The organism is Mitsuokella apri (assembly GCF_051886055.1).
Classification (GTDB): domain Bacteria; phylum Bacillota; class Negativicutes; order Selenomonadales; family Selenomonadaceae; genus Mitsuokella.
This window is the reverse complement of record NZ_JBJEXT010000025.1, coordinates 1-50784: the sequence shown is the minus strand read 5'-3', so window position 1 is coordinate 50784 and position 50784 is coordinate 1. Positions and strand designations below refer to the sequence as shown.

At 55.1% G+C, this 50784-nt stretch carries 44 protein-coding genes, 5 tRNA genes, 1 pseudogene and 1 riboswitch; of the genes and pseudogenes, 7 read left to right on the top strand and 43 right to left on the bottom strand.

The window, feature by feature from the left end:
• From ACI4OH_RS02555 to acpS, 18 genes are all read right to left on the bottom strand, one after another.
• Positions 1 to 178, bottom strand: a 178-nt coding sequence (locus ACI4OH_RS02555) for a 3,4-dihydroxy-2-butanone-4-phosphate synthase (RefSeq protein WP_439784103.1), incomplete at its 3' end; no start/stop codon positions are given.
• A gap of 77 nt (positions 179 to 255) precedes the next feature.
• A complete protein-coding gene (locus ACI4OH_RS02550; protein ID WP_439784101.1) occupies positions 256 to 915 on the bottom strand; it encodes a riboflavin synthase in 660 nt (219 codons plus the stop codon).
• 41 nt (positions 916 to 956) lie between these two features.
• Complete coding sequence (gene ribD, locus ACI4OH_RS02545; protein WP_439784100.1) at positions 957 to 2048, bottom strand: bifunctional diaminohydroxyphosphoribosylaminopyrimidine deaminase/5-amino-6-(5-phosphoribosylamino)uracil reductase RibD; 1092 nt, start codon at positions 2046 to 2048, stop codon at positions 957 to 959.
• 122 nt (positions 2049 to 2170) lie between these two features.
• A riboswitch (FMN riboswitch) is annotated at positions 2171 to 2293 on the bottom strand.
• A 108-nt stretch (positions 2294 to 2401) separates the two neighbouring features.
• The gene (locus ACI4OH_RS02540) at positions 2402 to 2572 is read right to left on the bottom strand and encodes a FeoB-associated Cys-rich membrane protein (RefSeq protein WP_439784099.1); all 171 of its coding nucleotides are present in this window, start codon (positions 2570 to 2572) and stop codon (positions 2402 to 2404) included.
• 62 nt (positions 2573 to 2634) lie between these two features.
• Positions 2635 to 4533, bottom strand: a complete 1899-nt coding sequence (gene feoB, locus ACI4OH_RS02535) for a ferrous iron transport protein B (protein WP_439784098.1) — start codon at positions 4531 to 4533, stop codon at positions 2635 to 2637.
• 90 nt (positions 4534 to 4623) lie between these two features.
• On the bottom strand, positions 4624 to 4848 hold the full coding sequence (locus ACI4OH_RS02530) for a FeoA family protein (protein WP_439784097.1): 225 nt from the start codon (positions 4846 to 4848) through the stop codon (positions 4624 to 4626).
• Between the two features lie 265 nt (positions 4849 to 5113).
• Positions 5114 to 5929 (bottom strand): ABC transporter ATP-binding protein, encoded by an 816-nt coding sequence (locus ACI4OH_RS02525; RefSeq protein WP_435721216.1) that lies wholly within the window; start codon positions 5927 to 5929, stop codon positions 5114 to 5116.
• Positions 5926 to 6933 carry a FecCD family ABC transporter permease gene (locus tag ACI4OH_RS02520; RefSeq protein WP_435721217.1) on the bottom strand — a complete coding sequence of 336 codons (1008 nt, stop codon included), beginning with the start codon at positions 6931 to 6933 and terminating at the stop codon, positions 5926 to 5928. The genes ACI4OH_RS02525 and ACI4OH_RS02520 overlap by 4 nt, the downstream gene beginning before the upstream one ends.
• A gap of 17 nt (positions 6934 to 6950) precedes the next feature.
• Positions 6951 to 7928 (bottom strand): ABC transporter substrate-binding protein, encoded by a 978-nt coding sequence (locus tag ACI4OH_RS02515; protein WP_435721218.1) that lies wholly within the window; start codon positions 7926 to 7928, stop codon positions 6951 to 6953.
• Between the two features lie 19 nt (positions 7929 to 7947).
• Positions 7948 to 8676, bottom strand: coding sequence for a precorrin-2 C(20)-methyltransferase (gene cobI, locus ACI4OH_RS02510; protein WP_435721219.1), 729 nt, complete (start codon positions 8674 to 8676; stop codon positions 7948 to 7950).
• Between the two features lie 265 nt (positions 8677 to 8941).
• Positions 8942 to 9718 (bottom strand): sirohydrochlorin cobaltochelatase, encoded by a 777-nt coding sequence (locus ACI4OH_RS02505; protein ID WP_439784096.1) that lies wholly within the window; start codon positions 9716 to 9718, stop codon positions 8942 to 8944.
• A gap of 5 nt (positions 9719 to 9723) precedes the next feature.
• A complete protein-coding gene (gene glmM / locus ACI4OH_RS02500) occupies positions 9724 to 11073 on the bottom strand; it encodes a phosphoglucosamine mutase (protein WP_435721221.1) in 1350 nt (449 codons plus the stop codon).
• Between the two features lie 42 nt (positions 11074 to 11115).
• Positions 11116 to 12732 (bottom strand): NAD(P)/FAD-dependent oxidoreductase, encoded by a 1617-nt coding sequence (locus tag ACI4OH_RS02495; protein ID WP_439784095.1) that lies wholly within the window; start codon positions 12730 to 12732, stop codon positions 11116 to 11118.
• A gap of 43 nt (positions 12733 to 12775) precedes the next feature.
• Positions 12776 to 13744 (bottom strand): CdaR family protein, encoded by a 969-nt coding sequence (locus tag ACI4OH_RS02490; RefSeq protein WP_435721223.1) that lies wholly within the window; start codon positions 13742 to 13744, stop codon positions 12776 to 12778.
• A complete protein-coding gene (gene cdaA, locus ACI4OH_RS02485; RefSeq protein ID WP_435721224.1) occupies positions 13741 to 14580 on the bottom strand; it encodes a diadenylate cyclase CdaA in 840 nt (279 codons plus the stop codon). Before cdaA ends, ACI4OH_RS02490 begins: the two co-directional genes overlap by 4 nt.
• Before the next feature lie 231 nt (positions 14581 to 14811).
• Positions 14812 to 15873 carry a branched-chain amino acid aminotransferase gene (locus tag ACI4OH_RS02480; RefSeq protein ID WP_435721253.1) on the bottom strand — a complete coding sequence of 354 codons (1062 nt, stop codon included), beginning with the start codon at positions 15871 to 15873 and terminating at the stop codon, positions 14812 to 14814.
• A 72-nt stretch (positions 15874 to 15945) separates the two neighbouring features.
• A complete protein-coding gene (locus ACI4OH_RS02475; protein WP_435721225.1) occupies positions 15946 to 17532 on the bottom strand; it encodes an NAD(P)H-hydrate dehydratase in 1587 nt (528 codons plus the stop codon).
• A gap of 2 nt (positions 17533 to 17534) precedes the next feature.
• Positions 17535 to 17906, bottom strand: coding sequence for a holo-ACP synthase (gene acpS, locus ACI4OH_RS02470; RefSeq protein ID WP_435721226.1), 372 nt, complete (start codon positions 17904 to 17906; stop codon positions 17535 to 17537).
• A 269-nt stretch (positions 17907 to 18175) separates the two neighbouring features.
• Here acpS and ACI4OH_RS02465 point away from each other — a divergent pair.
• Positions 18176 to 19045, top strand: a pseudogene (locus tag ACI4OH_RS02465) (LysR family transcriptional regulator); the annotation flags it as partial.
• A 250-nt stretch (positions 19046 to 19295) separates the two neighbouring features.
• On the opposite strand, the gene ACI4OH_RS02460 reads toward ACI4OH_RS02465, so the two are convergent.
• A complete protein-coding gene (locus ACI4OH_RS02460; protein ID WP_435721227.1) occupies positions 19296 to 20570 on the bottom strand; it encodes a nickel-dependent lactate racemase family protein in 1275 nt (424 codons plus the stop codon).
• An 86-nt stretch (positions 20571 to 20656) separates the two neighbouring features.
• On the bottom strand, positions 20657 to 21997 hold the full coding sequence (locus tag ACI4OH_RS02455) for an anaerobic C4-dicarboxylate transporter (RefSeq protein ID WP_439784102.1): 1341 nt from the start codon (positions 21995 to 21997) through the stop codon (positions 20657 to 20659).
• 569 nt (positions 21998 to 22566) lie between these two features.
• On the opposite strand from ACI4OH_RS02455, the gene ACI4OH_RS02450 reads away from it, so the two are divergent.
• Positions 22567 to 23799, top strand: a complete 1233-nt coding sequence (locus tag ACI4OH_RS02450; RefSeq protein WP_435721228.1) for an LL-diaminopimelate aminotransferase — start codon at positions 22567 to 22569, stop codon at positions 23797 to 23799.
• Between the two features lie 106 nt (positions 23800 to 23905).
• Here ACI4OH_RS02450 and ftsY read toward each other — a convergent pair whose 3' ends face one another.
• From ftsY to ACI4OH_RS02400, 10 genes are all read right to left on the bottom strand, one after another.
• Positions 23906 to 24820 carry a signal recognition particle-docking protein FtsY gene (gene ftsY, locus ACI4OH_RS02445; RefSeq protein ID WP_432647821.1) on the bottom strand — a complete coding sequence of 305 codons (915 nt, stop codon included), beginning with the start codon at positions 24818 to 24820 and terminating at the stop codon, positions 23906 to 23908.
• Positions 24821 to 24883: 63 nt separating this feature from the next.
• A complete protein-coding gene (gene smc, locus ACI4OH_RS02440) occupies positions 24884 to 28477 on the bottom strand; it encodes a chromosome segregation protein SMC (protein WP_439784094.1) in 3594 nt (1197 codons plus the stop codon).
• A 3-nt stretch (positions 28478 to 28480) separates the two neighbouring features.
• Complete coding sequence (locus tag ACI4OH_RS02435; protein WP_432647823.1) at positions 28481 to 29416, bottom strand: LysR family transcriptional regulator; 936 nt, start codon at positions 29414 to 29416, stop codon at positions 28481 to 28483.
• Between the two features lie 273 nt (positions 29417 to 29689).
• Positions 29690 to 30607, bottom strand: coding sequence for a hypothetical protein (locus ACI4OH_RS02430; RefSeq protein WP_435721230.1), 918 nt, complete (start codon positions 30605 to 30607; stop codon positions 29690 to 29692).
• Positions 30608 to 30684: 77 nt separating this feature from the next.
• Positions 30685 to 30758, bottom strand: a tRNA-Cys gene (locus ACI4OH_RS02425).
• Positions 30759 to 30767: 9 nt separating this feature from the next.
• A tRNA-Gly gene (locus ACI4OH_RS02420) sits at positions 30768 to 30842 on the bottom strand.
• Between the two features lie 13 nt (positions 30843 to 30855).
• Positions 30856 to 30929 (bottom strand) — tRNA-Cys (locus ACI4OH_RS02415).
• A gap of 9 nt (positions 30930 to 30938) precedes the next feature.
• Positions 30939 to 31013: transfer RNA gene (locus ACI4OH_RS02410), tRNA-Gly, on the bottom strand.
• Positions 31014 to 31017: 4 nt separating this feature from the next.
• Positions 31018 to 31094 (bottom strand) — tRNA-Asp (locus ACI4OH_RS02405).
• A gap of 138 nt (positions 31095 to 31232) precedes the next feature.
• Positions 31233 to 31592: an ASCH domain-containing protein gene (locus ACI4OH_RS02400; RefSeq protein ID WP_432648291.1), complete on the bottom strand. Its 360-nt coding sequence runs from the start codon at positions 31590 to 31592 to the stop codon at positions 31233 to 31235.
• A gap of 276 nt (positions 31593 to 31868) precedes the next feature.
• Between ACI4OH_RS02400 and ACI4OH_RS02395 the strand changes: the two genes are divergently transcribed.
• Both ACI4OH_RS02395 and ACI4OH_RS02390 read left to right on the top strand, forming a co-directional pair.
• On the top strand, positions 31869 to 32591 hold the full coding sequence (locus ACI4OH_RS02395; protein ID WP_439784093.1) for an SIMPL domain-containing protein: 723 nt from the start codon (positions 31869 to 31871) through the stop codon (positions 32589 to 32591).
• Positions 32592 to 32648: 57 nt separating this feature from the next.
• Positions 32649 to 33818, top strand: coding sequence for an acyltransferase (locus ACI4OH_RS02390; protein ID WP_439784092.1), 1170 nt, complete (start codon positions 32649 to 32651; stop codon positions 33816 to 33818).
• A gap of 118 nt (positions 33819 to 33936) precedes the next feature.
• Here the strand turns inward: ACI4OH_RS02390 and ACI4OH_RS02385 are convergent, their stop codons facing one another.
• From ACI4OH_RS02385 to xylB, 7 genes are all read right to left on the bottom strand, one after another.
• Entirely contained in the window at positions 33937 to 34452 is a 516-nt protein-coding gene (locus ACI4OH_RS02385) for an ImmA/IrrE family metallo-endopeptidase (protein ID WP_435721233.1), read from the bottom strand.
• 6 nt (positions 34453 to 34458) lie between these two features.
• Positions 34459 to 34863: a helix-turn-helix domain-containing protein gene (locus ACI4OH_RS02380; RefSeq protein WP_432647115.1), complete on the bottom strand. Its 405-nt coding sequence runs from the start codon at positions 34861 to 34863 to the stop codon at positions 34459 to 34461.
• 126 nt (positions 34864 to 34989) lie between these two features.
• Positions 34990 to 35451 (bottom strand): hypothetical protein, encoded by a 462-nt coding sequence (locus tag ACI4OH_RS02375; protein ID WP_435721234.1) that lies wholly within the window; start codon positions 35449 to 35451, stop codon positions 34990 to 34992.
• Between the two features lie 139 nt (positions 35452 to 35590).
• Entirely contained in the window at positions 35591 to 36607 is a 1017-nt protein-coding gene (locus ACI4OH_RS02370) for a LacI family DNA-binding transcriptional regulator (RefSeq protein WP_432647113.1), read from the bottom strand.
• A gap of 171 nt (positions 36608 to 36778) precedes the next feature.
• Positions 36779 to 37396: a DUF4867 family protein gene (locus ACI4OH_RS02365; protein ID WP_439784091.1), complete on the bottom strand. Its 618-nt coding sequence runs from the start codon at positions 37394 to 37396 to the stop codon at positions 36779 to 36781.
• Between the two features lie 96 nt (positions 37397 to 37492).
• Complete coding sequence (locus ACI4OH_RS02360) at positions 37493 to 38911, bottom strand: sugar porter family MFS transporter (protein ID WP_435721237.1); 1419 nt, start codon at positions 38909 to 38911, stop codon at positions 37493 to 37495.
• A gap of 63 nt (positions 38912 to 38974) precedes the next feature.
• Complete coding sequence (gene xylB, locus ACI4OH_RS02355; RefSeq protein ID WP_439784090.1) at positions 38975 to 40498, bottom strand: xylulokinase; 1524 nt, start codon at positions 40496 to 40498, stop codon at positions 38975 to 38977.
• Positions 40499 to 40885: 387 nt separating this feature from the next.
• Between xylB and ACI4OH_RS02350 the strand changes: the two genes are divergently transcribed.
• Complete coding sequence (locus ACI4OH_RS02350) at positions 40886 to 42379, top strand: L-fucose/L-arabinose isomerase family protein (protein ID WP_439784089.1); 1494 nt, start codon at positions 40886 to 40888, stop codon at positions 42377 to 42379.
• A 127-nt stretch (positions 42380 to 42506) separates the two neighbouring features.
• Here ACI4OH_RS02350 and ACI4OH_RS02345 read toward each other — a convergent pair whose 3' ends face one another.
• Entirely contained in the window at positions 42507 to 43370 is an 864-nt protein-coding gene (locus tag ACI4OH_RS02345) for a LysR family transcriptional regulator (RefSeq protein WP_439784088.1), read from the bottom strand.
• Between the two features lie 161 nt (positions 43371 to 43531).
• Between ACI4OH_RS02345 and ACI4OH_RS02340 the strand changes: the two genes are divergently transcribed.
• A complete protein-coding gene (locus ACI4OH_RS02340; protein WP_432647107.1) occupies positions 43532 to 43864 on the top strand; it encodes an isocitrate lyase/phosphoenolpyruvate mutase family protein in 333 nt (110 codons plus the stop codon).
• Positions 43865 to 43978: 114 nt separating this feature from the next.
• Positions 43979 to 45142 (top strand): MFS transporter, encoded by a 1164-nt coding sequence (locus tag ACI4OH_RS02335; protein WP_439784087.1) that lies wholly within the window; start codon positions 43979 to 43981, stop codon positions 45140 to 45142.
• 71 nt (positions 45143 to 45213) lie between these two features.
• Here the strand turns inward: ACI4OH_RS02335 and ACI4OH_RS02330 are convergent, their stop codons facing one another.
• The 5 genes from ACI4OH_RS02330 to ACI4OH_RS02310 all read right to left on the bottom strand — a co-directional run bounded on the left by ACI4OH_RS02330 (position 45214) and on the right by ACI4OH_RS02310 (position 50641).
• Positions 45214 to 46938, bottom strand: coding sequence for a phosphoethanolamine transferase family protein (locus tag ACI4OH_RS02330; RefSeq protein ID WP_439784086.1), 1725 nt, complete (start codon positions 46936 to 46938; stop codon positions 45214 to 45216).
• Positions 46939 to 46949: 11 nt separating this feature from the next.
• Positions 46950 to 47516, bottom strand: coding sequence for a hypothetical protein (locus ACI4OH_RS02325; RefSeq protein ID WP_439784085.1), 567 nt, complete (start codon positions 47514 to 47516; stop codon positions 46950 to 46952).
• Positions 47513 to 48076, bottom strand: coding sequence for a hypothetical protein (locus ACI4OH_RS02320; RefSeq protein ID WP_435721241.1), 564 nt, complete (start codon positions 48074 to 48076; stop codon positions 47513 to 47515). The genes ACI4OH_RS02325 and ACI4OH_RS02320 overlap by 4 nt, the downstream gene beginning before the upstream one ends.
• A gap of 80 nt (positions 48077 to 48156) precedes the next feature.
• Positions 48157 to 48846 (bottom strand): TerC family protein, encoded by a 690-nt coding sequence (locus ACI4OH_RS02315; RefSeq protein WP_432647102.1) that lies wholly within the window; start codon positions 48844 to 48846, stop codon positions 48157 to 48159.
• 253 nt (positions 48847 to 49099) lie between these two features.
• Positions 49100 to 50641, bottom strand: coding sequence for a hypothetical protein (locus tag ACI4OH_RS02310; RefSeq protein WP_435721242.1), 1542 nt, complete (start codon positions 50639 to 50641; stop codon positions 49100 to 49102).
• Positions 50642 to 50784: the final 143 nt, after the last annotated feature.

Here is a 50784-nt window from a genome sequence, read left to right as displayed (position 1 = left end):
GCGTGCAGATGAGCCCCTTGGCATACGTCGCCATGAAGTTGATGTCCTGCGGCGTGACCGTTTCCGCGGCGACAATCAGGTCGCCCTCATTCTCACGGTCCTCATCGTCGACGACAACGACCATTTTGCCGTTCTTGATATCCTCGATGGCCTGTTCCACCGTTGCAAAGTCTGACATATTGTTCACTCCAATTCTTAGATTCTATCTATCGTTTTCTTTATTGTATTGTCCTATATAATAAGGAAGCTTTTTGCTCAAAAACCGTTCTCGAGCAGGAAGGCCCGCGTGAGTTTTGACGCGGCAGCCTCTTTGGGCTGTCCTGCCGCTGCGGGCAGGTACGAACCCTGCATCATCTTCTCGACGTATTTGCCGATGATGTCGTTCTCAATGTTCAGCAGGCTGCCCTTCTTCTTCGTGCCGAGATTCGTGACCTCGCGCGAATGCGGAATCAGCGAAACGGTAAAGTCCGTATCCGTGACTTCGGCCACGGTCAGGCTGATGCCGTCGAGAGCCACCGAGCCCTTTTCGACGATGCCGCGCAGAATGGCAGGCTCCGCCGTCACTTTCATGAGAATGGCATTGCCCTCTTCCTTCAGCGAGACAATCGTGCCCGTGCCATCGATATGGCCGCTGACGATATGGCCGCCGAGCCTCGAGGAAAGCGTCAGCGCGCGCTCGAGATTGACGGGACTGCCCTGACGCAGCTCCGAAAGCGACGTGCGTCTTACGGTCTCCGGCATGACATCGGCCGTGAAATGGCGGCTGTCAAAGGACGTGACCGTCAGGCAGATGCCGTTTACGGAGATGCTGTCGCCGACCTGCACATCCGTCAGGACTTTCTTCGCACCGATGACGAGACTGCCGCCGCCGATACGTTCCACCGTGCCGAGTTCTTCTATGATTCCTGTAAACATATCTACTCCTCTCCGAAACAAGACCATGATTCATGCGAAAGTCAATGTTTCGTATAAGCGGTGAGCAGGATATCGCCGTCAATGGTCTCGACCTTGACATCGCGAAGTGTCACAGCATCATGGAGCGAGGCAAAGCCCTCGCCCTCGACCGGGGTCAAAGCCTCACTGCCGCCGATGATTTTCGGCGCGATAAAGGCGTAGACCTTGTCGACGAGGCCGGCCTGCAGCAAAGAAAAATTGATGCGGCCGCCGCCCTCGACAAAGACGGAGCAGATTTCCTTCTGGCCGAGCTGCTGCATGAGGTCCCGCAGGTCGACATGCTCACCAGCCCCCGCCGTGATGACCTCTGCCCCCGCGTTTTCGAGGGCCTTGATGCGCTCCATCGGGGCCTGTTCCGTCACAGCGATGATGGTCCGCGCCTTGCCGTCGGTCACGACTTTGGCCGTGAGCGGCGTGCGCGCCTGACTGTCGACAATGATGCGCACGGGGTTTTTGCCCGTGTGGTCCGGCAGCCGCGTCGTCAGGCTCGGGTCATCGCGCAGCACCGTGCCGATGCCGACGAGGATGCCGTCGTAGATGTCGCGGTATTCATGAACGCGCAGCCTTGAGGCCTCGTTCGTAATCCACTGGGACTCGCCCGTGTACGTCGCAATCTTGCCGTCAAGCGTCATGGCCGTTTTCAGAACGACAAACGGCATCTTATGAGGAATCCACTTGAGGAACACCTCATTGAGCCGGCGCGCTTCTTCTTCCAGCACGCCGCACTTGACTTCGACACCGGCTTCTTCGAGAATCTCGATGCCGCGGCCTGATACCAGCGGGTTCGGGTCCTTCATCGCGATGACCACACGCTTGATGCCGGCTTCCGCCACGGCCTTGGCACAGGGGCCCGTGCGGCCATAGTGCGAACACGGCTCCAGCGTCACATAGAGCGTCGCGCCCTTTGCGAGGTCCCCGGCCATGCGCAGCGCGTGGACTTCCGCGTGCGGCGTGCCGGCTTTCCTGTGCCAGCCGGCCGCGATGATGCGTCCGTCACGCACGATAACCGCACCGACCATGGGGTTCGGCGACGTGCGTCCCTCCGCGTTGCGCGCCAGCGCCAATGCCTCGCGCATAAAATCTTCATCCTGCATTCTTCATCACCTCAGAATTCCTGTTATTGGATGAATCTGCTTATGAGACTCGAGAAAACAAAAAGCCGCCAGCAAAGATATCCAATCTTTGCCGACGGCTTCACTACATGCCAGTAACACGTACATGCCTTTTCTCATCCCGACTATACGGTCGGCTCCGGAATCTCACCGGATCATGCCCCAGAAGTCCAGGGCTCGCGGGCTCTACCGCCGGTGGGGAAATGCTCCCCGCCTCAAAGACAAATCTCTATTGCTTATGATAGCACAGTTCCCCGCCTCTGTCTACCCATAAGAGAGCTGCTTGACAGATGACGGGGAACTCATAAATTTATTTGTGGCGTTTTACACTGCCATCAGGCGCTTTTTTTCGGCAGGACGGCATGGCCACCCGCGCAGTGCCCGCTGCAGGCTGCACAGTTGCCGCCGCAGCAGTCCTCGCGTCCCATGCGGAAATTGCGATAGACATGACGCAGAGCGTAATAGAGCCCCACCGTGATGATTGCTCCTACAATAAAGGTTGCCATAAGAATCCCTCCTAACGAAATCATTATATCATATTTTTATGCTTCAGACATCGTACCGCGGCTTATTCAAAGCCCAGCAGACGGCCGATCTGATAGACGAGCAGCGAAACGAACCAGGCAATGGCGAACATGTAGATGGCCGAGAAGGCAACCCACTTCCAGCCGCCGGCTTCTTTCTTGATGGTGCCGAGGGCCGTGACGCACGGCGTGTAAAGCTGCGAGAAGACCATGAAAGCAAAGGCCGAAAGACTCGTAAAAGCCGTAGCCATGCCCGTCTGCATCATCGTCGTAGCCGTATCTGCGGCATCCTCTGCCTCGGTCGAAACATCGCCGGCACCATAGAGGATACCGATGGTTGCAACAACCGTCTCTTTCGCCATGATGCCGGAAAGAACAGCAGCGCCGGCTTCCCAAGTATTGAAGCCCTGGAAGACGAAGAGATTGGACATCCAGCTGCCGACCATGGCGAGGATGGAATCTTCAATCTCGCACGGGCCGCTGAAGTTGTAGTTGGACATAACCCAGAGAAGAACGGATGCGGCGAAGATAATCGTACCAGCTTTGATGAGGTAGCCCTTGCCCTTATCCCAAGTCTCAAGCAGGACCGTCTTCATATCCGGCACGCGGTACGGCGGCAGCTCGAGCAGGAACGTCGAACCCTTGTCCTTGAAAATTGTGGAGCCGAGGCCCTTGGCGACGACAATGGCCATGACCATGCCGATGACGTACATCGCAAAGACGACATTCGCGGCATTGTCCGGGAAGAACATCGCGGCAAACAGCGCCATGATTGGCAGCTTCGCACCGCAGGTCAAAAACGGCGTGACGAGGATGGAAATCATGCGGTCCTTCTCAGAATCGAGAGCACGCGCACCCATGATGGCCGGTACACCGCAGCCAAAGCCCATCATCAGCGGCATGACGCCTTTGCCCGTCAGGCCGCAGCGGCGCATGATCGGGTCCATGATGAAGGCGATGCGGGCCATGTAGCCCGTGCCGTCAAGGAAGGACAGGCAGAAGAACAGGACAAAAATCAGCGGTACGAACGTCAGGACGGCACCGACACCGGAGATGATGCCATCGCAGACGAGCGAGACCATCCAGTCAGCCACACCGGCATACGTGAGGAAGTCCGTCATGAAATCAACAAAATCCGTATTGATAGCATCGTCGAGGAAATCGGCGATTGGCTGGCCGATCCACGTGAACGTGATCTGGAAGACCGCATAGAGGATCAGCAGGAAAATCGGCAGGGCGAGGAAGCCGTTGGCAAGATAATGGTCAATCTTTTCGGAGGTGGACTGGCCGACATTGCCCATGTCGACGGCCTGTGCCATGATTTTATCAATCAGAGCATAGCGTGCCTCGATGATGGCCTCGTCTTTTTCGTTCTCGGATTTGCTGCTGGCCTTGATGGCATTGACCTTATCGATGTGCTCCTGCACCTGCGGGCTCACATGATAGTTGGCCATGACCGTGCTCGTGAAGACATCGAGCAGCTTCTTCGTGCTCTTGCTGCTGCGGCCGACGGTCTCGACAACCGGCATGCCGATGGCTTCTTCCAGCTTCTTCGTGTCGATCTTGACGCCGCGGCGTTTGGCATCGTCCTGCATGTTGAGGTCGATAAGAAGCGGAATGCCCTGCTCCAAGAGCTGTACCGTCAAAAAGAGGTTGCGTTCGATGTTGGAACTGTCGACAACGTCCATGACGAGGTCGAGTTTGTTGTTCATGAGATAATCAATGACGATTTTCTCTTCCGGGCTGCGCGCGTTGACACTGTATGTGCCCGGCAGGTCGACGATGGAAATCGCGCGGTCTTTATAGCGCGTGTAACCGACTTTTTTATCGACCGTGACGCCCGGCCAGTTGCCGATTTTCTGGCGTGCGCCCGTGAGCTCATTGAAAATAGTGGATTTACCGGTATTCGGATTGCCGGTCAATGCTACTGCTAATGTTGACATAAGTGAAAAATACGTCTCCTTTCGCTGCTTCCTTCCCCTGACAAAACTTCAGGGATTCAGCCTTGCTGCTTTGTACCGTTTCTCCAGTGGTCAGCCGACCTGCTGAACTTCGATGTTTTCTGCATCTTCCTTGCGCAGGGCAAGGTTATACGAACGAACGCCAATGGCGATAGGGTCGCCGAGCGGAGCCGAACGCAGTACTTTGACTTTTGTGCCCGGAATCAGGCCCATCGTCATCATGCGCTGTTTCAGATCCGATTCATTGATCTTGACGATCTTCAGCGTCATGCCGGTTTTCCCGTCTTTCAGTGTCAAATCAAAACGCCTCCTGAATGAATAAACATGATAATGAGATTATTTCTTATGTGACTATGATAGCCTATCTCATTCTCATATGTCAAGACAGTTTCGTATCTTTTTGATAAAAAATTTCAATCGCATTATAAAATTGAACACTTTCATACAGATAAATAAAGAATGCACTCTGCTTTCCTATTTTTTCTTCCTGTCTTTTCACCGCACTGCACCTTGCTGCCAATAAAAAAGGGGCTTCCGCAAAGACACGGAAAACCCTAAAAGTTCATTTCAAAAAAGGCTTCTTTTTATTTTTCATCGTATCGACCAATCCAGTCGGCGAGAGCACGGTATGCCCCTGCTCATTCACGAAACGCTCTGCCCGGACGCCAAATACATCGGCGAGCAGTCCGACCGAGATGACTTTGTCAGGCCTGCCCTGACTGACGACACGGTGATTCGCCAGCACGACTGCCTCATCGGCGTACTGCAGGGCGTGGTTGATGTCGTGCAGCACCATGATGACCGTCATGCCATAGCGTTCATTGACTTCCCGGATGATCTGCATGACCTCAAGCTGATGCGCAATGTCAAGATACGTCGTCGGCTCGTCGAGCAGCAAAATCTCAGGCTGCTGCGCGAGGGCCATCGCGAGAAAAGCGCGCTGACGCTCGCCGCCTGAAAGGGACGCGACCTGCCGCGATTCAAAATCCTTGACCTGCGTGACTTTCATGGCCCACTCCACGGCCTTGCGGTCGTCTTGGGGATTCCCCGCGCGGAAGTACGAGCGGTACGGGAAACGGCCATAATCCACAAGGCGCCTTACCGTCGTATCCGGCGGTGCCGCAGCGCCCTGAGGCAGCACGGCAAGATTTTGTGCCAGTTTCTGCCGCCCGATGGCCTGAATATCCTGGTCATCGAGCAGGATTTTTCCCTGTGATGGCTTAATGAGACCCGCAAGCAGGCGCAGCAGTGTCGACTTGCCCGCCCCGTTCGGCCCGATAATGGCCGTGCGCTTCCCTTCGGGAAACGTCAGGGAAATATCCCTGAGAATCTCCTTCCCTTCTATCTGATACGAAAGATGCTCTGCCGAAAGTCTCATAGCTGCCTCCTCAAAAGGAACAGGAAAAACGGCGCGCCGAGGGCCGCCATGATGATGCCGACGGGCAGCTCTATGGGCGCAAAGGCCACGCGCGCAAACGTATCGCTGTACATGAGCACGGCTGCACCCAAAAGAGCCGAGGCCGGCAGCAGCACGCGGCAGTCGGAACCGACGAGCAGCCTTGCCATATGCGGCACAATGAGCCCGACAAAGCCGAGAAGGCCGACGACGGAGACGGCACTGGCCGCGAGCAGAGCCGCGACGGCCGTCAAAAGGAGCCTTGTGAGCTCGACGCGCAGGCCAAGGCTTTTGGCCATCTCATCGCCGAGCTGCAGGATATTGAGGTGGCGCGCCGCGAGCAGCGCCAAAATGCCGCCCGCGAGCGTATAGGGCCAGAGCATGGCAACATGCGGCCAGCTGCGTGCCGAAAGGCCGCCGACCATCCACAAAAGAGCGCTGTGCACGCGGTCGCTGTAGAGAATCATCAGGGCCGAAATGCCCGCGCCGAGAAACGCGGAGACAGCCACGCCGGCGAGTATAATGCGGATGGGCTGGATGCCGTTTTTCCACGCGAGCAGGTAGATGAGCATGGCCGCACCCATTGCGCCGAGAAACGCCGCCGGCGTGACAAGAGCCGTATAAGCAGGAAAAAGCAGCAGGACAATGATGCCCATGAGTCCTGCGCCTGACGAAATACCGATGATGTGAGGATCGGCCAGAGGATTCTTCATGATGGCCTGCAATATGGCGCCCGAAAGTGCGAGGTCGATGCCGACAAGTGCGGCGACGATGGTGCGCGGCAGCCGGATGTTCATGAGAATCTGCGCGTGCGTGCCGGCCTGCCCGCCTGCAAGGGCAGACAATATCTCTGCAGCAGGAATCTCTACCGAACCCAGCATAATGCTGACAAGCCCGCCCGTCAAAAACAGCACGGCAAAAAGCACAAAACAGATGACAAGTTTCCCTGCCTGCCGCCTTCTGCCTGCTTCTGCCGTCCTTCTCATTTGCGAAATCTCCCTGCTCACTTATTGAAGGCCTCCGGATAGAGGCATTTGGCCATCGTTTCAACGGCTTCCGGATAGTGGATGCCCGGACTCAGCAAAAAGAGGTCCTGCGGCAGATAGTAGACGCGGCCGTTTTTGACAGCTTCGACTGTCTGCCAAGCCGGATTTTCCTGCATCGTCTTATCCATGCCGGCTTTGGCCTCTTCGATTTTGCCCATGCTCGTCACGAAGATGACTTCCGGATTCTGCTCGACGAGCGTTTCCATACTGTAGGGCGCGGCGTCCGGATTTTTCTCAAGCGGCGTCATGCCCGAGGCGACATTGTCCCAGCCGAGCATTTTGGCCGTGCAGCCGGCAATGCTGCCATCGAGCTGTATGGTCAGGCCTTGATTCGTGCTGTGAATAATCGAAACGCGGTGTTTGTCGGCAGGAATCTTCGCCTTGATATCCGCAATCTTCTGGTCCATCGAAGCGATGAGGTCCTCGCCCTTCTGCTCTTCGCCCGTAATCTTGGCCATGGCGCGAATTTCATCCTTGACGTCGTCGTAGCTCTTCATGTCGAGCACGACGGTCTTGATGCCGTTTTCTTCCAATGTATTGACGAGCTTCTCGTTCATGCCTTTGTTGACGATGACGAGGTCCGGTTCACACGCGAGCACTTTCTCGACATCAATCTGGTAGACTTTGCCGACGCTCATTTTGTCTTTGGCATAGTCCGGCATCTTCGTCTTGGAGTCCGGCCGTCCGACGACGTCGCCGCCGACTTCATGCAAGGGCTCGAGAAACGAGGCCGAAGTCACGACGATGCGCTCCGGCTTTTTTGCAAGCACGACATCGCGGCCCATGGCATCGTGAATGACGGCAAAATGTTCCTGACTGGCTGTGCCTGAGCCCTGCGAGGTATTCTGCTGACTGCCGCAGCCTGCAAAAGACACGAGCAGTAAAAGCAGCATACTGATACTTGTGAGACATTTCAACATGGCTGTCCGTCTCATGATAATCCTCCTTCAGCTCTCATGCTTTATCTTCATCCTGCTGCGAAACGTTTCGCCGCGTCAGGATGGTCGAGAGATAGTTGAGTTTTTCGTCCTGATGATGTTCAAGGCTGTGCAGCACGCGTTCGCCGTCAAGGCCGGCGCGGCTCACAAGCACGGCATGTTCAAGCAGGTCCTGTCCTTTGAGCATCCCTACGACATCCTTAAAGTTCTTATAGACCTTCATCAGGACCACATTATCGGAGACAGCCATGGCCTGTTGGATTTTTTCCGGCTTGGCTGTAGCGGGAATGATGGAAAGGATATCATTCCCTTCGACAATCGGCACACCGCTTTTGCTCGCAATCGCCGCAAAGGCCGGCACGCCCGGAATCGTCTCAATCTGGACATCTTCGTGTTCCAGCAGACGATAAACGTAAATATACGTACTGAAAAACATCGGGTCGCCAAGGGTCAAAAACGCCACATTTTTGCCCTGATGCAAAAGCGCTAGAATCTCTGCCTTATTGTGTTCCCAAGCTCCCGTATCCTCAGCGAAATCCCGGACCATCGGAAATACCTGATAGACAATCTCGATGTCCTCTTTCAGATAGGGCCGCGCAATCGAGAGCGCCACACTGCCGTCCTTTTTCTCCGTCTTCGGTGCAATCAGCACATCTGCCTGACGGATGGCCTTGATGGCCTTGACGGTCAAAAGCTCCGGGTCGCCCGGTCCGACGCCAATACCAAAAAAAATCCCGTTCGTCATCGCAAATATCCTCCTAACATGTCAACCAGTCCTTTCTATAGACCAAATAAGAAACTATACGCCTGCAGGGGCAGGCTCTTTTTCATCGTACCCTTTTCCAAAAAGACTGTCAATAAAAACAGCACAGGCTTTCTCCCCGCCCTGCCATGAATTTTTCTTCCCTTGCTGTAATGCCGTAAATAGAAAAGGCCCTGCACCCGTAATTGGATGCAGGACCTTCTATCATAAGAACATCACCATGAAGTTTTGTTGTCTCGCTTGCGAATTATCCAAGGAGTCTTCTTGCCTTGTCGATGTAAATTGCACGGAAATACGGCGACTCGCCGAGTCCCTGCACGATGGTGCTGACGGCAAAGCCGGCCTGCGTAAGGCGGGACTTCCATGAAGTCTCGTCCTCGCCGGCCAAATCCCGTTCGACATGCATGCCGGCCGTCAGCAGCAGCGGTGCCAGGAGAACTTTTTGGGCTCTGCGGGCCTGCAGTCTCTTCAGCACCATCGCAAAGTCCGGCGTGTCCGTCGATTCGAGCACGCCGACGTGGATGGGCAGTCCCTGCGCGTCGATTTCCCGCTGCAGGCGCTCGTAGACGGGATTGTGCCGGTGCGGCGAACCGTGTCCGAGGAGCACGAGGTCCGTGCCGCGCGGCAGGAAAATGCTTTGGCAGATAGCTAAGAGATTTTTCGCGTAATCTTCTTCACGTACAAAGGCGGGTTCCCCGACGATGAGACGCTTGAAGCGGTCCTTGTAGGACGGCACGACGGCGAGGACTTTTTGCTCGTATTCTTCCCCCGGCGTCATATACGTCGGCTGCACGAGCACCTCCTCCATGCCTTCTTCCGCGAGGCGTTCAAGGGCTTCTGTAAGCGAATCGATATGAATGCCGCGTTTTGCAAGGGCTTTGCGAATAAAGACGGACGTATAGGCCTGACAAATGACAGCTTCTGGAAATTCCGCCTTAAAGTCCTCTGCAAGGGCATCGAGCGTAAGCCGGCGCGAATCATCGTGAGACGCGCCAAAGCTCACGAGCAGAACAGCGCGTTTCATACACCTCAGCCCTGTTCCTTCTTGACGACGTCGGCGATGGCATGGCAGATGCGGTCAAGCTGTTCCTGATCCGGACCTTCAGCCATGACGCGGATCAGAGGCTCCGTTCCCGAAGGACGCACGAGGATGCGGCCGTTCTCGCCGAGTTCCTTATCGCCCTCGGCAATGGCCTTTTTGATGGCCTCGTTCTCTTCCCAGCCTTCCTTCGTCGCGACTTTGACGTTGACGAGCAGCTGAGGATACGTCGTCATCAGGGCCGTGAGGTCCGAAGCCTTGCGGCCGCTGCGCTTCAGCGAGGAAAGGACCTGCAGGGCCGTGATGAGGCCGTCGCCCGTCGTGGAGAAGTCCGTGAAAATGATGTGGCCGGACTGTTCGCCGCCAATTTTATAGCCGTTCTTCAGCATGTTCTCGAGGACGTAGCGGTCGCCGACTTTCGTGATTTCAGCGCGGCCGCCGGCCTTTTTGATGGCCTGATGGAAGCCGATGTTGGCCATGACCGTCGTGACGACCGTATTATAAGGAAGCTTGCCTTCCTTCATCATATCCATCGCGCACATGACGAGGATGTGGTCGCCGTCGATGACCTGACCCTTTTCGTCGACGCAGAGGCAGCGGTCGGCGTCGCCGTCATGCGCAATGCCGAAGTCCGCATGATTCTCGAGGACGGCTTTCTGCAGCGACTCAAGATGCGTCGAGCCGCAGCCGTCGTTGATGTTCGTGCCGTTCGGCAGCGCATGAATGACCTTGACGTTCGCACCGAGATGGCGCAGGATTTTCGGCATGGCCTCGTAGGCAGCACCGTTCGCGCAGTCGAGCACGACCTTGACGCCGTCGAAACGTTCCTTGCAGGTCGAAAGCACGAATTCCATATACTGGTTCAGAAGGTCCGTGCGGTATTCGATATGGCCGATATGAGCGCCGGACGGACGTGCGAAGTTGTCATCCGTCTCAAGCTGGTGCACGATGGCCTCGAGCTCGTCCTCAACGGAGTCCGGCAGTTTGTAGCCGTCGCCGCCGAAGAATTTGATGCCGTTGTCGTGGAACGGATTGTGCGAAGCCGAGATGACGATGCCGGCTTTGGCCTTGTGCTTGCGTGCAAGATACGCAATGGCCGGCGTCGGGATGATGCCGGCGAGCATGGCACGGCCGCCTGCCGAGCAGATGCCGGCTGTCAGGGCCGACTCAAACATCTCGCCCGAAATGCGCGTATCGCGGCCGATGATGATGAGCGGCTGTTCGTCGGACTCTTTGCCAAAATAAAGCGTAGCGGCACGGCCGAGGCGGTAAGCCATCTCCGGCAGCAGCGTGACATTTGCCTCGCCGCGGACACCGTCTGTACCAAATAATCTTGCCATAATTCTTTCCCCCTGAGGTTTCAATTTTCGTTTTACAAAACTCTACATCTTATTAGTATGCACATTTTCGCTTAAAAATGCAAGTGCGGCTTTCATGCCGTCGACCGCGGCGCTCATGATGCCGCCCGCGTAGCCTGCGCCCTCGCCCATCGGGTAAAGCCCCGGCGTCGCCTCGGCGACAAACGTCGCGCGGTCGCGGCGGATGCGGCACGGCGCCGAAGAACGCGTCTCAACGCCCGTCATGACGGCGCCCTCGTTGGCAAAGCCCGCAATCTTGCGGTCAAAATAAGGGAGAGCCCCCGCGAGTGTCTTCGTGATGAAATCCGGCAGGCAGCGGTGCAAATCCGCCGCCCTGACCCCCGGTGCGTATGTCGGCTTCGTCAAAAATTCCTGCGAGCCGCTCGTTCCCTTAAGGAAATCACCGACCGTCTGCACCGGCGCAAAGTAATTGCGGCCGCCGAGGTCAAAGGCCAGACTCTCGAGCTTCTGCTGCAGGTGCATGCCGGCGAGCACTTCCTGACCGAAGTCAGCAGGTGCGACCTGCACGAGCAGGGCACTGTTCGCGATGCCCGAATCGCGCTTGTAGTTGCTCATGCCGTTCGTGACGACGCGGTCCTTTTCGGAAGCCGCCGCGACGACATAGCCGCCCGGACACATGCAGAAGGAATACGCGCCGCGCCCCGTCACGGGGTCCTTGTAGGTCAGGGCATAGTCGGCCACAGGCAGGAGCGGGTTCCCTGCATCCTCGCCGTACTGTGCGCGGTCGATGAATTCCTGCGGATGCTCGATGCGCACGCCCATGGCAAAAGGCTTGGCCTCCATGGCGACGCCGCGCGAGAGCAGCATCTGGTACGTATCGCGCGCCGAATGACCGATGCCGAAGAATACAACGTCCGTTTCAAGGCGTTCCTCATCGTTGATGATGACGGCCTCAACGCCCTCCGCGCCGAGCTCAAGGTCCGTAACCTGCGAAGAAAAACGCACGGTCCCGCCGAGGCGGATGATTTCTTTGCGAATGTTGCGCACAACCTCCCGCAGGATATCCGTGCCGATATGCGGTTTGTGCAGATAGCGGATTTCCTCAGGTGCTCCCGCCGCGACAAACGCCTCGATGACATCTTTCATATGCACATCGTTGATGCGCGTCGTGAGCTTGCCGTCGGAGAATGTCCCCGCGCCGCCCTCGCCGAACTGCACATTCGACTGGACGTCGAGGGCCCCGCACTGCCAAAACTTCTTGATATCCTCATGGCGCGTGTCGACGTCATGGCCGCGCTCGAGCACAATGGGCTCGCAGCCGTGACGCGCGAGCGTCAGCGCCGCAAACATGCCGGCCGGACCGAAGCCCACGACGACGGGCCGCTTTTCAAGCTTGAGATTGGGCAGCTTTGCCGCGGCGGGCGGCTTGCTTACGCCCTCGACATTGCGGTCCCGTTTCATTTTCTGCAGGACCTTTTTTTCAAGTTTTTTGTCGAGCTTCACGTCGAGCATGTAGACAAACTCAATGGGCGCACCGTGGTAGCGGCGCGCATCGACAGCCTTACGCACAATTACCACCTCATCAAGCTGCTGAGGTGGTAACATGAGACGCTTGGCTGCAAGATCTTTGAGGCTGGCCGTCTCTGTGAACGGCACAGCCAGATTGCGAATGCGGATCATTGCAGACCTCCTATCAACTATTTTTAAATTGCTGAACTATAAATCACGAACTCGTCGCAGAAGGTGAAGACGCAGGCGTTTTTTTCTTCGCCCTGACTTCGATGTGGACCGTCACGCTGTTATTCGTCACCGTGACACCGTCCGACGGTGCGAGCTGGACATTCTTGTCCGTTGTCTTCGTCAGGCCGTCAAGTGAAATTTTCTCCGTCTCGATACTTGTAATCTTCGAGAGGACGTTTTCCGGTCCGGCTATCTCGATTTTCACAGGGTCCGTCTTGACAGAGCCGATTTCGTAGCCATCGGGCAGGCTGTCGCCCAAGACCGGCTTGACCGTGACGATTTTCTTCATGAGGCCGCGGGCCAGCTGCACGCTGACCTCAGCTGAAGCCGGCTTGACGGTAACGCCCGAGACCTCACGCCCATCGGCGTTGATGGCCGTCAGCGGCACCTTCAGTTTGAAATCGTCGCCATTGCCCGCAAGGCCGACATAGCCGATGACGCGCGTGACTTCCTTGACATCGGACTCCGCACCTTCAATCGTGACATTTTCGACCGACGGCTCGATATGCGCGACGGTCGTACCCGGTGCCGTCGAGCCCGTCACGATGAACTCGGCCTTCATCGTTTTCTGCACGATGCGTTCGAGTGTAAACGTCACGGTGTCCGGCTTGGCCTCGACAAGCTCAAAGCCCTGCGGCAGCACGGTCTGTACCTTAACCGCGTGCTTGCCCTCTTCAACTTTTGCAAGGTCTACATATGCCTTGAAATCGCTGTCCGTCGCCGAGACAAACAGCGAGCGCGGACCGCGGACGCGCAGCTTGATGGTCGAGGCATCTTTCGTGATTTTATAGCCATCCGGCGCATTGACGACATCGAGCTGTACCGTATACGTATTCTCGATGGAAGGATTCTGGTCGTTCATGACATAGCCCCAGAGAATGACCGCAATGACAAGGGCCAGAACCTTCGCCGGCAGATTATGCTGCACAATATTGCGCAATCTAGACATCATTTCTTCTTCCTCCAGTTCCGGATGATCTCCCTGAGTCCCTTCTGCGGGGAAGTGAACGCCGGCCGCAGGATATTCTTGAGTTTTTCCGTGTCGAGGTGACGGACCATGCGCCCGTTCTCCGCGACGGAAATCGTGCCCGTCTCCTCACTGACGACGACGATTAAGGCATCGCACTGCTCGGAAAGGCCGATGGCCGCGCGGTGGCGCGTGCCGAGCTCCGTCGAGAGCGAACGATTTTCCGTCAGCGGCAAAAGACAGCCGGCCGCGATGAGGCGCTTGCCGCGCACAACGGCCGCACCGTCATGCAGCGGCGTATTCGGGATAAAGACGTTCAAAAGAAAATCCGCGGTAATCAGGCCATCAATCTGGATGCCCGTAGCGCTGATATCGTTGAGGCCCATATCGCGTTCGATGACGATGAGTGCGCCCGTCTTGTTGGCCGACATGACCTTGACGGCCTTCGCGAGCTCATTGACGACCGAATTTGCTTCCTCATCATCAAGCAGCACCGACGGGCCGAGGAACTTTCCCTGACCGAGATGCTCGAGCGCGCGCCGCAGTTCCGGCTGAAAGACGATTGGCAAGGCGACAAACAAGAGTGTTACCGCCTTCTGCAGCAGCCACGAAATGACGTGCAGCTCGAGCCAGCTGCAGACCATCGTAACGCCGAGGAGCACGAGAATGCCCTTGACGAGCGTAATCGCGCGCGTGTCCTGCAGCAGGACATAGACTTTATAAAGGATGACCGCCACAATGAAGATATCGAGGATATCCATCGGCCCGATCGTCGAGATGATACCATGAAATTGTAATGGGTATGGCAGCTCAAACGGCATAAGCAAAACTCCTAAATATAAATACAAGATAATACTATAATGACAAATCCTTATGAATGAAAAATGAAAAGAAAGACATTTGCTGTCCGATAAATTACAATATATATATCTACAATAAAGCTATTCTCGCCGTTATCCGCAAAATCCTTGTGACTGTCAAAATTTTTTACTCCTAAGACAAACAAAATGGCCTGACTGCCAAAGGCAGCCAGACCATGAACAAATCGCAGCTTACTTGATTTCGCGAACCCAGCCTTTTTCCGGTGCTTCGACCGTGCAGAGCTGAATGCCGCGCAGCGTCTTGTAGAGTTTCGTGAGGACAGGGCCCATTTCCTTCATGCCGCTCGGGAACTCGATCGTCTCGCCGTTGCCGACAACCTTGCCGACCGGGCAGATGACAGCAGCCGTGCCGCAGAGGCCGGCTTCGGCAAAGTCCTTGAGTTCCGTGAACTTGACCGGACGATGCTCGACCGTGTAGCCGAGGTGCTCGGCAATCGTAACGAGCGAACGGCGCGTAATCGACGGCAGGATGCTGTCGGATTTCGGCGTGACAATCTTGCCGTCCTTCGTGACGAACAGGAAGTTGGCACCGCCCGTTTCCTCAACGTACGTACGCGTTGCAGCATCGAGGTACATGTTCTCATCATAGCCTCTCTGATGAGCGAGGATGTACGGATAAAGGCTCATGGCGTAGTTCAGGCCGGCCTTGATGTTGCCCGTGCCATGCGGGGCAGCGCGGTCGTAATCACTGACGCAGATTGTGATCGGCTTTACGCCGTTTTTGAAGTAAGAACCAACCGGCGTGCCGAAGAGACGGAACTGGTATTCATCGGACGGCTTAACACCGATGACCGGGCCCGTAGCGAAGAGATACGGACGCAGATAAAGGGCACCGCCGGACTCATAAGGAGGAATCCAGTCTTTGTTGGCTGCGACAACCTGATCGACAGCTTCGAGGAACATTTCCTCGGAAACCGGCGGCATCTCGAGGCGCTTTGCCGAATCAATCATGCGCTTTGCATTCATGTCCGGACGGAACGTGACGACGCGGCCGTCCTTCGTCTTATATGCCTTGAGGCCTTCAAAGACTTCCTGGCAGTACTGCAGGATGCCGGCGCATTCATTGATCGTGACATTTGCGTCATCGGTCAGATGACCTTCGCCCCATTTTCCATCCTTAAAGTTTGCAACGTAACGCTGGGAAATCGGCTGATAAGCGAAACCCAGGTTGTTCCAATCAATATCTACTTTTGCCATTGAAAACTCCTCTTTTCTTTCCGTTAAAGTATCTATATCATAGTCCCGCCTGTACAGTTTGTCAATAGTACTCAGGCTAAAAATAGGAAACTTTACACGCAATATGCATTATTGTCTTTTTGGCAACGACATGTCTATTGCTTCATCCATGTATTTCAGTTTTTGGCGCGCATCCGGCAGCTTTGCAAGGATATCGCCCGCGATGAGTCCTTCCGCTTTTTCCGCATAGGCAAGGTCGCCGGCCAGTCCGTGCAGGTAAACGCCCAAAAGCGGCGCTTTTTCATACGGCATCTGTTTCATGAGTCCGGCAATCGTGCCGGCGAGCACGTCGCCTGCGCCGGCCGTCGCCATGCCGGCGTTGCCCTTCGTCGTGAAAAAGACCTGTCCGTCCGGATAAGCCACAAGCGTGCACTCGCTCTTGACGACGAAAATAGCATGATACTCTTGGGCCGCTTCACGGGCCATGCCGACGAGGTCCTCGCGCAGGTCGGATACCGAGAGCCCGAGCAGCCTTGCCATCTCGCCAAGATGCGGCGTTAAAACAGGCACATGCTTTGCCTCGCGCAGGATTTCCGGCTGGCCGCTTAAGGCATAGATGGCATCGGCGTCAAGGAGCAGCGGCTTGTCAAGATTCTGCAGAAGGGCGCGGACAAGCGCCTGCGCGGCCTCAGCGCGGCCAAGCCCCGGACCAATCAGTACGGCGTCATACGCAGCGGCCGAAGAAGTGATTTCCTGCAGAGCCCTGCTGCCGCCCAGGATGCCCGGCTCCTCTTCGGGGATGGCCTTGGTCATGACCTCAGTGAGCCTGCCCGCGAGGATGGGCTGCAGGCTCTCGGGGACGGCCAGTGTCACGATGCCGCAGCCGGCGCGCAGGGCCGCGAGCGAGCACATCGCGGCTGCACCTGTCATGCCGCGCGAGCCGGCCGCGGCGAGAATGCGGCCGCAGCTGCCCTTATGCGCTGCCCTGGGCCTTGCGGGAAGCAGCGAAGCGGCAAGCTCATCATCGATTTCCCGCTGCTTGATGGCAGGATCCTCCAGGAGCGGCCACGGAATGCCGATGCCGTCGACGAGGACTTTTCCCGCATGCTCTGCCCCGGGGCTCAGGAAATGTCCGGGCTTTGGCAGGCCGAGCGTCAGCGTGCAGTCGGCCTTGACCGCAATATCCGCGACGCCGCCCGTATCCGCCTCGACGCCGCTCGGGATGTCGATGGAGAGCACGGGCTTTTTCGCCGCATTGACGAGTTCGACGGCCTGCCTGACAAGCGGGCGCAGCGTACCGCGGAAGCCCGTGCCTAAAATGCCGTCAAGGATGGCATCGGCAAAGCGCAGAGCCAGGCGCAGACGGTCCATATCGCGCTCTCCCGCAAGGCCGTGCACGGAAATCCCCATGGCCGCAAGGCCCTGCTGCATGACAGACGGCGAAGCCTTGATGTGCTCCGGATTCCCTGTCAGGAACAATTTGATGGCGGCGCCTTCATTATAAAGGTAACGCGCTGCCGAAAAAGCATCGCCGCCGTTATTGCCGCTGCCCGCGAGAACGCAGATGGTCTTCCCCTTTACGGAACCCAGGAGAGAAATCATCGCGGCCGCTGTCTGGCGGCCGGCATTTTCCATCAGCAGGAGCTCGGGCAGGCCGTATTCTTCGCCTGCACGCCTGTCGATTTCCCGCATTTCCTTTACCAGTGATATCTTCATGCTCATCCCTCCACGACGCATTGAGCTGTGGCATAAGCCTGCGAATGGCTCAGCGAAACCCAGACATGTGAGACGGACTTGCGGCGCGCCAGCGTGGCAAAATACCCTTTGAGCGTCACCTGCGGCGCCCCGAGGTCATCGGGCAGGATCTCGATGTCATGCAGTGTCCCGCCGCGCAGCCCCGTTCCCAATGCCTTGAGCACAGCCTCCTTGCCCGCAAAGCGCGCCGCGTAGCTCGCCGTCTTCTGCCTGCCGCGGCCCTCACAGTAAGTGCGCTCTGCCTCTGTATAGACACGCGCGCGAAAAGCCTCTTTGCTCACGGCCTTCTCCACGCGCGCAATCTCGACGATGTCCGTACCAATTCCCCGAATCAATGCAGTTCCCCCTCGTTTCCTTCATATCCTTCGTAATATCTTTTTAATATACAATTCCCTGTCAGCCCGCCAATTTCCTTCCGGCCCCTGAAAATTATCATAAACACTCCCGAACAGATAAAAAAAGGTTATTTTTCCAGAGCAATCCGCATTTTTCACAGAAACCGAAAATATTTTTGATAATTTTTGGTTATACTACCATATATTCATCAAAAATATGTTATAATGGCACTAAATAAAGCGAATTTATAAAGAAAGAAGCGATTCCCATGGAACTCAGACAACTTGAATATTTCCAGATGGCCAGCCGTCTGCGAAATATCACCCGCGCTGCGGAACGCCTGCGTGTTTCCCAGCCGAACATCACGGTTGCCATCAAGAAACTCGAGGCGGAGCTCGGCATACAGCTCTTTGACCGCAGTCAGAAGCAGCTGGCCCTGACACCAGAGGGCGCTGTCTTCCTGAACCGGGTCGAGCTGGCCCTGCGCAACATCCAGGATGCCGTGCTTGAAGTCAACGACTACAAGCAGCTCCAGAAAGGCACCATCAAAATCGGTGTGCCGCCGATGATGGGCGCCTACCTCTTCCCGCGCATCTTTTCGAGCTTCCAGCGCCGCTACTCCCACCTCGACATTTTCATGCACGAAGAAGCTTCGATGTCCATCCGCGAACAGCTCGAGCGCGATGAACTCGATTTCGGCATCATCATCCTCTCGGGCGCCTCAAACCGCCTGCAGCAGCTGCCCATGTCCAAGAACCAGATTGTCTGCTGCGTGCCCGCAGACAGCCCGCTCGCGAAAAAGAAGAGCATTTCCATGGACGATGTCGTCGATACGAAGATCGTCCTCTTAAAAGAAGGCTCTTTCCTGCGCCAGACCATTCTCGGACGCATGAAGGAAGCGGGTGTCACGCCAAACATCGTGCTGGAGTCCAACCAGATCAATACGCTCAAGGGCCTGGTCGCTAACGGTGTCGGCATCACGTTCCTTTTGGATATGGTCGCAGACGAAGTACCGGGCCTCAAGACGCTGCCGCTCTCAGACCCCGTCTTCGTCGACGTCGGACTCGCCTGGAAAAAAGACCGCTACATTTCAAAGGCTGCCCAGTCCTTCATTGACTTCTGCAAAGACCTTTTAAAGGGCAACTCCCTGGAAGAAGACAGCAAGCAGCCTGCACCTTCGGCTGACAAAGAAGACCGCAAAGCAAAAGCACCTAAAACTGCCAAAACTTCGCCAACGGACTCCAAAGCGTCCGCTACCTCTGACAAAAAGTAAATTCAAGTTCCATATTGATATATATTCATAACGGATAAAAAATCCCTTTCGGAAACATGCACTGCATAGTTCCGGAAGGGATTTTTCTTCTATATTGCCATATGGTTTGAGAGCATCAATGCTTGTAAAGCGGTACCGTAAGGCTGCCCGTCGGCATCAGGATGTATCTGGGGTCTTTGCCGACATACTGCTCCGCGAGTTTCAGTGCTTCTTCCACCGTATCGACAGCGCCGTCAAACAGCATATCCTTGGCAAGGGCTCGGTCGAGGCCCGTGACGAGGATGAAATGAGCCTTCTTCGTCAGGCGCGTGATCGCATACGCCTTGTTGGCGCCGATGAGGAAGCGCTCGCGCAGTTTGGCCTCGATAGCATCGGCCGTCTTCAGCGTGCGGCAGGTCTCCTCAAGCACCTTGCTGCCGCTGCCCTCTTCGCACTCTGCCAAGAGGATGACGACGCCGCCCTGCTTCGTCGCAAGCACAGCATTATCCATGGTTTTCTGCATCTGATAGACGTTGATATCCTTTGGATAACCGCCGCAGCTCGCAATCGTGATATCGGCCTGTGCGGGGATCTTAACACCGTAGACTTCATCAACGAACCTGCAGGCTTCCTGATGGGCCTTGATATAATCGCCGGCAAACATCCGGAGGAAGCGGTGCTCGGCGTCGAGAATCGCGTTGAAGAGGATGACGCTTCTGCCCTTAGCCCAGAGTGCCACGCCTTCCATCTGGTCTTCGTAGACAGGGTTGCCGACGGTGCGGCCGAGACCGGCATTCGGGTCCATCATGAAGCTGTGGTTATGGCGCACAGTCTCCATCGCGGCACAGCCCGGCAGCACGGCCTTGCGACCGCCGCCGTAACCGCTGAAATAATGATGCACAATTGTGCCCGTCAGGATGACGTGGTCGCTGTGGCAGATGTGCTTGTTGATGAGCACCGGCGTAAAGCGGCTCGTCGTGCCAAAGTACTCAAAGTCACTTGGCACATTGCAGTCGCTGTTGTACATCTTAAGGCGCTTGGCAACGTCTTCACCAACACCCTCCGCCATTTCCTCTTTGGTCATCAGACGGTGCGTACCGAGCGAGAACACAATCTGCATATTCTCATCAGGCACACCGAGCTTATTCATCTCGTCAACGAGCACCGGCATGAAATCAAAGCTGTTGGCAACACGCGTGGGGTCATTGCAGATAAACGTCACGGTATCGCCTGGCTTGATGACCTCATTGATCGGCTTCTGGCCAATCGGATGATAAATCGCGTCAAGTACGGCCTGACGGACATCCGTCAGCGGCTTGACGGCCGGCATATCGACTTCCTTGATGACCTTCGTCTCATCGAGAGAAAAACTTTTCGTGCCATGGCCGTAATGGAATGTATACTCCTTCATAAAATCAAAATCCTTTCTATATTTTTCCTATGAAAAAAAGGAGACACAAAGTGTCTCCCCTTTTCATGCTGACAGACCCCTCATAATTAGTAAAGGATATGTGCAATGATATAGCCGACCACGCAGCCCGTGAAGACACCGAGCAGGCCCGGGATCATGAAGCTGTGGTTCAGGACATATTTACCGATATGCGTCGTGCCGGAACGGTCGAAGTTGATGCAGGCGAGGTCCGAAGGATACGTCGGCAGGAAGAAGTAACCGTAGCAGGCCGAGATGAAGGACAGGATGACGACTGGGTCCACGCCGATGGTCAGAGCCAGCGGCACGATGATGGAAACAGCAGCAGCCTGCGAGTTAACGAGTTTCGACGTGAGGAAGAGTGCCAGGGCGTACGTCCACGGATAAGCCTGAACGAGGCCGCCGATGAGTTCCTTGAGCTCCGTCATGTGGTTCGTGAAGCACGTATCAGCCATCCAGGCAACACCGTAAACGCAGACGACTGCGCCGAGGCCGGCATGGAAGACCTGGCTCTTGCCAACGTCTTTGGCGTTGACTTTGCAGAAAATCAGGATGGCAGCGGCGATGACGAGCATGATCATCTGAATGACCGTCGTCATGGAAATCGGCTTCAGAACGCCCTTTGCGTTCGGGAAAGCCGGCAGAACCTGCGGGAAGTTGCCGAGTACGGCAATGATGATGATGCCGAGGAAGAAAATGTACATGGCGCGGTAGAACGAAGACGGCAGCTCTTTGTCCTGCAGCGACTCGGTCTGAGCACCGTAAACATCCTGCTTATGAGCCGGATCCTTGATGTACTCCTGGAAGACAGGGTCGTCAGCAAGGTCCTTGCCGCGGCGGTAGCTCCAGAGAGCAGCGACGATAACGCCGCAGAACGTAGCCGGAATCGAGACAGCCAGCAGGTTGATGACCGTGAACGGCAGGCCGGCAGCACTGATGAAGCCAGCCATACTGACAAGGGCAACGGATACCGGCGAAGCCGAGATACCCATCTGCGAAGCGACGGAGGCCACAGCCATCGGACGCTCCGGGCGAATGTTCTCGTGAATGGCGACATCATAGATGATCGGGAACATCGTGTAAACAACGTGGCCCGTGCCGCAGAGGATGGTCAGCAGCCACGTCGTGATCGGCGCGTAAATCGTGACGCGCTTCGGGTTGCTGCGCAGGAACTTCTCTGCGTATTTGAGCATGACCGTAAGGCCGCCCGACGTCTGCAGATAGCCGGCGCAGGTGACGACCGCGATGATCGTCAGCATGACGGCGATTGGCGGCGTGCCCGGCTTGTAGCCGAGAGCAAAGACATAAATGATAAGGCCGATACCACTGATAACTGGAAGACCCAGACTGCCGTAACGTACACCGACGATCAGGCACGCCAGCAGGATACAGATACCAAGTACCAAGATAAACTCCCCTTCCTATAAAACAGATACCCACACTACTTCACGAATGTCTGTCCTAACGACATCAATCCATGATATTCAATATCATTTCCCCACAAAACAATTTTGAACAATGGATTATTTTCGCTTGTTTGATGTTTTCGCTCTCACCTGTCGATATTCCTGCAAGGATTTTACGATAAATAAAATTTTTGTCAGGAATATTTTGCCTAGAAACATGATTTCATTTTGCACACAGGATACAGCAAAAAACAAACAAAGGACAGTACAACATCCCTTAAGTACGCATTTATTATACAATAAGCGTCAAGTATAAGTAAATACTATTTATTATAAAATATTTTAATAATAAATACATCTTATCATGAATTAATTATAATTAATTCTCACCGTAATGATACCTTTTATGAATAATTTACAAGATTTATGGGAATATCTCATACGATAACTATCGCCGCTTTCACCATTTTTTGCGGATTCCACGGGAAATCCAGTAGCCATATGCATAATGTTGTGATATAATATGCTAAAAAGTTATACTGATAACAATTCTATGAGGAGGAGTTCATTTTATGGCTACCATTAATGATAACTATCTGAAGCTGCCCGGCAGCTATCTCTTCGCTGAAATCGCGCGCCGCGTGGCTGCTTATAAGGAAGCAAATCCGGATGCGGATATCATCCGCCTCGGCATCGGCGATGTCACGCAGCCGCTGCCGCAGGTCTGCATCGAGGCCATGCACAAGGCCGTTGACGACCAGGCCAAGGCTGAGACGTTCCATGGCTACGGTCCGGAGCAGGGCTATTCATTCCTGACGGAAGCCATCATCAAAAACAATTACACGGACCGCGGCATCGAGATTGCCTCGGATGAGATTTTCGTCAGTGACGGCTCCAAGAGCGACTGCGGCAACATTCAGGAAATCTTCGGCCTTGCCAACAAGGTGGCCATCACGGACCCTGTTTACCCGGTTTACCTCGACACGAACGTCATGGCCGGCCGCACGGGCACGCTGCAGGATGACGGCCACTTTGCAGGCGTCACGTATCTGCCGTGCACGGCTGAAAACAACTTTGCGCCGGACCTGCCGAAAGAAAAAGTCGACATGATCTATCTCTGCTGCCCGAACAACCCGACGGGCACGACGCTCTCGCGCGAAGAGCTGACGAAGTGGGTCAATTATGCCAAAGAAAATGAATCCGTCATCCTCTTCGACGCCGCTTATGCCGCTTATATCACGGAAGACGATGTACCGCGTTCCATCTACGAGATTCCGGGTGCCAAGGACGTCGCCATCGAGTTCCGTTCGTTCTCCAAGACGGCCGGCTTCACGGGCACGCGCTGCGGCTACACGATCATCCCGAAGACGGTCAAGGGCCGCGCAGCGGATGGTTCGCTCGTACCGTTCAACAAACTCTGGAACCGCCGTCACACGACGAAGTTCAACGGCACGGCTTACATCGTTCAGCGCGGCGCCGCTGCCATCTACACGGAAGAGGGCAAGAAGCAGGTCAAAGAACTCATTTCCTATTATATGGAAAATGCCCGCATCATCCGCGAGGGTCTCAAGGCTGCAGGCCTTCAGGCTTTCGGCGGCGTCAACGCCCCGTACATCTGGCTCAAGACCCCGAACAACATGAGCTCGTGGGACTTCTTCGACAAACTGCTGCATGAAGTCAACATCGTCGGCACGCCGGGCGCAGGCTTTGGCCCGTGCGGCGAAGGCTACTTCCGCCTTACTTCCTTCGGCAGCCGTGAGAACACGAAGCGCGCCGTAGCCCGCTTCGCTAAGCTCAAATTCTGATTCACAGCTAAATAAGCACAGCAAAAATCGGTATGACCCGCTTGCGGGCATACCGATTTTTTGTGCCAGTATATATCCAGTATATATATTGTAGGTTTCGGTAAAATCATTCGTTGAACAAGGCTTTGGCAAAGTCCTCGGCATTGAACGGGCGCAGGTCCTCGACGCCCTCGCCCACGCCAATCCACTTGACCGGCATGGCAAGCTGGCTCTTGATGCCGATGACGACGCCGCCCTTGGCCGTGCCGTCGAGCTTCGTCAGCACGACACCGGTGATTGGCGCGGCTTTTGTGAAAAGTTCTGCCTGACTGATGGCGTTCTGTCCCGTCGTGGCATCGAGCACGAGCAGCGTCTCATGCGGGGCTCCCGGAATTTCGCGGCCGATGACGCGGTTGATCTTTTCAAGCTCCTGCATGAGGTTTGACTTCGTCTGCAGGCGGCCGGCCGTATCGATGATCAGCATATCGACCTTGCGCGCCACAGCGGCCTTGACGGCGTCAAAAGCCACGGCAGCAGGGTCCGAGCCCTCTTCGTGCTTGATGACCGGCACGCCCGTGCGCTGCCCCCAGACTTCGAGCTGGTCGATGGCCGCAGCGCGGAATGTATCGGCAGCGGCGAGCAGCACGGATTTTCCCTGCCCTTTATAGTAAGCTGCGAGCTTGCCAATGGTCGTCGTCTTGCCGGCACCGTTGACGCCGATGACGAGCAGCACCGTAGGACCGTTCTCTGCAATGCGTGTCTTGTCCTCACCTGCGGTCAGAATCTCGACAATCTGCTTCTGCAAAAATGGCTTGAGGTCTTCCGGGGTGTTGATTTCCTTTTTCTTGATGCCCTTGCGCACAGCCGTCATGAGCTTATCCGTCGTCTTGACACCGACATCGGCCATGATGAGCGTTTCCTCGAGCTCGTCGAGCAGGTCCTCGTCGATATCGGCATAACCGATGATGATTTTTTCAATCTTGTTGGTAAAATTCTCGCGGGTCTTGTTGAGTCCCTTCTTCAGTTTATCAAAAAATCCCATGCTGATTCCTCCTATATTCTGTATTCTATGATTCCTATGTTTTTGCTTTTGCAGGGCCTGTCCTCAATCTGCATTCCCAGCATCGTCCATACCATCTGCATCCGCAGCGCGCACATCATCGAGACGGACGGACAGGATCTTCGAAACGCCCGATTCCTCGACCGTCACGCCGTACAGCGAATTGGCGGCTTCCATCGTGCCCTTGCGGTGCGTGACGACGATGAACTGCGTCTTTGCGGCAAATTCCTGCAAAAATCGGCCAAAGCGCACGACATTCGCCTCATCGAGAGGTGCGTCGATTTCATCGAGCACCGAGAAAGGCGACGGCCGGTAGCGCAAAAAGGCAAAGAGCAGCGCAATGACGGTCAGCGCGCGCTCGCCGCCCGAAAGCGCCGCCAGGCTCTGGCGCTTCTTCTGCGGCAGCGTCACGAGGATATCGATGCCCGTGTTCAAAACATCGTGCTCGTCGAGCAGTTTGAGCTCGGCGCGGCCGCCGCCGAAGAGGCGCACGAAGATTTCTCCGAAATAACGCTGAATGTCGGCGAAGGCTGACTGGAACTGCTCGGTCATCGCCTCGTCCATCTCCGCTAAGATATGCGCGAGATTCTCCTTGGCCTCAACGAGGTCGTCCGACTGCTTCTTCATGAAGGCATGGCGCTGCTGCAGATTTTCGTATTCCTCGACGGCGTTCGGATTGACGGGGCCAAGGTCGTCCATCTTCTTTTTGAGCGACTGCATGCGCGCGCGCAAGGCCTGCGGCTCGAGGTCAAGAGCTTTCTCGAGGGCGCGCTCCGGCGTCAGGCCGAAGTCCTGCAGAATCGCCTTTTGGCTGTCCTCGAGCAGCATCTGGATTTTGGCGGCCGCAAGCTCGAGTTCGTGAATTTCCGCCTGCTTCTGGCTGAGTTTTCGCGCAAGCGCGCGCGCCTTCTCCTCAAGCTCCTGCCCTGCAGCCATCCTGTCCATGCGCCGGGCATAGAGGTGACGCTGCTTCTGCTGCGCTTCCTCAAAGGCATCCTGCCACGACTGTGTCTGCTGTCCGAGTTCCCTTAAGCGCACGGCACTTGCCTGACTGTCTGCCGCGAGTTTTTTCTGTTCCTGCTCGACTTCCTTCAGGGCCTGTTCACTGCGCTGTTTTTCCTGACGGTAGAGCTCCGTCTGTTCCTGACTGCGCTTCCATTCCTGCTCGAGAACCGTGCGCCTGAGCTCATCCTGCTGAATGCACTTGGCGAGGGCCCCTGCATCCTGCTCCACATCCTCGAGGGCAAAGACGCTTTCTTCGACATTTTTGCCGGCTGCCTGCAAAGCCGCTGTGAGCTCTTTGACTCTGCGCAGCTGCAGTACGCGCCGCTTCTGGCTCTCGGCAAACGTGGCCTGACTTTTTTCATCAGCTGCCAGAAGGCCTGCCAACTCTTTTTCCTGACTGGCGAGATTTTCCTGCAGCTTTGCGAGGCTGACGCGCAGTTCCGCGCGTTTGACGCTCTGCTGCTGTACCTCTTTCAGGCACTCGCCCTGCTGATTTTCCGCAAGGGCCGCTTCTTTGGCCGCCTCTTTGACTGCCTTGGCCTGAACCTGCAGTTCCTGCCGCATTTTTTTATATTTGGCCTGCAGGGCTTCGATTTCTGCACTGCGGTTTAAAAAGCTCGTCTCCCGGCGCGGCCGGCCGCCGCCTGAGAGCGAACCGCCCGGCGCGAGAAATTCGCCGTCGAGCGTCACAATGCGCAGACGGTAATGCTGCTCTTTCGCAAGGGCTAAGGCATGGTCGAGGGTGTCGACGACGAGGATGCGCGCCAAGAGGAAGTCCGCTGCTTTCTGGCAGTGCGGCGCTGTTTCGACGAGCTCATTGGCCCAGCCAATGGCCCCTTCGCCCTTTTCCGCTTCTTTCTCCTGTTCTTTCGGATACTGCACGGCAAGTGTCGAGAGCGGCAGGAACGTCACGCGGCCGAGATGCTTCTGTTTCAGGTAAGCAATGGCCGCCTTGGCCGTATCCGTATCGTCCGTGACGATATTCTGCTGATTGCCGCCTAACGCCACCTCGATGGCCGTCATGTACTTCTGTGGGATGGTCAAAAGCTCGGCAATGGCGCCGGCCACGCCTTTATGCCACTTCTCCGTACTCTGCAGAATGGCCTTCGGCGCCTTGCCAAAGCCCTCGTAATCTTCCTGCAGGTGCTGGAGAAAATCGATTTTTTCCTGCAGGCCGGCCGTTTTCTGCCGCAGTGCATCCTGCTTTTCGCGGCACAGCGCGAGGTTTGCCTGTGCTTCCTGCTGGGCATGGCGCGCCTGCTGCTGCCGGCTTACCGCCTTTTGGAGCTCCACTTCGGCCTTATCAACTTCCGCTGCCATTTCTTTTTGAGCAGAGCTCAGTTCTTTCTGCTTCTGCTCAGCCGCGGCGATGGCTTCCCTGCGCGCCTGCTGCCCCTCGCTGCCATTTTCAATATCGCGGTCGAGCACCGCGAGTTCCTGCTTGGCATTGGCGAGTTCTTCCTGACAAGCTTCCTTGGCAGCTGCCGCTGCCTGTGCTTTTTTCTTTTTCTCCAGCACGATGGCCGCCATCTTGGCCGCGCGCTCCTGCTGCGCCGCAATCTTTTCGTCAGCAGCCGTGAACTTCGCCTTTTTATCAGCGGCTTCGCCCGACAGACGGCCAATTTCGCTGACGGATTTTACGAGGGCCTCCTGCAGTTCCTTGTTTCTGGCTGCAAGACGCACGCTGCTCACGCCGTTCTGTTTCTGACGCTCTTCAAGCGCCGCGGCCTCGCGGCTTGCTTTTTCGAGTTTCTGGCGCAGGCTCTCATTGGCCTCTGCACCACTGCGCATGGTCTGCTCGAGGTCCAAGATGTCCTTCTGCACGGCCTCTTTCGCTGCGCCGGCTTTTTTCGCTTCCGTCTCGACTGCCATGGCCTCATCGCGGGCTTTGCTCATTTTTAAAGCATTGGCAGTCTTGCGCTCCGACTCGCGCTTTGCACTGCGCGCGAGCTTTGTCAACTGGCAGCGGCGGTATGCTTCATGGAGTTCATTGTACTGGCGCGTTTTTTCCGCATGGCGCGCAAGGGGTTCAAGCTGATGCTCGATTTCCTGCATGATATCCTGCACGCGCAGGAGATTGGCCTCGGTATCCGTGAGCCTCCGCACCGTTTCGCGCTTGCGGCTGCGGTATTTCGTGATGCCGGCCGTTTCCTCGAAAAAGGCGCGGCGGTCCTCCGGACGGCTGTTTAAAATATCATCCATGCGGTTCTGGCTGATGATGCTCATGCCATCGTGGCCGATGCCCGTATCGGCAAAAAGGTCATAGATATCCTTGAGGCGGCAGCGCGAGCGGTTGATGTAATATTCGCTCTCGCCGCTCCTGTAGAGGCGGCGCGTCACGGCCACCTCGCGGAAATCCACAGGCAGGGTGCCGTCGTTGTCAAAAATCAGCGAGACCTCCGCGACATTCAGCGGCCGGCGCGTGGCCGAACCGGCAAAGATGATGTCTTCGGAGCGCGTGCCGCGCAGATTCCTTATATTCTGTTCGCCGAGCACCCAGCGCACGGCATCCGTGATATTGCTCTTGCCGCTGCCGTTCGGTCCGACCACGGCCGTGATGCCACGGTCAAAATCGATGGTGATTTTATCCGCAAAAGATTTAAAGCCATATGCCTCAAGGCGTTTGAGCTGCAATCGTTACACCTGCCTGTCTTCTCCGGCCCCCTCCGGGGCCTCGGATTCTTCCTGAAACTTTCCTTCCGCAGCATAGTCCTTCATGAAATTCAAAAATTCCTTGTCGAGTACGGAAAACACTTTATGGCCGCTCCAGTAAAGCGACGTGCGCGCCACAATCGGCGGCGTGAGCGGACGCTTGGCAAAGGCATGCTCCTGCCGCAGAACAAAATTCGGCAGGATGGAAATTCCCGTGCCGTTGGCCACAAGCTGCTTGATGGTCTTGAGCTGCGATGTCGTCAGCATGACATCCGGCGTAAAGCCCGCCTCCACGCAGCGCGTAAAAACTTCGCGGTATTGATACGTGCGCGGCAGCTGCAGGACAAACCGCTCATGGGCAAAATCCGCAAATGTAATGCGCTTTTTCTGGCAAAGCGGATGCGTGAAGGGCAGGCAGAGGCTCATCTCGTCCTGCATGATGGCAAATTCATTGGGCACATGCTCCCCGCCGCTGCCAAAAATGACGCCAAAATCGAGGTCTCCGAGCTCCACGCGTTCCCGCACCTCGTCGGAATCGCGGAATTCCTGCACATCGAGGCGCGTATTCGGGAACTGCGCGCGAAAATCCTTGAAGAATTCCGGAAAGAGATAGGCTTCAAACATCGGCGGCACGCCAAAATGAATCGTGCCGCGCCCGCCCACGCAGAAACGCATCATGTCCTGCTTGGCCGCTTCCATATCCTGCATAATGCGGCGGGCATGAATCAAAAAGGCCTTGCCGGCCTCGGTCAGCGTGACGTGTTTCTGACTGCGGTCGATGAGCGTCAGCCCAAGCTCCGCTTCCAAGGATTTGATGGCCTTGGTGACCGAAGGCTGCGAGACATGCAGTACCTTGGCCGTGCGCGTGAAATTCTCGAGTTCGCTGATCGTGCAAAAATATTCCAACTGCCGGAATTCCATCTGTATTCCCCCATACCATAATTCTTATTGCCACGGCCTGCTGCCATCCCCCCATTTCCCTGCGCTCCTGCGCTGGCGGCCGGCCGTTTCTTATTCGTTATTCGCAACGATTCTATTTTAGCATATGTTGCCCATATCTACCATAATATAGGGCGGCTCTGCCGTGAAATAGAGTGAAATATTCGTGCAGATGACACAAATTACCGCAAAAAACGCGAAAAAGCAAAATCCCCTGTGCGGGAATCGTTCATAATTCCCGCACAAGGGATTCTTTTAAGCGTTCTGCACGAGTTCCTGCAGGCGCTGGTTCACAAGGTCAATCCACTCGCCGTGGAAGCCGACTTCCGTCAAGAGCTCTTCGAGCGTCTCAATGCGCGGCTGCTCTAAAAACATCCGCACGCGGCTCTTCTCAATGGCACGGTAGATGTAATAATCCTCGGGGATCATGCCGGCCTGCGGGAAAATGACCGTATACTCATGGTACATCTTGTCGTTCATGGATTCATAGACACCGGTCGAGCGCGCGGCATAGGCCTTCCACTTGTCCGGCAGCCCGTCTAACAGCTTTTCAATCTCAGCCTTGATTGACGCAGCTTTCTGCGCATAATCTGCAAGGACTTTTTCCACAGGCTCCGTGTCCTGCAGCATGACGGCACAGATAAGGTCGCGCACGGCATTGAAATCGCCGAGACCGTACTGCAGGAATTCTTCGGCCGACTCGACACCGGCGAGCCATTTTTTGAGGGCTTCTTCCATCGCGGCCTTGGCCTTGGCCACGACGAGCTCATCTTCGGCGTGAAGCTCCTGCGAGAGATTGCAGACGCGCTGCGCAGGCGTCTCGTCCTGCAGCAGTCCCTTTTCCGCACATCTGCGGCAGTAGCCAATGGCCTCATTCGTAAAGGGCGTGCCCGCTTCAATCTCGCCCATGGTCGGAAAATGCTTGCCGAGCTTATCGTAAATGCGGCGCTGCTGCGCGAGCTTGCCCTTTGAAAAATACGTCAGCGGGCGCTGCTGATAGACGACGTGTGTCACCTTGCCGCAGCCCGGACAGTGATATTCCTTGTCGATGAGCCGCACGGCAATATCGCGCTCCGGATTAGGCTTAAAAAACGCATACGGCACGGTCTCCACGAAGGAATAATTGAAGATATTCAGCAGATTGTCCGTGATGCGGGACGGTTCATTGGCCATAGGTGACACTCCTATCCTGATTATAAAAACACAACATAAAAAACCCGGAAGAAAACCTTCCGGGCTGCATTTCATCTTGGAGGCGACACCCAGAATCGAACTGGGGATAAAGGTTTTGCAGACCTCGGCCTTACCACTTGGCTATGTCGCCAAAATAAAATGGAGCGGAAAACGAGGCTCGAACTCGCGACCCCCACCTTGGCAAGGTGGTGCTCTACCACTGAGCTATTTCCGCATGAATATAAAATTGGAGGCGACACCCAGAATCGAACTGGGGATAAAGGTTTTGCAGACCTCGGCCTTACCACTTGGCTATGTCGCCAAAATAAAATGGAGCGGAAAACGAGGCTCGAACTCGCGACCCCCACCTTGGCAAGGTGGTGCTCTACCACTGAGCTATTTCCGCATGATGGCGACCCGAATGGGACTTGAACCCATGACCTCCGCCGTGACAGGGCGGCATTCTAACCAACTAAACTACCGGGCCGTCTTCTGTTGTTGCCGCTGTGTTTCAGCGACATGTATTATTATACGGACAATGTGCTGTATTGTCAACACCTTTTTTGAAAAAAAGTTGGGACAGGCGAAAATTCCTGCCCCGACTCCCCCAAAACACTTTTACGCATCAATCCTGCAGGTCATCGTGGACCTCGCTGAAATAGATAACGGTGACCGTGTCTTCCATCAGGATGCGGCGTTTGTAGATGCGCTCGAAATCCTCGATGAGTTCTTCGCGCGAGTTGATCTCCGGATTCTGATGACCGAGGTCGGCGCTCGTCAGCGTGCCCATCGTCTTGACGCGGACTTTGTCGAGGTAAGCCGTGTAAATGCGGTGTTTCGGTTCGCCCTTCTTGCCCGAGGTAATCCAGACGATCGAGCCCTCCGGATAGAGCTTGCTGACATCGCCGAGACGAACGGTGCAGTTCTTCGTGCGCTCCATGATCATCTTCTTATGCTTGGCAGCCTGAAAATTCAATGCCATCATGATAAAGCATCTCCCATCCTTGCTTTTACTATAGGATACATTATACACAAACCAGCTTAACTGCCGCTTATAAAAAAGAGGCAGGGTACCAAAAGCCGGCTTTCAATTCTTTTTGTATAATTCTCCCTAAGGGCCATAATATCCTGCTCCTGATATAAAAATTCCTGCGTTTTTTAGTCTGTCCGTTCTTCATGGACATTCCCGTAAATTTCATGCATCGCGTCTGAAAGTGTGTTAGAATGGATACATGTTATTTTATTGATTGGAGGTTTTTGTATGAAAAACGTAAGACACATCTTCGCGCTGGTCTGCGCCCTGATGATGCTCTCCTGCAGCATGGCTTTTGCCGCAGCGCAGCAGGAGCCCAAGGCTCCCCCGATGCTTTCCGTAGACGGTCAGGGCACGGGTACGGCCACGCCTGACATGGCCACGGTCACGATTGGCGTGACGACGCAGGGCAGCGATGCCGGCAAAGCGCAGAACGACAACGCGTGGACGTCAAACCAGATTCAGAAGGCCATCGAAGGCCTTGGCATCGAGGCTAAGGACATCCAGACGCGCAATTACTCGTTCTACCCGAATTACAGCACGGAAAAGGGACAGAACAACAAGATTACGGGTTACACGGTCAACAACTCCGTCGTCGTCGTCGTCCGTGACATCAATCTGACGGGCAAAGTCATTGACGCTGCTCTCAATAACGGTGCCAACGAAATCAACTCGCTCGACTTCTCTGCCAGCGACACGCGCGCCGTCCGCAAGACCGCGCTTTTAAACGCGGTACAGGATGCACGCGACAAGGCTGATGTCATCGCCAAGGGCCTTGGCAAACGCATCGTCGGCATCCAGAATGTCAGCGAGAGCACGGGCTACCTTGAGACGCGCCGCTTCAACATGGTGTCGATGGCCGCTATGGCCAAGGACGCAAGTACGCCGATTGCACCGGGCAGCCTCTCGATGACGGCCAACGTCCATGTCGATTTTATCCTCGGCGACTGATTCCTGTCCGAATCGATTCATTCTAATATCCTAATATAGAAGTAAGGAGTTTTTTCTTTGGCAGAGCAAGCAAGTCCGGCAGCAGCCCCTGTGCGCAAGCGCAAGCCGCGCCTGCCGGCCATCGAATACATCCGCGGCATTGCCATGATGGGCGTCATTGCCATTCATGTGGGCTCACAGTACCTCATGAATCAGACCGCCAATATCCATCTCATTGCCCTTCTCGAAGTGGCCTCACGCTTCAGCGTGCCGATTTTCTTCTTCATCTCGGCTTTCGGGCTCTTCTACAATCTCGATATTCATGAGCCCCTCAATTACAGAGCCTTCATGAAGAAGCGCTTCCGGACCGTCCTGATTCCGTATATCGTCTGGTCTGTCTTCTACCTTGTACACGATGGCCTGTTTTACCGCGTAGGCCTGCCGGACCTGCTGCACTTCCTGACCATCCTGTTCTTCGGCACGGCAAAATACCAGCTGTACTTCCTCGTGATTCTCATCTGGTTCTACCTCTTAATGCCGCTCTGGATTGCCATTGTGCGGCGCGCAGGCCTCATCAGTCTGACGCTTCTCTTTATCGCGCAGATTGCCTTTGACTACTGGTCGAGTTTTTCCGTGCCGTTCAACACTTTTGTTTACGGCCTGCCCGACCATTCGTGGCTCAAGCCGTTCCTCATGTACCGCCTGAATTACTGGGTCGTCCACTACGTCTTCATTTTCGTGCTCGGCGGCTATCTCGCGGTCCATATTCACGAATTCCAGAACTTCATGCAGAAATACCGCCGTGCCGTCACGGTGTTCTTCTGGGCATCGCTCGTCTGGCTCGTCGCGTATTACTACCAGCTGATTTACGAGACGGGTTATACGGCACTTGAGGCCATCAACACGGCTCATCAGCTCTGCCCTGCAGGACTTTTCTACACGCTGGCCTCGTCGATTTTCTTCTTCACGATTTTCACGTACCAGAAGTATCCCAAAGTCCTGAATCCCATTCTGCACCAGCTCGGGCGTCATTCGTACTTTGCGTATCTCGTCCATCCGTTCTTCATCACGTATGTTTCGGTGGCCCTGCAGAAAAGCGGTCATCTGATGACGGCTCCTGTCACCATCGTCTACTACTTCGTGATTCTAGGGCTTTCCATGCTCGCGGCAGCAGTCTGCCGCAAAATCGGCGAACATCTGCCCCTGCTCAACGAATGGACCATCGGCGTCTACCCAAGAAAAAAATAAAATAAAATAACGGACAAAAAAGAACCTGTCATCCTGACCATGCATTGGCCGGGACGGCAGGTTTTTTCTTTATAAATTACGTGCGCAGATTCTGTGCGCATGGGAAAGTCAGGCAAAGTCAGGCACGGATATGCTTAAAAAACTGACTGTCGCCGTCATCCGTGAGGCGCAGGTCGTAACCGAGCGAAACCATCTCGCGCATTTTGATGAGCATGAGGTTGATATTCGTGTGCAGGCGCTGCGAAATCGCCGCGACGTCCTCTCCTGCCCGCACATAATGATAAACTTCGTCGTTGTCGAGCAGCAGATGAGCGGCAAAGGCATTGGCCTCGTACTCCGTGCGGCTGTTCATGCGAAAGAGCTCGAATTCCTGCAGGCCGGTTTTCGCGAGGTCGCGGTGCAGCTGGTCGTGGCCGATCTCGTGCGCGAGGACCATCGGCAGCCAGTCCTCATCGAGCCGGCTGTTCAGGAAAATGAAGCGGTGATGCCATTTATTGAAGTACATGCCCAAAAGGTTCTTGTAGTCGTCGGCAAATTCCACATGGATGCCGAGGTCCTTCGCAAGAGCCAGCATATCGCGGCCATTTTCCGGCCGCACCCTGCAGGCTGAGCGGTAAAGCTGTAGAGAATCCATCGGGCTTCACTTCCTGTATTTTTTCGGTGTGTATTTCTGGTTGTCTTCCTTGGCCAGCCAGTAGGCACGCTCGAGAGAACGCATGACCGCATCGCGGTCCTCATCCGAGAGCTCGCCGCCCGCAAACATGCCCGCAAGCTGCCCGACGAGTTCTTTAGCCTGCGCCATGCCGCGCCTGCCGTACTGCGAGCCCGCTTCCCCGATGAAGGCTTCCGAATCTGTATAAAGATAGTCGACCTTCACAGCAAAAAAATCCGCGAGCACCCGATACGTTTCTTTCTTCTTTGGATAGCGCTCCCCCGACTCGTACCCGCTGTAGGTCTGGCGCGTAATGCCGCAGGCCGCTGCTACTTCTTTCTGCGTCAGCCTGCGCGCCCGGCGCAGCTGCAGCAATTTATCACAGAACTTCACGATGTTTCCCTCTTTCCTGTCCTTTTGAGTCCTGGCTTTCGCCCACTTTTCTCAACCTTGTTCCTTATTTCCTGTTTCTTAATTTTAACATTTGTCCGCTTTGGCGGCAAGGCCTGACGCTCCGGCTCAGGCAATATGGCGGTGCTGCGTCAGGCAGTCCGACTCCCGGCTCTTTTCCGAAAATACCTCCTGACGCGACCGGATAAAGTGACGCGTGACGGGCTGACTCCTGCGCACCGTCAAAATGACGAGCGTCAGCACATTCAAAAGCGGCAGGCACTGGCCGAGCAGCCACCACTTGCTTGCCCGACAGTCATTGCAGCGCCAGAGCGTGACGAGCAGCAGCAAAAGGCAGAACGGCGCCGTAAATTCCAGCGAGGCCAGGCCGCCGGCTTCCCTGCCGAAAAAGAACGGAATGCCGTCCTCCAAGATGCAGAACGTGCCCATGACGAGTCCGTCCGGAGCCTGTGCATAGGCTGCAAAGCTCCGGTACTCCCAGGCCGCATAATAAAACGGCACCATGATATAGAGCAACAGATTCATGATGACAAAGGGCAGGCGCCCGATTTTCCTTTCTAAAATATCCATATCACAAAACCTCCGTGTCTGTTTTATATTTAACATATGTAAAACTTACAAGTTAATATTAACATATGTCAAACATTTAAGCAAGTCCGGAGCAGCAAAAAAGAGACTGTTTCAAAAACAGTCCCTCAGCAGACAAAAGTCAAAGATTCTCGAGCAGGCGGATCTCATTTTTCATGATGTAATTCGTCTTGTCCGGCATGCGGCCGTTGACGAGATACTCGAAGGCAATATTCACGGCCATGCGGCCCTGACGCGTCGGATGCTGATAGAGAATGGCCTTGACGATGCCCTGACGCATCATCTCGACCGTCAGCGGCACGCTGTCAAAGGCAATCGTCGTCGGCCGCTCTTTTGCCGGCAGCTGCATGATGGCGCGGCAGGCACCGTAGACGCCGCCCGCGAGCAGGAACATCGCCGTGATATCCTGATGGTCGTCCAGGAGCTCCTTCGTGCGTTCATACGAACAAATTTCATCGTCGCCATTCTCGATGATGCCGGCAATCGAAAAACCGGGAATACGTTTCATGCGGTGCTCAAAGCCCTGCAGCCTTTCGCAGTGGCCGAGCACCTGCCGGCTGCCCATGACGATGCCGATTTTTGCCGTTTCACCGAGCAAAGCCTCTAAAAGCGCGCAGGCCGTCTCGCCGCCATTGAAATAGTCGCTGCCGACATAGCAGTGGCGTTTCGAGCTCTTGATGTCGTTGACAATGGTTATGACAAAAATACCCGCATCGACAAAATCATCAATGGCCTTCGCGATGCGTTCGTCATCAATCGGGCTGATGATCAGCGCATTGACCTGTCCTTTCATCGTCTCCATTAGATGCAGCTGTTTGTCGACATCATAGCCCTTCATCGGGTAGTAGCGGACCGTCAGGCCGTAAATGGCATACGACTCTGCCGCCTTGTCCATGCCGTGAATGACATCGTCAAAAAAGGCATTGCCTTCTGACGGCAGCAGGACGCCGATGACCGGATGATGCTTGCGCGCCGCAAGGGCCTTGCCCGCAGGATTTGGCTCATAGCCGAGCTGCTCTGCCATTTTGCGGATCATCGCCGCCGTTTCGGCATTGACCCGGCCGCGGCCATTTAGGGCACGGTCGACCGTACCGCGCGAAACGCCGCAGAGCTCCGCTATCTTTTTCATGGTAACCATGATAGTTTCCTCACTTCCTAAAAGCGATTCTTATATATTATTGTAGCAAATTACGTCTCAAAAGGAAAATAAAAATAAAAAGAGAGCTTCGTCAGGATTTCCCGACGAAACTCTCTCTGCCCCTGCCGCATACAGTCCGCTTATCCGGCAATCATTTGCACAAAGCTTAAATCAGAGGGAAAGATTTTCTCCCTTAAGGCCGATATAAGCCCCGTCCTTCTGCAGGCCGCTCTCTTCATGCGCGATCATCCATTTATTGACGGCAAACAGCAGGCGGTCCTCGCCTTCTTTGGCAATCGGATTTTCAAGGGCCTCATTCGTGCCGCGCGGCAGGGCCACGCCGCAGCGGAATTCCTGGCCGTCAATGCCGCACGGTGCAAAATGCAGCGTCGTCGCATAAAGCTCGACGGCCGTGCCGGCCGGGACGAAGAAGCATTCAACCTTGCCCGTGTCATACGTCAGCGTCTCAGGGTCGATATCCTGCTGACGGCCGAGCATCAGCACGAGGTCCGTCGCCGCAATATCGATTTCCGAGGAACGGTGATACTCGAGGGCATTGAGCTTCTCGTTATGGCCGCTGCAGTGGCCGAGTTCCGTCGGCATCTCGCCGTACGTCTTGTCCGTGAGTTCTTTAAAAAGCGGCAGAGCCTCAAATTCCCTGACGGACGGCTCGTAGACCGTACCCTCAGCCGGCACGGAAATCTTTTTGAGCGTCTCACAGAATTCTTTCGTATCAAGCGGCAGCACGCGTCCGTACGGACGGAAAGCAGCATCATTTACAGATTTCATTTTTCTCTCTCCTCACAATATAGTGATTACACAATATCATCACACAATTTATTTTACACGCTGGCTCGGGATCTGTAAAAGACATAGGTCCTTTTATCAGCAGCCGATGTTGCGGAGTTTCTTGCCGGACATGAGGTTTTTCTCAATCTGCTCCAGCGAAACATTCTTCGTCTCCGGTACAAAGGCAACCGTCAGAACGATGAAGAAGGCGTTGAGAACGGCATAGAGCCAGAACGTATGGGCCGAGCCGAGCGTATCGACGAGCGAAAGGAACGTAGCACCGACAATCGCGCAGGTGATCCAGTTCGTCATAGTCGAGCAGGCAATGCCGAATTCGCGGCTCTTGAGCGGCTGAATCTCAGAGCAGAGGACCCAGACAATCGGGCCGGCGCTCATGCCAAAACCAGCGATGCTGACCATCGTCATGACAGCGGCGAAATAAGAAACCCACGAAGCTGCCGTACCGTCCTCGAGCATCGACATGCAGACGCCGACAGCGGCCATCGAGACGGCCATGACGCCAAAACCGATCTTAAGAGCCGGTTTGCGTCCGGATTTATCAACCATGAAAATCGCGATGAACGTGGAAAGCGTGAAGACAATACCGTTGAGGACCGTGCCAATCATCTGGTCTTCCGTGCTCGAGAAACCTGCAAGGCTCAGAATTTTCGGCGAGTAATACATGATGACATTGAAGCCCGTGAACTGCTGCATGGCCTGCAGAAGCACGCCGAGGAATACGACGCGGCGGACATTCTTATTCGTCTTGAAGAGCTGCCAGCCAGCCTGTTTGACTTTAAGCGTCTCTTTAATATCGGAAAGTTCATCTTCTGCTACTTTTGCACTGGCATGCAGGGAATGAAGAACCTTAGAAGCTTCTGTGAAGCGGCCCTTCGTGGCCAGCCAGCGCGGGCTGTCCGGCAGGCGCGAAACCGTCAGGATGAGGATGATGGCAGGAATGGCAATGACCGTCAGCATCATGCGCCAGTCGCCGGAATAACTGAAAGCCGTATCCGAGAGGAAGGCTGCGAGAATGCCGACCGTGACCATGAGCTGATAGCCCGAAATGACCTTGCCGCGCGCGTCCTTGTCGGACATTTCCGCGAGGTACAGCGGCGCCGTGTACGAAGCGATGCCGACCGACAGGCCGAGGATCAGGCGGAAGCCGATGAGCATCGTGGCACTCAGGGACATGCCGGAGCCAACGCAGCCGACGATAAACAGCGAAGCGCCGATGATCAGACTTTTCTTACGGCCGATGCCGCGTGCGAGGAACGAAGCGATGATAGCGCCCGTGGCCGCGCCGACCATCATGGAGCTGACGACCCATTCCTGCTGCTGGCTCGAAAGCCCCCACTCCTGACTGATGAACGGCAGTGCGCCGGCGATGACGCCCTGGTCAAGACCGAAGAGCAGGCCGGCCATGCCAGCTGCAAAATAAACACATTTCTTGACCCAGGCAGCGCGCTTAATGTCCGCTGCACTCGGCGTGTTATCGATGATTCCCTCTGTCATGATTTACACTCCTTTAAGATACTACATACACCAAATACACCATTTCCATACATTTTCTTTATCTTATAAAGCAGCCAGATCTTCATAGCAATCTTTGAGCTGACGATAAAGCTTCTGATAGAGCTTGTGGCCCTTTTCATAATACGCGTGAGCCGAAGCGTCGGGCTGGCACCAGGTGTCCTGCTCAATGAACTCCTTGCAGGCCGTCTGCACATCGGGGAAGATGCCCGCGCCGACACCGGCGAGAATGGCCACGCCGAGGGCCGGACCTTCCTGCGCCTTGATGGTCTTGACTTCACAGCCGTACATATCGGCGAGCATCTGACGCCAGATGCGGCTCTTGCCGCCGCCGCCACAGGCCATCATCTCATTGACATTGACTTTCATCTCGCGCAGGATGTCGAAGCAGTCGAGCAGAGAGTAGCTGACGCCTTCCATGACAGCCCGCAGCATATCGGCCTTCGTGTGAATGGCCGAAAGGCCGAAGAACACGGCGCGGCAGTTTGGATTGAGGTGCGGCGTGCGTTCGCCCATGAGGTACGGCAGATAAATCAGGCGGCGGCTGCCAATCGGGACTTTCGCAACATCCTGATTGATGAGGTCGTAAGAATCCACGCCGAGGCGCACGGCCTTATCCTTATACCCTTCAGCGAGATTGTCGCGGAACCAGCGCAGCGAGAGACCGGCGGCCTGCGTGACGCCCATGACGTGCCAGCAGCCCGGCACCGCACAGCAGAACGTGTGCACGCGGCCTTTGGGGTCGATGCGCGGCTTGCTCGTATGCGCGAAGACCACGCCGCTCGTGCCGATGGTCGTGAAGGCACGGCCGTCAAAGACGATGCCCGTGCCGACTGCGGCAGCGGCATTGTCGCCGGCACCGCCGACAACGACAGTATCTACTGACAAGCCCGTCTTTTCTGAAAATTCTTTGCTGATGGTACCCGTAACTTCCGGCGATTCATAGACACGCGGCAGCAGGGCCTTGTCGATTTCGAGCTTCTCGAGGATCTCGTCCGACCAGCAGCGGTTCGGGATATCGAGAAGCTGCATGCCGCTCGCATCGGAAACCTCCGTGGCGTACTCCCCTGTCATGCGGAAGCGGATGTAATCCTTCGGCAGCAGGATGTGGCGGCAGCGGCGGTAATTCTCGGCTTCATGATTGCGGACCCAGAGAATTTTCGAAGCTGTAAAGCCCGTCAGTGCCGGATTAGCCGTAATTTCAATGAGTCGCTCGCGGCCGACGCGCTCCGTGATTTCCTCACATTCGCGGCCCGTGCGCTGGTCACACCAGATGATGGAAGGACGGATGACCTCGTTGTCCTTGTCGAGCATGACGAGACCGTGCATCTGTCCCGAAAGACCGATGCCCTTGATGTCCTTGGCATCGACGCCGGAATCCTTGATGACTTTGCGGATCGTCACGAGCACCGCGCTGTACCAGTCGAGCGGTTCCTGCTCAGCCCAGCCGTTCTGCGGCTGATACAGCGGATATTCCTGCGAAGCCGAGGTGACGACGTGACATCTTTCATCAAATAAGACGGTCTTCGTTGCCGAAGTACCGATATCAATACCGATAAGATAGCGCATGATTTTTTCCTCCTTGGTGCCCGCCTTTTTGCGTGCACATGAACGCTTGCTATGAACACAATATAACACAAGATAGAACACGAGTCAATACGTTCTATCACTTTTTATTTTTTCTTTTTTGCTCGGGGAGGTCATTATGGTAATCGCTTTCTTTCTGTATAATTTTCTTTTCTTGGCGCCTTTAATAGAAGAAATCCGTCATACAAGTACAGAATTAGATAAAACTCGATAAAAATCATCTAAAATGATTGACAAGTCAGCCTCTTCGTGATATTCTTAGAACCGTAAAGAGCGTGCACAGGCACGCTAGAATAAATCAAAGCCCATTGCCCCCTGTGTATGAATTGGGAGTCAAGCGAAAAGCAAAACAAAAGGAGCGTTTTTATCATGAACATGAGCAACATCCCAGATCTCAAATGCGGCATCATCTCGGTCAGCCGTGACTGCTTCATCATTTCCCTCTCAGAAAACCGCCGCAAGGCCATCGTCGATGCCTATGCAAAAAAATACGGTTCTTTATATGAAGTAAAGAAGACCGTTGAAAACGAGAAAGATATGCTCGAGTCCGTCAAGGAAGCTAAGGACGCTGGCTGCAACGCCCTTGTCGTCTTCCTCGGCAACTTCGGTCCGGAGACGCCGGAAACCCTGATTGCCCGTGAGTTCGACGGCCCTGTCATGTACGTCGCTGCCGCCGAAGAGACTGGCAAGAACCTCATCAACGGCCGCGGCGATGCTTACTGCGGCATGCTCAACTGCTCGTACAACCTCGGCCTGCGCCACCTGAAGTCCTTTATTCCGGAGTATCCGGTCGGCACGGCTGAAGAAGTCGCGGACATGATCGCCGAATTCCAGCCGGTCGCCCGCACGCTGCTCGGTCTCAAAGACCTCAAGATCATCACGTTCGGCCCGCGCCCGCAGGATTTCTTTGCCTGCAATGCCCCGATTCAGCCGCTCTATGACCTCGGCGTGGAAATCGAAGAAAACTCCGAACTCGACCTGCTCGTCGCTTACCGCGCTCACAAAGACGACCCGCGCATCAAGGATGTCGTCGCCGACATGACGAAGGAACTCGGCAACGAGGGCGGCAATCCTTATCCGGATTTGCTGCCGCGCATGGCACAGTATGAACTCACGCTGCTCGACTGGATGGAAGAGCACAAGGGCGCGCGCAAATACGTGGCCTTTGCCAACAAATGCTGGCCGGCCTTCCCGACGGAATTCCGCTTTGAGCCGTGCTACGTCAACAGCCGCCTCGTTTCGCGCGGCATTCCGGTAGCCTGCGAAGTCGACATCTACGGTGCACTCTCCGAATACATCGGCCTCTGCGTCTCGCAGGATGCCGTCACACTGCTCGACATCAACAACTCCGTGCCGAAAGACCTCTTTGAAGAACACATCAAGGGCACGAAAAACTACACGCTCAAGGATACGTTCATGGGCTTCCACTGCGGCAATACTCCGCTCTGCAAACTGCGCAAGGGCGGCGTCAAGTATCAGCTGATCCAAAACCGCCTGCTCGAGAACGGCAACACGCCGGACATCACGCGCGGCACGCTCGAAGGCGATATCGCCGATGGCGACATCACGTTCTTCCGTCTGCAGAGCACGTCGGACGGTCAGCTTCGCGCCTACATCGCCGAAGGTGAAGTCCTGCCGGCAGCCACGAATTCCTTCGGCGGCATCGGCATCTTCGCCATCCCGGAGATGGGCCGCTTCTACCGCCACGTCCTCATCGAGAAACACTTCCCGCATCATGGCGCTGTAGCCTTCGGCCACTACGGCAAGGCCATCTTCTCCATCCTGAAGTACCTCGGTGTCGGCGATGTCTCCTTCAATCAGCCAAAAGGCATGCTCTATCCGAGCGAGAACCCGTTTGCCTGATAGCCCCCATTTAAATTCGCTTTCCCAAAAATCAAATACCTAAATAAAAAGAAGAAGCTCCGGAGCCGCATGGTTCCGGAACTTCTTCTTTTTATTTCCATATTCTAAGCAATTCAAAGCAGCTTTACTAAAAATAATTCTGGATGAATTTCAGCACGAACTGTACATTCCGGTTCAGATAGCCGCCTTTCGGCCAGACGAGGACGAATTTCGCCCGGATTTCAGGATGAAAAGGCAATATGGCGAATTCATCTTTTGGGACCGCCGTTTCATAGAGGAATGCACCGCCGCAGCCGGCACGCAGGAAATTCAGGACCGTCAGGACCTGACTGGAGTACAGCAGGATGTTCGGCGTGACATTAGCCTTATAGAAAGCCTGCAGCAGCGGCTGATTCTGAACTGAATCGTCGTTTTGCAGCAGCAGCGGGATATCTTTAAGGTCTTTCGGTGTGACAAAATCCCTTTGAGCCAGCGGATGCTCCCTGGCAATGCCGAAGACAAAGCGGTCCTGCAGCAGGACCTGATGATGAAAGCGCGACAGATCCGCGTCACGGAAATTCACCAAACAGCAGTCGAGCTCGCCATTGCCGAGTTTTTGCAGGCAGCGGCCCGAACTGTATTCGTGCAGCACGACAGGCACCGGATGCTTCTTTTGCAGGTTCTGCAGGAGCTTTGGGAAAAGCGAGACAGAACGGATGGGCGGAATACCCATCTGCACGCGGTAACTGTCTTCCGGCCGTCCGGCAAAATCCGCATACATCGCATCACAGCGCTGCAAAATGTCAAGGGCATGCCGGTAAAACGCCCTGCCCTCTTCCGTCAGGATGACGCGGTTGCCCGTATGCGTATACAAATCAATGCCAAATTCTTTTTCCAGTGACTTGATCGCCACGGAAACGGCCGGATGCGAGACGAACAAAGCCTCCGCGGCCTTCGTAATGCTGCCGTAACGACAGGCCGCACAAAAATACTGCAATTGTGTGATGGTCATATGTCTTTCCTCTCTGCAGGAAAAAGAGCCCTGCGCGGGTTTTATGTAAGTTTTTCTTACAGCAGGTTGCTAAAAATGAACTGTTATTCTTACATTATACCACGTATAATCAAAAGCAGAAATAATCCTTATGATGTATAATACAAAGGAGCGAAATGATCATGGATACCATTACCGAGAAGCAGCGCGGCCGCCAGTACGCAGAAGCCGGTGCTGACTGCATATTTGTCGCGGGGCCCCTTGACCTTGCTGCCGTCAAAACAGTCGTCGAAAACATCCCTGCACCGGTCAATATCCTACTGAACGGCAAGTACCATGACTTCGACGGTCTCAAAAAGGCCGGCGTGCGCCGCCTCAGCGTCGGTTCCGGTCCGGCCCGCGTCGTTTACCGCAGCGTCATCAAGATGGCCGCTGACTTGAAGCAGGGAAAATGTGACTCGATCCTGCAGTGCGATTTCAACTATAAGCAGGCAAACGCATACTTCCAGAGGTAACCTCCTGACGGAGCAGAACGGGCAGATTGGACACACGGCAGCGGAAAAAAGAGGGAAAAGAAAGGATACGATACATTGAATAAGAAATACCTTTATTTACTTGCCGCAGGGCACTTGAGCAATGATATTAACACGGGCTCCCTGCCGGCACTGCTGCCGTTCTTTGTCAGCTATTACGGCATGGATTATACGGCCGTCGCCGGTCTGATGTTTGCTTCTTCGTTTTTAAGCTCCATCATCCAGCCGCTTTTTGGCTGGCTCGCGGACAGAGGCTCGCGGCAGTGGTTCATGGCCCTTGGCGTCTTTTTTGCTGGCACCTCCCTCGCACTCACGGGTTTTGTCACGAATTATTGGCTGATTTTTGCCTCAGTCACCGTCATGGGCATCGCGGCTGCGATTTTCCACCCCGAAGCCGCCCGCTGCGTCAACGGCGTCTCACAGGGCAATCGCGGCGAGGGCATGAGTATTTTCAGCGTCGGCGGCAACGGCGGCTTCGGCTTTGGTCCTCTGCTCGCCGTCTTCCTCGTCACAACTTTTGGCATGCACGGCCTCGCGTTCTACGGCATCAATGCCGTTATCATGAGTCTGGCGCTGCTGCTTGCGGCGCCGCATCTGCGCCGCGCTATTGCCAAGAGCAAGGCGGAAGCCGCCAAAGCGGCAGCAGCTGAGGCCGTCAAAGAAGACAAACCGACGGCCGTCGCTGCGGAAAATGACTGGCATGCCTTTTTCCGCCTGTTCGTCGTCATCCTGTTCCGTGCGACCGTCTTCACAGGTATCTCGAGTTTCCTGCCGCTCTTCTGTATCCACGCACTGGGCACGAGCGAAGCCACGGGCTCTCTGACACTTTCGATCGTCAGCATCATGGGCGTGCTCGCCACGCTTGTCGGCGGACGTTTCGCCGACCGTCACGGGTACCGCCGGACGCTTTGCCTCGGCAATCTCCTGCTCGTGCCGCTGCTCGCCGTCGTCGCTTTTTCCGGCAGCATCTATGCGGTCTATGTCATGCTCATCCCGCTGAGCTTTGCGATGCTGGCACCGTATTCCTCCTTCGTCGTTCTCGGTCAGGAATACCTCGCCAAGAATATCGGCTTTGCTTCGGGCGTCACGCTCGGCATCTCCATGAGCGTGGGCGGCATTGTCGTCCCTGTGCTCGGCCATTTCGCCGACACGTTCGGCGTTGCTTCCGTCATGGCCCTGCTCGTTCTCATCGCTGCCCTGTGCGCCGGAGCCACGTTCCTGCTGCCGGCCAAGAAAGCAGCCAAGGCCCAGACAGAATAACAGCATCCATTTCATCATAAAAGAAGGACCTGCCGCACCGTTTTCCAGGTGCGGCAGGTCTTCTTTTTGTCTCAGAGCAACAGGCTCTTTTCTTTTTCATACTGCGGTACGGTAATCTTCATGAGGTCCAGCAGCGTGTGGATCATTTCATCACTCTGCCATTGGCGGTCTTTTGACCGTTCAATGCGGGCCGCATCCTCCGGATGGCGCGCGCGGAATTTCGCCGAGGTCCAGATGACCATGGGAATGTCACGCTGCCAGGCGCTGCTCTCATCACCATGACCGACAATTTCGCGCACATCGTTGACTTCCTCGCCATGGTCCGATAAAAAGATAACTACGGCGTCCTGCTCTTCAAAGCGCCTGATGATTTCATTGACGATGTAATCATCGTACAGCACGGCATTGTCATACTCGGCGCGAATGGTCCGCGAAGCGGCGTCATCTTTCACACCGCCCGTTTCATCCGCCGCTGTGAACCTGGCAAATTCGGCAGGATACCGCCTTTTGAAGTCCTCATGCGCGCCCATCAGATGCACGACAAAGAAATCCGACTGTGCGTCATCGCTGCGCCCGTCGCCTGAAAGAGCGTCATCGAGAAGCGGCAGCACTTCTTCGTCATAGCGCTCGGACAAATCAATCGTATGGGCAAGATAACTTGTAAAGGCCTGTTCGTCACAGCGCGAGGCCAGCGTCCGGCCGATGCTGCCGTAAAAGCCCGAGGACTCCTGATTCGAGAGCCAGGCCGTATGCACATGGGCCGCACGCAGGATGTCAAAGACATTGCCGTAGTCGTACCACATGCCCGCTGCTTCGTTGTCGTAAAAGCTGAACAGCGTCCGCATGACGGCCATGGTCCCCGCGTGCGGGCTCGTCACATCCGAAAATACCGTGAGCTCCCCTGCCTGCTGCCGCCTTATGAGATTCGGCGTTGTCGGCAGGTCGTAGCCGTAAAGCTGCAGATGATGGCGGCTCGTCGACTCCCCGAGAATCAAGACGACCTTCGGAATGTCATGACGGTCGGCAAGAATTTCCACAGGCTGATTCGCGAGGGCGTAATCAACATAGGCAGTCGAGCGCGTTTCCTCATACGACTGCTCAAGATTCATGGCGAGACGGCCCACGGAAAGATTGGCCGGCATCTTTTCGAGGTGTTCCTCCGGATTGGCCCAGGCGTGGCAGCAGGAAGCGGCAAACAGAAAAGTCAGCACGGCCGCGCAGCGCCTGCGTCCGGAACTGCTGAAAAAGGGAGATTTTTCCTGCCAAACTTTATTTTGCCTGCTTTCTCTGACAAAGAGACTCAAAAAACGCGGCCTTCCGTCCTGCCGCAGCATCCAAGAGCGCCCGAGCAGCAGCAAAAACAGGCCCAATACTGCCAAAAGCAGCAGCGGCAGGATATCCCGGCCCTGTGTCACGAGGTATTCGACGGCTTCTGACGGATTTGTTGCCAGAATAACCTGCAGCAGGCCGGCATCGAGCACGCTGTGATAGTGAAGCAGGAAAAAAATATCCACGAGCAGGAGCAGTCCGCTTAGAGCAGCGATAAGAAAGCGCAGCACGCGCGGCAGAAACGAACAGATAAGTGCCAGCAGGAACGAGAGGCCCGCCACCCGCAGGGCACCTTCCCCGAGCAGCAGCATCATTTCGGCAGTGGGAAGCGATTTTCCTTCATATATATAGAGCTGTACAAGCTGTGTCGTATTGGTCAGACAGAGCCAGACAAAAAGCCCCTCGGCAAAGCGGCGCCGTGCCTGCCCAAAGAAAAAATGCCTTACCCTCAGCCCACATTCCTTCATCTTATGTTCCCTCATGTTTCGTTATCCGTGCTGCCGTTCTGCCCTTCCTTTTCCTGCTGACGCAGGCGGCAGAGAATTGCGTCATGCTTGTCCCAAAAGCCCGTCAGCCTGCAGGCTTCCTGCTGCAGACGCGGAAAGGCCGCAATTTTTGCCGCTATGCCCTGCTCTGCCCACAGCTGGAAGTCTTCATACGCCATCTGCAGGAAATCCCTGCGCGCGCAGACAAGACTGCCGCCTTTCTGCGTATCATAGGGCATGCCCGGCACGAGTTCATCATATGGCGGGGACGAATCCTTTTTTGCGTGCGGAAAAAACGGGCTCATCGTGACAAAGAGCTCACGCTGGGCCTCATGATTCTCATCAGTTCCTGTCTCTGTGCCCCAGATATCGGCATCGAGCCATTCAATCTGGATATCATAGCAGACATCGCCGCAGCGCACCTGCCCAAAGTACTCGCCGCCCGGCAGTACGGCATCATAGTCATGCAGCAGGCGCCAGCGCAGTTCCAGAAAATCCTGCAGGGAAAAATGCTGCCAGTCCATTTTACAGGGTTCCTGTTTTTCCATCATGCACGTCATTTATTGGCATCCACGACGGCTTCGATGAGAATGGTCGTGACCTGTTTTTCCGGATTGACTGCCTTTAAAAACGTCCAGGTACGGTTCGTTTCCTCGCGCGGCAGGCGGGCGGCGAGCAGCGTGTCATTCGTCAGGCTCAGGCGGTCGAAGGCCTGATTCGCAAAGAACAGATTATTCTCGTTCGCCTTGAGCCCGAGGGCCGTCAGCGTGCAGTTAAAGACAATGCGCAGCTTTTCCTGTTCGGCCGAATCAATCGCGCCGTGATGCGCGATGACGATGTTCGAGAGCCTGCCGAGCTGATTGGCATTGAGGATCATGACCGTGCTGTCGTCGATACCGGCAAAATACGAGATGTAATTGCCCTGCACCCGTTTCGTCAAATCGCCCTGAATCGGATAGGCACTGACCTTGTTATACGCGGCCGCAAAGCCATCGGCGTCGAGATTGTCCTCAAGCTGTACCTTGGTCTCCGTCAGTTCATTGAGACCTGCTGCCTGCGTGACCGCCGCAAAAGACAGCACCATCAGGGCCGTCAGGACCAGTGTAAAGATTTTCTTCATGAAAGTACCCCCTCATAAGTCGTGATTTTTCATAGTTCCCTTCATTATATCATGTTATGAGGCTTCTTTCCTGCTTTTCTTCAAACTTCCGACGACTGGCGCTTTGCCCTGCGGCCGAGCACCATGCCGGCAAAAATGACGCCGATGGCCAGAACGCCCTGCACGATAAGAGCCGCTCCATCCCCCGCTGCCGCCGTCAGCATCGCGCCGATAATCTTGTCATGCACGATCATCGAGCCGGCCGTCCAGCCGAGAAGTCCCGCACCGGCGTAAAGCACGACAGGGAAACGGTCCATGATTCTGCCAATCAGCGTGCTGCCGCCGACAATAATCGGGATGCTGATGAGAAAGCCCAGGACCACGAGCAGAAAACTGCCGTGCGAAGCACCGGCAATGGCCAGCACATTGTCGACGCCCATCGCCGCATCCGCGATGATGATGGTCTTTACCGCTCCCATCAGGCTGTCCGAAGCCTGTACTTCTTCCTCCTGCCCCGCTGGCAAAAGGAGCTTCACGGCAATCGGCAGCAGGATGAGGCCGCCAATGGCCTGCAGATACGGAATGGTCAAAAGCCACACAGCGGCAAACGTCATGAGCAAACGGATGATGACGGCCCCCGCCGTACCAATCAGAATCGCCTTTTTGCGCAGGCTCTCCGGCAGCTTGTTGGCCGCCATCGCGATGACGACGGCATTGTCGCCGCCGAGCAGCAAATCCATAAGCACGATGGTCCCCAGAGCCATCAAAAACTGCATCGATAAAATTTCCATTGTTTCGCTTCCTCTCTCTTTATGAAATACATTCTATAGATTCTATAGAAACAAAAAGAGACTTTCGCATGGTAGCCCAAATGGGTATCATGCGAAAGTCTCACCTATTACTTCATTATAGCCGTAACGCTGTCACCAGCTGCCAAGGCAGCATGCTTGTTGACAACAGCCGCGAGGTTACTCCCCTTCGCTATTCGTTTATGGCATCAGTATAACAGACGCCCCCGAAACCTGTCAATCTTTATTTCCTGATTTAATTGACATAGAGGCTCGTGACAAAGGCCTCTTCCGTCAGATAGCGCGGGTCGAATTTCGTGCAGTGCAGCCGCTGGCGCAGGATTTCCATATGGCGATAGACGTCCTCTTTCGTGGCACCGAACATGCTGTAAAGAGCAGGAACCCGCTCAAAGCCCAAGTCATTGATCTTGCCGTAGCTTAACAGGCAGGCCGTGACAATGGCCGGCATCTCCTCAGGGTACGAAGCAGGGTCCGCTACGGACATATAGTCCTCGAACAGCTTGCACATGAGACTGCCCGAAAAAAGACTGTAGCCCATCCGGTAGGCAACTTCCCGCAGGATATTTTCTTCTTCTTCAAAGCTCTGCCGAATGGCCGGATTGGCCGGCAAAGGTTTTGGCATCTTGCGCAGCGGCACAACATTGAGCTGGGCAAATGTCGCCATGATGTGCAGGGTATGGCGCACGACCACCGCATCGCGCTGGAAAAAATCATCGAGAACCGCATCCGGCTTCTGGCAGCGGAAAATTTCGAACTGGCGCAGGATGATATCCCGCATGCGGCGCCGCAGCCTGCCGCTGGCCGGCAGTGACGTCACATAATTGAGCATCATGACCCCGCGGGCATGCAGATGCCCGAAGAAAATCAAATGTTCGATATCGGGGAACATAAAATCCTGATCCGGCAAATCGATGAGCTCATCCGTAAAGAGATTGCGGCACGTGGCAAAGCCGTTGCCAATGCCCACGACATAAAAAACCGTAAACTTCGCCTTCAGGAGATCTCGTATGATATCCTGTTCCATGATGGTCAGATTTTCCTGCTCATGCTTGAAAAAATAACGCAGCGGAACTTCATCCGTCTCAATCATATGATAATCAAAGAGAAAATAATCCCAGAAACTCAGCCAAAACGTATCCTTTTCATCAGACTGGGATTCTTTCTGCGGCAGCGTCGTGCATTCCGGTCCCGAATAAAGCAGCAGAGCGCGGTCCATATCGCGTTCGAAATCCTTCTGGTGAAAATAGCGGCCGATGCGCGTCAGGAGATTGTCGAGCAGGTCATTGAGATGATCGACATCCTCCTCCGTGACTTCTTCCTGATGATTGAGGGATGTGTAGAATTCATCCTGCGAACGGCGCGGCGGCATGACAAAGTGCCCGTTGTCGTAAAGGGACTCCCTGGCATCGCGGATATAAGAAAGGTCTTCCTCGCTGCCGTATTTCTTCTGATAAGAGCGGTAAAAATCCTCGACGATGTCAAAAAAAGCATTGACGCAGTCTTCCTGCAGGGAAAAATCCTGATTATCCTGTGCCAAACGGTAGAGAATCTCCTGATAATCGTAAATAGTCAGCGAAGCAAACGAATACAAATTCATCTGTTCCACATACGTGATGAGCATCGATACGGCCTGCCAGATCCTGCGCAGTTCTGCGTCATCCGCACCATGCCATGCCTTTTTGCGCAGATACTTTTCGATAATCTCCTGCGCCAAAATCTTTTCTGCATCCACATGATTCTCATAAAAATGTTCCACAAGTGCGTAGACGTTGTTCATACCTATTTCCTCTATCTGTTTCCTATTCTCTGTTCTTCTTGATATCACAATAACGAATCCATTATACCATATTCTAGGGTATTCTTGCACGAAAAAAGCTCCGCCGCAGCGGAGCCTTTTAAATTGATTAACCGGCAACTTCC

Bases quoted from the DNA above. Each gene is read 5' to 3' on its own strand.
- ACI4OH_RS02430 (WP_435721230.1), bottom strand. From the start codon at position 30,607: ATGGCCAATGAACCGTCCCGCATCACGGACAATCTGCTGAATATCTTC.
- ACI4OH_RS02385 (WP_435721233.1), bottom strand. From the start codon at position 34,452: ATGGATTCTCTACAGCTTTACCGCTCAGCCTGCAGGGTGCGGCCGGAA.
- ftsY (WP_432647821.1), bottom strand. From the start codon at position 24,820: ATGGGATTTTTTGATAAACTGAAGAAGGGACTCAACAAGACCCGCGAG.
- glmM (WP_435721221.1), bottom strand. From the start codon at position 11,073: ATGGCAAGATTATTTGGTACAGACGGTGTCCGCGGCGAGGCAAATGTC.
- ACI4OH_RS02515 (WP_435721218.1), bottom strand. From the start codon at position 7,928: ATGAGACGGACAGCCATGTTGAAATGTCTCACAAGTATCAGTATGCTG.
- ACI4OH_RS02320 (WP_435721241.1), bottom strand. From the start codon at position 48,076: ATGAAGAAAATCTTTACACTGGTCCTGACGGCCCTGATGGTGCTGTCT.
- ribD (WP_439784100.1), bottom strand. From the start codon at position 2,048: ATGCAGGATGAAGATTTTATGCGCGAGGCATTGGCGCTGGCGCGCAAC.
- ACI4OH_RS02330 (WP_439784086.1), bottom strand. From the start codon at position 46,938: ATGAAGGAATGTGGGCTGAGGGTAAGGCATTTTTTCTTTGGGCAGGCA.
- ACI4OH_RS02315 (WP_432647102.1), bottom strand. From the start codon at position 48,846: ATGGAAATTTTATCGATGCAGTTTTTGATGGCTCTGGGGACCATCGTG.
- ACI4OH_RS02310 (WP_435721242.1), bottom strand. From the start codon at position 50,641: ATGAACAACGTCTACGCACTTGTGGAACATTTTTATGAGAATCATGTG.
- feoB (WP_439784098.1), bottom strand. From the start codon at position 4,533: ATGTCAACATTAGCAGTAGCATTGACCGGCAATCCGAATACCGGTAAA.
- ACI4OH_RS02505 (WP_439784096.1), bottom strand. From the start codon at position 9,718: ATGAAACGCGCTGTTCTGCTCGTGAGCTTTGGCGCGTCTCACGATGAT.
- ACI4OH_RS02365 (WP_439784091.1), bottom strand. From the start codon at position 37,396: ATGAAATCTGTAAATGATGCTGCTTTCCGTCCGTACGGACGCGTGCTG.
- ACI4OH_RS02520 (WP_435721217.1), bottom strand. From the start codon at position 6,933: ATGAGAAGGACGGCAGAAGCAGGCAGAAGGCGGCAGGCAGGGAAACTT.
- ACI4OH_RS02345 (WP_439784088.1), bottom strand. From the start codon at position 43,370: ATGACCATCACACAATTGCAGTATTTTTGTGCGGCCTGTCGTTACGGC.
- ACI4OH_RS02400 (WP_432648291.1), bottom strand. From the start codon at position 31,592: ATGATGGCATTGAATTTTCAGGCTGCCAAGCATAAGAAGATGATCATG.
- cobI (WP_435721219.1), bottom strand. From the start codon at position 8,676: ATGACGAACGGGATTTTTTTTGGTATTGGCGTCGGACCGGGCGACCCG.
- ACI4OH_RS02495 (WP_439784095.1), bottom strand. From the start codon at position 12,732: ATGATCCGCATTCGCAATCTGGCTGTGCCGTTCACAGAGACGGCCAGC.
- ACI4OH_RS02360 (WP_435721237.1), bottom strand. From the start codon at position 38,911: ATGACAGAGGGAATCATCGATAACACGCCGAGTGCAGCGGACATTAAG.
- xylB (WP_439784090.1), bottom strand. From the start codon at position 40,498: ATGCGCTATCTTATCGGTATTGATATCGGTACTTCGGCAACGAAGACC.
- ACI4OH_RS02340 (WP_432647107.1), top strand. From the start codon at position 43,532: ATGGATACCATTACCGAGAAGCAGCGCGGCCGCCAGTACGCAGAAGCC.
- ACI4OH_RS02525 (WP_435721216.1), bottom strand. From the start codon at position 5,929: ATGAGACTTTCGGCAGAGCATCTTTCGTATCAGATAGAAGGGAAGGAG.
- ACI4OH_RS02435 (WP_432647823.1), bottom strand. From the start codon at position 29,416: ATGGAATTCCGGCAGTTGGAATATTTTTGCACGATCAGCGAACTCGAG.
- ACI4OH_RS02395 (WP_439784093.1), top strand. From the start codon at position 31,869: ATGAAAAACGTAAGACACATCTTCGCGCTGGTCTGCGCCCTGATGATG.
- ACI4OH_RS02475 (WP_435721225.1), bottom strand. From the start codon at position 17,532: ATGAAGATATCACTGGTAAAGGAAATGCGGGAAATCGACAGGCGTGCA.
- cdaA (WP_435721224.1), bottom strand. From the start codon at position 14,580: ATGCCGTTTGAGCTGCCATACCCATTACAATTTCATGGTATCATCTCG.
- ACI4OH_RS02375 (WP_435721234.1), bottom strand. From the start codon at position 35,451: ATGGATATTTTAGAAAGGAAAATCGGGCGCCTGCCCTTTGTCATCATG.
- ACI4OH_RS02540 (WP_439784099.1), bottom strand. From the start codon at position 2,572: ATGGCAACCTTTATTGTAGGAGCAATCATCACGGTGGGGCTCTATTAC.
- ACI4OH_RS02550 (WP_439784101.1), bottom strand. From the start codon at position 915: ATGTTTACAGGAATCATAGAAGAACTCGGCACGGTGGAACGTATCGGC.
- ACI4OH_RS02490 (WP_435721223.1), bottom strand. From the start codon at position 13,744: ATGATGTCTAGATTGCGCAATATTGTGCAGCATAATCTGCCGGCGAAG.
- ACI4OH_RS02350 (WP_439784089.1), top strand. From the start codon at position 40,886: ATGAACATGAGCAACATCCCAGATCTCAAATGCGGCATCATCTCGGTC.
- ACI4OH_RS02450 (WP_435721228.1), top strand. From the start codon at position 22,567: ATGGCTACCATTAATGATAACTATCTGAAGCTGCCCGGCAGCTATCTC.
- ACI4OH_RS02460 (WP_435721227.1), bottom strand. From the start codon at position 20,570: ATGAAGGAGTATACATTCCATTACGGCCATGGCACGAAAAGTTTTTCT.
- ACI4OH_RS02325 (WP_439784085.1), bottom strand. From the start codon at position 47,516: ATGACGTGCATGATGGAAAAACAGGAACCCTGTAAAATGGACTGGCAG.
- ACI4OH_RS02370 (WP_432647113.1), bottom strand. From the start codon at position 36,607: ATGGTTACCATGAAAAAGATAGCGGAGCTCTGCGGCGTTTCGCGCGGT.